The sequence below is a fragment of the Fusicatenibacter sp. genome (assembly GCF_050872605.1).
Taxonomy (GTDB): Bacteria; Bacillota; Clostridia; order Lachnospirales; family Lachnospiraceae; genus Fusicatenibacter.
In genome coordinates this window covers 57,672-115,342 of record NZ_JBNMHD010000004.1, presented here as the reverse complement: position 1 = coordinate 115,342, position 57,671 = coordinate 57,672, and the positions used below count along the sequence as shown (strand labels likewise).

Genomic DNA, 57,671 nt, shown 5'->3' with positions numbered 1-57,671 from the left:
TTCTGTGCTAGCTGATAATTGATATCATAGAAACGAATGGTCTTAGAATACACCTTACCCTGAACTCTGCAGATTCCTTCTCTGGACATTTCCTTATATCGGATCGTCTTCTGGGCTGAAAGGCGCTTCTCTTCCTTCTTTTTCTGCTTAGCCTCGGCCTTCGCTTTCTCCCTGGCTTCAGCCTTCTGCTTTTCTTTTCGCTTGGCCTCAGCCTTTTTCTTCTTCTTTTTCTGTTTCTTTAATTCAGATTTAGAAGGCTTCTTATCTCGAACATCATCATCCCCTATCACCAGTTCATGCTGCTCCGAAAACAGAGTATCAAATGCTTCCTGTTTATCGAAAGACTGCATTTCTTCTAAATCCTTATCCTTTCTTTTGAACAATCACTGCTCCTCCTTTCCCTGGATTTGACATCTGATTCTTCTTTTTATCAGAACCTGTCTTTTTACTTTCATCCGGCTGTTTCTCCGGATCTGTTTCATAGTAATTTTCTGTTTCATAACGACGGATCGCCGGACGCAGGAATTTGACGCTAATCATATTCATCAGCACCTGCTCCAGATTCATTCCATCCTTTTCATACATGGCAAATAAAAATGCCGGCAGCATCAGAAGCACCATGACAGTTGCTGCATTGGTAGTTCCTATAATCTTTCTCGAAAGAAAATAGCACGGAAGACCGATTACCAAAGCAATACTGAAACAAATCAACTGTCTCTTGGTGAGATTCAGTGCCACCTTGTTCTTTACCCGATTTAAGTCCTTCGGGACACTTACATAGGCCATACTGCCCCTCCCTTCTGATTAGTGCGCATTAAAAATTGCCTTACTTAATGATCCTGTCTTAAATAAGCTAAAGCACAGAACCACGGTATAGGCCATTACGCCAAATAGTGATGAGCTTAAATTATCTGTAAACTGGATGCCTGCAACCAATACTGCATAGATTGCAACACATACCATCATCAGAAACGCCTGGAATGCCAGTGCAAATAAGCCCCTTAAATAGTTATTTCCTATCTGCCCCCATTCTCTGTTTGTCATAGTGGCAAATGGAATTGGTGCAACCGATGTGTAACAATAGATCTCAATCATTCGTCCATACATAATCACTGTGATTAGAACCGACATGATCTTCATACAGAAGCTGACTATCAGGGTTTCCAGTGCTACCACGACCAATTCTCCAACTTCCATAGCCTCCAATGTAGAGGATAGATCTGTCAGAGCGGATGAAATATCAATGGCTGTACTTCCTGTAATGACTCCCGCGGCGGAATTTACCACATGTTGTCCTACATCAAATACAGCCATCGTGATCGTAAATGTATTGCTGACCAGATATACAGCAATCCACATCTTTACGAAATACTTGAAAAACATCCAAGTGTCCATGTCGTGCATATTGTTTCTCTCTGTTATCATGCTGATCAGCTCATAACAGAGCACAAATGTAATGATAATTCCTGCAATCGGCACAATGACCGAATTGGACAGGTTTTGTATCATACTGAAAATACTACTGTTCCACCCTTGTGGGGTTTGCCCTACCTGGGCTGCAATCTCACCAGTCTTCTCATTGACCTGGGTGAACATGGAGTCCAGGTTAGAGTTAATAATCCCTGTCAGAAGACCTCTCATCCATTCCTCGATCGCATCAAAAATCTGATCGAACATGGACGTCCTCCTCTCTTATTAACCGAACAAACCACTTAATAGCGGAATCAACTGTGTTCCAATGAGAATGACGCCGCCACCACTCATCAGCTGCTTAATTCCCTGACTCTTCGCGCCAGGATTATCATTGCCATAACCTTCCATGAGGTTGATGACACCCCAGACACCTAAACCGGCTCCAATGGCCACAACGAGGGTCTGTAAAATCTGAATCGCCGAACTGAAAAAGGCCACCCCGCATGTCAGAAGATCCACTTTTTTCTCAACCTATCAGCGAATCTCCATTCTCCTTTCCTCAAAATTTAGGTAATATTAGCACTTCCTGTTATATCCACAGGGTGCCCGTATGCGCTCCCTCATGGTCAGCTCCCATTAGTCATCACTGCCGCAACACATGATATAGGCAAGAAGTTCCGGTCTCACTTTGCCAAGAAGCTCATCTAAACCCTCCTGATCAAGCTTTCGAAACTTAGGAAGCGTTCCGTGATCCCTGATTTCGCCTAACATCTGGCGGGAAAGGATTCGTCTGGCTTCTGCTTCAGCTTCGGTCTCTTCCAGATCAGAATCATCCGCAATCTCTTCGGAATCGAAATCATCATCCTCAAGTTCTAACTCGGGACCATCACAAAGACTGCAATAATGCTTCTTCGAACCAACCTTATAACCTGCAAATCCTGCAGCGATTGTTGCACCCAACATTAAAATAATTCCCTTCTTACTCATCTCTTGTTTCTCCTTCCATTTCTTCTGATTTCTCATCAAGATAAAGCAGTAAATATGACATATGCGTTGTCATCTCTGCCATTTCGTCTGCAAACAGGAAAGAGGATGCTACCACTTCCCCATTCGTATAAGTGTCATCACATCTGGCCTGCAGCCTATGAATCAGCTGAATCAGCTGAATCAGACGATCTTCTGCTCTTTCGTTTCCCAATACGGGAACAATATCAGTCAGATGCTGAATGTATGGCTCATAATCCAGTTCCAGTGAAGTAAACTGGAACACAAACAGATTTTCATTACGTCCGCTTCGTCTTTTAGCTTCAATCCACATGATCTTCTCCTTCCTCCACAGCAACTGCAGAGATATCCTCTTCTGTTACCGTAACTTCCCACATCTCGAACTCTGTATTTTCTGTGAGTCTTAACCGATGGGATAAATATTTTTCGACATCAAATTCGTTCTTCTTGTCATAATCAGCCAGTTCCTTATAGCGTTTGTGTCTGGTAATATCGAATTTGTCACTTAAAAAAGGACGTACACCACGCAGCTGAAGGATACATTTACTGCCATCCATAACTGCAAGTTCGTCCTTGCTCATAAGTTCTTTTCCTGTTTTTTGATAATTCAGACCATAGGATCTGTTCTGTCCTCGTGTATCTGAGGTGTTATACAGATCAATCGTTTCCTTTCCAAGAATTTCCGATATTTCCTTAAGTGTGGAACTTTCCTTGCCTCCAAGAAACAGCATAGTGTCGCAGTTACCGGTAATGGTTTCAGCTGCATCCTTATAAATTGTCTTAAGCTGCGACTGCGACTGAAGAATAATTGATGCTGAGATTTCACGGCTTCGAATTGTTGCTATCAATTTGTCGAATTTTGGAATCTGTCCAATGTTCGCAAACTCATCAAGCAGCAATCGTACATGGTAAGGCAATCGCCCTCCATGAACATCATCTGCTCTGTCACAAAGCAGATTGAATAACTGGGTGTACATGATCGCTACAATAAAATTGAAGGTGTCATCTGTATCAGAAATAATGACGAACATTGCCGTCTTCTGATCACCCAACATATCCAGTTCCATTTCGTCATAAGCCATAATGTCTCTTAATTCCTGAATATCGAATGGTGCTAATCTGGCACCACAGGAAATAAGAATTGATTTTGCAGTTTTGCCGGCCGCAAGCTTATATTTGCGGTATTGACGCACTGCGAAGTGTTCCGGATGCTCTGCTTCAAGCTCATCGAAAAGCTCATCCACCGCATTTTTGAATTCCTCATCCTCTTCCCTAGTCTCACTGGCATTGATAAATTCCAGAAGTGTTGCAAAATTCTGCTCTTCCTCCGGTGCTTCATACCAGATATATCCGATCAAAGCTGTGTACAGCAGTCGCTCCGCCTTGACCCAGAAATCTTCAGAAGACTTTTCTCCCTCTCCCTTGGTATTAGCAATGATTGTATTTACCAACTTCAGGATATCTTTCTCACTTCGGATATAGTGGAAAGGATTATAGTGCATGCTTTTCTTAAAATTAATAGTATTGAGCACCTTCACCTTATAGCCGTTATCAACCAGCATTTTTCCGCATTCGATAATGATGGTTCCTTTCGGGTCGGTTACAACATAGGAAATCTTTTCTCCCATCTGCATCAGATTCGGCTTCACATAGAATCTGGTCTTACCGGATCCGGAACCACCTATAATGATTACGTTTTTATTTCTGGCATATTTCGGCTGCTTTGGTCTTGAATTCATTGTCAATCGTTCCGTTTGAGTTAACAAAACATTGTTCTCAAATACTGGATCGATAAAGGGCTCGATATCTTTTGGTGTTCCCCATCGGGCTGAGCCATACTCTTCACCATGACGGAATTTCTTAGCATTTTTACTGCGGTATACAAGAACAGCCTTGAGCATTACTGCCGTTCCAACACCCCAGGCCAGATCTGTTAAAACAAAACTTGGCATAGGTTTTGTAAATGCTAATTGAAAATTCATCAGCATTACTCCAAGCTTCACAACTGCCGATGCCCCTACACAATGCCTGTATAACCATGCAGCCTTATCCGCTACATAAAATACAATTAAAAAAGGAAAGTTCATGACAACCACTTTCTTCAGATTGGCGCCCTGCAACTTTCCCCTTATAAATTCTGAAATTTTGCCGGGGCTCCTTGCCCTGGCTTTTGTCTTTTTCATCGTTCCTGATCCTTTCCTCTCTGCCTTGTACGCTGGCGCTGTCTGTGATTAACACGATGTATCGCCTTGGAAAGCTTTTTACGAATTGAAGGCTTCTTGGTCTTAAGAACCGTTTTGCCGGTATATTCCCTGAAAGCTGCTTCCATCACCTTTACATCTTTAGCCTTAAAGAAAACCATGTATCTCGGAGGATCAGTGGAAGCATCCTTCTTCAGACTGTAATCAATACCATATTTTCTGGCCACCCTATCAAATGACTTGATATTTTTATCGGTGATCTGAATATTAGTAAGTTCAGCCCCCTGCTCCTGCAGCTTCTTAATTGTCTGCTTACCCTTAGGCTTTCTGGCCTCCTGTTTCTGTTTTTCCTTGGCACGCCCTCTTTCCTGTGCCTTACCATTCTTCTCAGCCTGTTTTTCATTATCTTTTGCTGATAAATATTTGGTCATAGCAGCCATCAAGGTCCTTGCCGTCATCTTTGTTGCCTGTACACAGAGATTAAAGGTCTTATCATTTACTTCTTCCTGCAAATTTATTCACCTACTCTTTCTACAACTGGTAATATTCCCATATCCTTTAAAAGATAATAGAGAAATTCTCTTCCTTTTTGTGTCCATAACGTATGCATCACTGTCTGGGAAGACCCCGGAATCTGATAGGTCTGACTATGCACATATCCTTTTCCCTGATATTTTGCATATAAGACCCATTGGCCATTTGACTTATACTGAATACTCTTTTCCTTTAAAATCAGATTTAACTGTTTTGCACTCATGCCATAATCCTTTGCAACCTGTGTCATCGTCACAAGGGATGGCGACTGCAGTATTTCATCCAGATATTTAGCTTTTGGCTCCAGAACCTCTATCAGGGACTGCTTTTCGGTCAATCGTTCTTCTAATAACAGACACTGGCCTTTCCACTCCAGTAACTGCTCTTCTGAAAATTTGATCGCCCTTGCCATCACCTGCATCGGACTATTCCAGGCCTTCTCCAGTTCAAGGAAATACTGCCGATATAACTTGCCTTTTTCTGTACGAAGTAACATGCAAAGCTGCTTTGCCATATCAACAGAAATCATAAATTCATTACGGCTGACCGTATTTCCCTGCGCTGTTTTATGCTCTACCACCAGGATCCTGTAATCTGATCCTTCCTCAAAACCATATTTCACCATACGCGAAAACCACATGGTAAATGGGGTCTCGATTTCCAGATGCTCATGCAGCTCTCTGGCAGATATTCTTGGAACATCACCGTTGTAATCAACATTCATAAGTTGATCCATTGTTCCTACTCCTTTTCCCTCGCATTTCTTTTTGTATCTTTGCAATACAATAGCCGATACAAATACGATTTCTTCCATATGGGCAGCCATCACAGTTACCCTTTTCTGTTTTCGGTTTCTGCTTGGTGGTCTTGATCAAATAATGACATTCCGCAAGGCAGCACCCACGCTTTCTACTCGTCCACCAGTAACAGTATTCACAAGACCAGGGCTTATCCTCCTGATACTTAGCGCCCGCGATCTTTGCCTTATCATCAATTCTGTAATCTTGATTTTCCATAACCTGTTTCCTCACCTTCATGCATTATTTCTGATAATTCATCCTCTATAGCAGCTGCTACTGCGAGCAGAACAGTGAAACCAGCCATAAGAAGGAACGCTCCACTGTACACAATACCCCTCAGAATCATCTTCATTATTTTTTTGACCATGCCAATTACCCCGTGTCTCAACAATTAGAGACTTACATCATTTGTTCTTGTCTTCGGCTTCATTGTTTTGGGAGCTGATCCAATTGCCTCTTTCTTCTCTGAGAGCTTTCCAAGGACTGATTCCCTGGTTTTGTAGGACTCTAAAAGACTTTTCAGCTCCGTATTTGCAACATTTCTATATTCTGTTTTCCATATTTTCTTGCCATTGGCATCTATTCCGGTATTTACACTTCTTGCCAGTCTGGTAGTTCCGTCTTCCGGCAACTTCATCCACATACCCTTTCCAAACTGATTCTCATGAACCATCTTTGGAGAAATCACAAAGGATTCCCATGGTCTGCTATCCTTTGAATCTGCATTTGGAATCTTGATTTCAACCAGCTCATTGCCATTTTTTGAAATGAATGGTTCTCCAACCAGACCTCTTCCGAATTTAATCGTGACCTCTTTGGGCTCTTCAGGGAGAAATGCTTCCCCTGATGCCATCGCTTCCTCTGCTTCTCTCACGAAATCCGGAATATCGCCAGGCATTGTCATTCTGTCATTTGCCATTATTACCTCCAAAAAAACAAGCGTCCATAGACGGTTTTTCGCATCTATGAACGCTCATTTATCACTTTATTTTACTGTCTCTTCTTACGGCGAAGAGTAATTACAGCACCACCGATTCCTGCGATTGCAATAGCAAGCATAGTAATCCATACCATGATATTTCTATCATCACCTGTTTTAGGTGTTCCATTGGATGGCTTATCCGGAGTGCCAGGTTCTGATGGATTAGAAGGCTTCGCTTCATCCACCATAGTTACATGCTGCACCTCTGCAGTATCCTTTACCTCAAATTCAACATCGTTAGCTACAAGATAACCGTCCGGTGCTGTTTCCTCATGAAGGGTATACTTGCCGATCTTCAGCATTTCGATATAATGTGGCTCTGTAGTAGAAGTCCAGCTTTCAACAACTTTTCCATCAGCATCATAGATAGTAAGTTTTGCACCAGGGATTTCCTTACCGGCAATATCCTGCTTGGAAATCTCAACCTTGGTAACATCATCCTTCATCTGATGCTTCTGTACTTCAGCTGTATTTTCAATTGTGAACTCAATACTTTCAGCAGTTACATAACCATCTGCAGGCTGTGTTTCTGAGAGTGTGTATTTCTTTCCAACAACAAGCTCCTTAATAATATGAGGCTCCTCTGTTGATGTCCATTCATCTACAACCTTGCCCTCTTCATCAACCACCTTTAACTTACAACCAGGAATTTCCTTACCACCTGTAAGATCTGTTTTTGTAATTTCAACAGTAGTAGGCTCATCCTCGAAAGTATATTCAAAAATTACTGCATCGACTGCATCACCTTCATAATCGAAGACAAATTCCTGCTGTTCCTCAGCATTTACAAATCCTTCCGGTGCATAGAGCTCCTTAACGTAGTAAGAGGCTCCGATAGGAAGATCTGCAACAAATGTGATCTTACCATCTTTGTCTGTTTTCTTAAGCTCGATGATTTCGTTTGCTTCAATAAGCACATTACCGGAAGTAGCAGATTTGATATCTTCTTTTGCAAAAAGTCCAAACACACCACCTTCAAGTACGCGGTCAGTTCCCTTTTCTTTTTTCAGGATCTGTACAACTACTCTCTGACGATTATTCTGCCAGCTCTCATCATAAACTACGATTGGAGTATTCTGATCTACATAGGAAAGGTCTACATGACGAATTTCTTCATCAAGAACATAACCATATGCAGTTCCTACTTCCTTCACATAGTATTTACCGAGTGGAAGGTTATCAAGTTCCGCAATACCTGTTGCATCTGTAGTGATTGTTGCAATCAGGTCACCGGCCTTATAATAATCCTCACTGACACCATCTGCGGCCTTAATATCCTCTTCTGCATATACTTCAAAGGATACTTCGGTAAGACTTCCAGTCACATAATTGAAGAGATGCTCTACAATTCCCTTTGCCTTATCTAATAAAGATACGGAATCCAGGAATTCTCCCTTTTTGTTCACGATCAGCTTGCCAACCGGAACCTCATCCTTCATCTCTACTGCCTGAACATCTGCAGTATCTTCAATTGTAAATTCAATTTCATTTGCAACCAGATATCCGTATGGAGCAAATTCCTCACGAAGTACATAAGTTTCTCCAACCACAAGATATTTGATTACATGAGCTTCATCTGCTTTGGAAGTCCAGCTATCTACGATATTTCCGTCCTTATCGATGACCTGAAGATAAGCACCCTCAAGTTCAACACCTGTTGTAATATCAGACTTTGTAACCTCAACAGTTGTAGGTTCGTTTTTCTTTACAGTTGAAAGCTCTACTACCTGTACGTCCTGTCCCTGGTAAGATGCATCAAATGTAAGTACCTCATCAGAAGAAACGAATCCGGCCGGTGCCTTCATCTCTTTCACATAGTACTGGCCAAGTGGCAGATCAAGCGTGCATGTAGCCTTACCCTCTGCATCAGAAGTCATCTCCTGAAGCATTGTGTCAGCAGCTACAATAACCTCACCATCAGCATTTACAATATCTTCTGCATTGAAGATTCCGAATACTGCACCTTCTACCACATTTCCAGTGCTCGCATCCTGCTTTTCAACAGTAAGCGCTACTTTCTGGCGGTCGTCCGTACAATTTACAGAATCATAAATAACTGCTGTGTTCTGATCCACATATGCAAATTCTGCATCCATTGGAATTGTATTAAGCACAAATCCTTCCGGTGCGTTTGTTTCCTTCACATAGTATTTGCCTAATGGAAGGTTTGTAATAGTTGCATGTCCCTCTGCATCTGTTACCACAGTTGCAACAAGAGCATTTTCTGCATAATACATAAGACGGTTGCCTCCTGCATCACGCTGGTGATCTGCAGTATAAATGTTTTCTGCAGCATAAACTTCAAACTGAGCACCTGCAAGACCTCTGACCTCATAATGGAAATCTTCATCATAGCTTACAAGCATTTCACCCTGTTTGATAATAGAAAGCTGTCCCTTAACCGGATGATTCTCGTATTCTACTTCGATGATGATATCTCCACTGAGTTCATCAATCTGGTATGCAGTGTTGGAATCAACTTCTACGGTTACATATACATCAGAAAGAGTATATCCTTCCGGTGCATTCACTTCTTCGATTCGATAACTGCCAGGACGAAGACTCTTTGGAAGGATCAGATATCCATTGTTATCTGTCTTGAAGGATTTATGAATTACAGTAGATGGGTAAGTTGTTGCCTGCTCTACATATTTCAGTCTTTCAAGATCATATACCTTGAATTCGGTATTTGGTAAAAGAACTGTTTTCTTTGTCTCATCATCCTTCTTCACAATTTTAAGCTTAGCCTCAAATTCAGCATCTAAAAGCACACGCCAGGTCTGTGGAGTGTTTGGATGATTCTCATTGATTGTTACAATAAAATCGTCTACTGGTGTAAAGTTGTGCTTGCTGGTAGTCTCTCTTACAAGATAAGTACCATATGGAAGTGCAATTGATTTTGCATATCCCTTCTCATCAGTAAACATCTCAGTTGCGCCATCTGTAGTGATCACTACCGGCTTAGCGTTTGACATATCATAAGATCCGTCTGCCTTTACCTTAAGGTCACTTACAAGATAAGCAGAAAATCCAACGCCGGATAACAAATCTGCATCTGTCTTTCCATTGTTTGCTGCTTTGATAATCTGGAATGGCTGCTTGATTACAGTTTCTTTAGAAATAGTATTTCTCTCAACTGTAGGAACATTCGCACCTTCATAACTGCAGTTTACGTCATGCTCCTCTGTATCTAAGAGATATCCTGTTGGAGCAGTGATCTCTTTCAGATAATATTTGCCAAGATAGAGCTTTGTTACAGACGCTTCACCATTCTTATCTGTAGTAAGTGAAGTAACGAGTTCACCCGCCTTATAAATCACACCTGTTGTCCCATCAGGATGAACGATATCCTCACGAGCATATAAGCCATAAACAGCACCTTCTAAAGTAGCATCGCCCTGGGCCTTATTGCCTGTTTCAGCATCCTGTTTAGATAAAGCAATTCTCGCATCAACTCTCTTATCTGTTACATTTTTGGAAGTTGTCTTGCCAATATTTAATGAAACATTGTAGCTATTGGCATCGATTGTATAACCTGTAGGAACTGAGATCTCCTTCAGATATACAACTTCCTGTGTTTTTTCTAAAGTTACCTTTGATGCACCGTTTTTATCTGTTGCTGGCATCTGTTTGATCAGCTTTGTACAAGCCGCATCGCTATAAATACCATATACAGCACCGGCAAGTGCATTGGAAGTTTCCTTATCCTTCTTAACAATGGAAACATAACATTCTTTCGTCCAAGTCACCTTAAAGTCAACATACTTCTCATTGCCAACACCTTCACCAAATACAAGTGCCAGGTCCTGAGTACCGGAACCTGTTGTGATCTTATAAGCAGTATATTCCTTATCAATACTGCCTCGCATCTTTGTTGAGAAAGAAGCGTTCACATCCTCTGCCTGAGTTAATGGTGCTGTCAGATAGAACTGAGTTCCACCGTTGATTTCGACCTCTGCCCCTGCAGCACTGGTCTTTCCTGTTGAAACATTTACAAGCTTAACTCCGCTAGGAAGCTTAAAGGTAATAGTCTGAAGAGTATCTGCCTTGAAAGTAATTGTTTCAGTTCTCTGAGAATTACCTTCTACATAAGCCTTCACATCATCCTTTGAAAAGCTCATATCAACATCCGGAATCTCCGGCATGTTCACACAGTAGTTATAAAGTTCCATTGCTAATGACTGACCTGTGGAGTTAGTTCCTGAAGCCCAGTCTGAAGAACCGTTAGCATACGCCGCTGCAATATGAGTGATGATAAATCTTTTTCCAGTTGAAAAATCTGGATGCTTCTCATCGAAGAAACCATTCTCATCACTTGCCTTGGTTCCGTAATAGCACACCTTTGCAAGCGTTTTGTTATCACCAAACTTTGTAATGGTATAAGTACCGTCATCCGGTCCAGTCTTAGAAGGCTGTACACAGTAAGCTGTTGCTGTAATGCCACCCCATGATACATAATATGGAGCTGTGATATATGAACCAAGTCCATAATCCGCATAGTGATACCAGCTTCCTCTTGTAATAGATACATTCTGACTACCAGTATCAGATGCAGCAAGAAGCATTGGCATAGCAAATGTTACTGTCTCACCAATTTCAAGCTCTTCTAAATCAACATCCTGCTCGACAGCTTCTTCAAGTACCTCTGAGAGCGTAATTCCTGTTTCCGGATCCACCGTCTCCTGATCTTCAGAAGCTTCGATTTCTGCGTCGAACTCATCATCAGTAAGAATTGTACCTTCTTCATCAGAAATATCTGTCTCATCATCAGTATTTACTTCTGTCGTGATTTCAGTTTCAGATTCCTCTGCTGGCTGCTCTGCTTCCATATATTGATCCGAGTCAGCATCCTCATCTCCGGACATTTCCTCGGTTTCACCAGAACCGGAATCATAATCCGATGAGCCATCCGTATTTACTGTACTCTCTGCCTGTGATTCTCTTTCCTTCACCACCAGTTTTCTACTAATCTGGTACATTGGATGATCAGTCATCTGTGGTTCGACATAATATACAGCCTCGTAAGTATCCTCATGATCTGTTGAAAACTCTTCGCCGTCATCATTCATCGCCTGCTGAAATTTGACCTTGACCTTCTCATCTACAGGAATCTCAATTCCAGTAAAATCAGTTTTTACATCGAAACTATCTCCAACATACATAGTGTAATCATATGCTGTAACCACTTCGTCTGCGTCCAACTGATCCTTTACATCTCTGTAATAAGGAACAGATGTATCCGATGGTTCTGCCGCATATGTTACCATAGGCTGTACCACCGTACTTGCCACAGTAAGCATTGCCAGAAAACACGAAATAACTCTTTTGGTTTTTCCTTGAATTCTCATTTTTCTTTTTGTCCTTTCATCATTATTGATTTCTTAGTTGCTACCATTCATGAAAATCCGCTAAGTTTTCATATTTGAATGCCTCCTTTCGCTGTTCTTGCACTGTTTGGGACAGTCAGTGCATCACCTGAAGTGAGTTCTGAGATAACAGCACAAAAATATGGCGGTATTCATTTTTCAACGAACACCGCCACATGGTTTCTGCTGTCATCCTCCATTATTCGGATTCGACAACATGATCAGACTTAAAGTTATGAGCGTTTTCCTGTTCTATCCCAGACCCGTTCCTATATTGACTTCCTATTGTCCAATACGTTTCCTTTCAAGAGACACGCATAATGCATATTCAGATGAAGTATCATTCTGGGCAGGTAATTCTGTTTTCAAGGTGCATCGGGTTTTAACCCCTTCACCTAATGGAATTTCCAAGGCCCATATGAAACACATAATCTGAAATTTTTTATTTTTTTTCGTTCCAGTACCCAAACCTGATTAAAAGATCCGCCAGTTTCTTCTTTGTGCGACTGTTTAACTGACTGAGTGCCTGCGGAGTCACCTTATAATCAGGCGATACGCTTTTCACCTGTTCTCCATCAATAAATACTCTGTAGAAAACATCCCATTCTTTTTCTGTCAGATTCTTTTCAATCAGATCCATTAATTCTTTCTCAATATAAGAAGCAAGAAGATCCTGTTTCTTATCTCCTAATGCCGCACAATCCTCAGAAAATTCACTGTAGGAAGTACAATGATTCTTTAAAGTACGCTCAAAATTGTTTTCCAGTCGTTCCTCTCCCTCCATAAAAAGACGGATATACCAAGCCTCTTCTTCTAAAACTGCAGCTTTCATCTTACTTTTCTGTCCATCTAAAAATTCATAAGACATATCTCCGCAAGCATGAAGTGAAAATGTAGTCTGTGCATATCCGTTGGAATAAACAACATAACCATTGGCATAAACTGTTACCTCTGCGTTCTGTGGAAGGACCTCTTTTACTACCACATCAACATTCTCACGGAGATACTGAAAGCCAGGTACTCTTTCCCTGCTGTCTGCAACTACTACCATTTTCTTTAATTCTTTTAATGTCATCATATTGACCACCTTTCTGCCTTTCGGCTCGGGTGGTCTGCGACTCTTCCTGTTAATAGAAAAAGGCAGCGAAAACAGTCCCAGACGCACCCGTTTTTTTTAACGGGAGCTAACTGAGACTCCATCTCGCTACCTAATGGCTGATATCAGTCGAGCCCTTAGATAATATGAAAGAATTTAATTTTTCTAATTTTTGCCTTTCACCTAATGGAAAATAAAAGACCGGTCATGAAACACCGAATTTCAATTTTTTGCAAAAAAATAGAGGCCAGACACCTGTACCTTCTACTGCAGTGCTTATAACGCACTGAAATACAGATGTCTGACCCCGCTTAGCCTTCGCCCGACCCACTTGCCGGACGGCACAATATTCAATTCGAGTGACTAACCCTTACTGGCCCCTGCATACTTTAACTTCATATACATCGACCGAATTTTTCTTCTGGCGAACCTGTGCATCATTTCCTCTTCGAAGAATCTCTACAATTCTCTTAACCGTTCTCTGATCCAGCTTGCATTCGCGCTCTTCTTCAATTACAAATTGTGTTTCCTTATTAGTTACGACATATGTTTTATTGCTCTGTCTCATCATCAGCCCTCCAGGTAATCTTTTTCAAAGTGTCACCCCAACGGATAAAGGGAAATGAAAACCGTTGATGAGTTATCTACAGGCAAGTTCCGTCGCACCGAAGCAGCGCTGCCTGTAATATATAATATGAAATGGAACAACGCTTCGATCTGCCCCATCCGGATAGCTGCTGTACCACTTTCGCAGCCATTGCCGGTTACTTGCTGTTCATCAGCTATGACTGTATTATAATTCGATAATCTCTCGATGTCAATAATAAATTCTCCCATTTGTCTATTTTCTTGTTGACTTCGAAAAATAGGCGTATTATAATGAAACCATCAAAACAGGGAATAACCCAAACGTATTATAGAAGGGAGGACTTGTTATGGCACAGAATCATGGAAATGTGATCCAGTTTTCAGGCAAAAGCCATACCTCAGGCCCGAATCACTCCTACCAGGGAGCAAAACTGAAAGAAGAAAATCTATTAGGTAAGAAAATTACAGAAGCGCGTAAGAATTTAAAACTCACTCAGAAGGATCTTGCCGAAAAGATGGCGGATTACGATATCCAGGTTTCCGCTGGTGCCATTAGCAAGTGGGAAAAAGGTGACTCAATGCCTAACCCTTATCAGCTCTTTGCACTCTGCTACGCACTGCAGATCGATAATGTACTCTCCTATTTTACCGGAGCATCGCCAGAGGCTTATGACTTCTCACCAGAGCTCAGTCAGAAGGGTCTGAATCTTCTCCAGTTATTTAAAGAAGTACTGGTATCATCCGGACAATATGCTCCTAGAAGCAGACGAGGCAGCTATGCTGAACCTGAAGAAGAAATCGAAGTAAAAGTTTATGATGAGCCTGCCGCAGCTGGTCCTGGTAACCCACTCAGTGAAGGCTCTTTCGAGATGGTAAGCTATCCGATCAGTCTTATCCCTGAAGGAACTGACTTTGGCATCCGAGTATCCGGTGTCAGCATGTATCCAAGATATGTGGATCGCCAGGTTGTGTATGTGGAACAGACTAATGAAATCTATAACGGAGAAATCGGTGTCTTCTGCTACGATGGCGAGGCTTATATTAAAAAATATATTCAGGAACAACCTTCTGCAGCTGAAGTGCAGGATTATATTAATGAAAATGGAATGATTGTTCCAAAGATCACTCTTCTGTCCCTAAACAGAGAATGTGAACACCTGGATGTACACGTTACTCCTGGACATGAATTCCGTGTCATCGGACGTGTATTAAATTAAACATTGGAACATCTTATGCTCAATATGTTTACACATACTGTGAATATGGGACTCTTGGCGATATAGCTATGGGCTTCTTTGTCGAATCAGATAACATACCAACAGGCGGCATTTGCTTTAGGAATATTGAACAAACTCCCATACGGATTCTTCCTGATGATTATGATGTAGAATTTAATCCCAACGAATTCTACCGCCTTGATCCCAGAAACTTTATAACATTTTCCTTTTCATCCCCTGAAAGTATCGACTTTGTTATCTTCGTCTTGAAATACGTCAAAAGAATTGCCTTTCAGAATGAGCATTAAAGAAAAAATTTTATGAAAGCATATCAAATCTTTAAATCTCAATTAGAAGATAATATCTAATTCCACCAAGCAACACTACAAGACCTGTCTGTAAGCAATCATCTTAAACCATGTTTAGTTACGGACAGGTATGTTGATTATTGTATTATTGGAAAAGCTGTTCTGAATTCTATTTTGCACAAAATAAGGAATCGTACATTTCTCTGTGTGTAAAATAATTATACGATCTGCAGCCTCCTGCGCACCAACTTCCATATTCGCATCCTTTGCATTTTCCATTTAATTGGTCCAATGTAAATTTTCGATTATATGCGAAAGAGTCTGGAGCATTCCATATTTCATAGAGAGACTTTTCCCTTAAATTACCTTCGACAAACGCTTCGTCATACATAGATTCGCATCCTCTAACATTTCCAACGCTATCAATTCCGATGTTTGTCAAGCCAGCTCTACATCCCAGATAAACTGCTCTACCGCTAGTGTTTCCACGTATGCAGCCCTCACTTGCTGTGTAATATCCAATATTATCTGCTACACCCACAGCAAAGTAAGAATTGTGGATATGCTTTTCAACAAAGGATATTACTCTTTTAAAATCAATATTTGTTGAAAGCTCTCCTTTGGATGCGTTCCCCATTGGCGAACAGGCCTGTAACTGCCAGGCAAATATTCCCTTGGTTTTTAATATCTCGAACATCTCATCTAGGCATTCTACGTTTTCGCTATGTAATGTACTTATTACAGAAACCGGAATATTATTTTCAGTCAGTTTGTCAATCGCCTTAAGCGCACGTTGAAAACTTCCCGCTTGTCTGTATTTATCGTGCACAGCCTCCGGTCCATCTAAAGAGATTGCTATGGACTCAATATTACATGCCTTAATATCCACAACCAAATCATCTGAAAATATATAACCATTTGTGATTATGGATACCTTAACATTTCTGTCAGTGAGAGCTTTTGAAATAATCTTCCAGTCTGTTCTCATGAAGACTTCTCCACCAATCAAGGAAACCCTACGACATCCCATATCCGCTAGTTGTTCTGCTACTCTAAGGCATTCTTCAGTTGTCAACTCGTTCTCACGTGCCTTTCCTGCTCGTGATCCACAATAATTACATGAAAAACAACAGGCAAGTGTAATTTCCCATACACAGGAATGTAATTGATATACAACATTATTTCTCATAGATCACTTCCTCTTGAACAAACGTTTAAGAAAACCATCTTTTTCCCTTTTTTCTACCATTATCTCTGGTGATGCATATACACATGCAATTGGTGGAGTGTCTGGAGTATTTCTCTTTCGAATTTCAATTCCACAATATATGCAATATGTGCTTGCTAAGCGATTGGCAGCTCCACAATGCGGACAAAATTGACATGTATCTGCAGCATTCGCAGGTGCGCTGGCTTTTCCGCATACACCACAAAAGTCTCCACCATTTTTAACAGAGTTTCCACAATACATACAAAACGCCGCTTTATTTCTCGTTTCCTTAGCTTCGTCTTTCATTCTCTTCTGTTTATTCTGATAATCCATGATCATTTCCGGAGATCCATATATTTCTTCCATCATAAGATCATCCTCATCATTTCCAACAACAATTGAATGCATATATGGATATGTCTGTTCAGAAGGAGTCCTCTCATTTCTATGTATCATTTCTGGTGATGCATATACACACGCCATGGACATATCTGCTTCTAACATCTCTAACTCCGATAGATGTGCTTCTAAACACTCTGTCAAACGAGATAATAATCGCACGAGATTTTCATATCTTTCTTCCAGAGTATGAATACTACCTTCTAAATCATAGGCCATTTCGCCGCCTAGCCATTTTTGTTTGCACCAATAGTCAACAGCATTCTTGCTATCAATCATTGCCTTTTCCATGGCAGAAAAATCGCTCCCACTAAAAGATGGTCTTTCTCGAAGATCTGAAACAAATTTTTTATCCAGCACAACAACCCTCGATGCGAAAGTACTATTCTCTTCAATACATTCTACACTATCTATATAGTCACAAATCAATTCAGATAACTTTTTAACACCATTGCCATAGTGATAAAGGAAAGCTAACTCTTTATCCATATTTTCAGGTGGTACTATTCCGTCATTAACAGAACCCTCAAAAAAAGAAAAATTCTCCATGAAGATAGCATGGAATTCCGATATTTCTTTTACGGTTTGTCTGCACTTATCCAATAATTCCGGATTTTTTATCTTCAAATCAAACACTATTTTCACCCCATTCAGAACATTTTTTTCAATTGTTATTCTATCACAAATGAACTGTTTTCTCGATGATTATATAAACTGCAAATTCCGCCCCGATGGGGCACTGATTCCAATCTGACCGGTGCAGCCATTCCGGACTAACGGTGCGGCTATTCCGATACAAGCGGTGCGCCTTTCTTTATAATAGACGATGTAACTATTAACCGTCTGTTGAGAAAGGAGTGCCATATGCAAAGTTACTCAACTATTATCGGCGTAATAGAATTACGCCAGAGTGGTGTCGGCTACCGAACCACCAAAAAACGGTACAACATAGGCAACAGTACCATCACCCTCATTATGAACCGCTTTCAGGAACTCGGGATTCCCCTCGATGAGCTGAAAGCAATGCCACCGAAGAAAGTGGAAGAATCTTTCTACCCGCCGGAGAATCTGCGCCACGCTGACAAAGAACCACCGGATTTCTTTAAAATCCATCAGCAGATGCTTGCGATGGACACGCCGGATCTTTCTTTTGTATGGATGGAGTACTACAAAAAGGAAAAACCGAACGGCTACCAGTTGTCACAGTTCTACAAACTGTACGGAGACTTTCTCAAGGAAAATTTTGGCCAGGACTCCGTATCCATGCCAGTGGAACGTATCCCCGGCGAAAAGATGTACATTGACTGGGTTGGAAACCAGCCGGAGCTTTTAACTGACCCCGCCACAGGCGAGATTCGGAAAGTCCACGTGTTCGCCACTACCCTTGGGTTCAGCAGTTGCGTCTACGCCGAAATATTTGCGGACGAGAAGCTTCCAAACTTCATCAGCGGCGTCGTACATGCGCTGGAATACTACGGGGCTATCCCCAAATATCTCGTACCGGATAATCTGCGAACCGCTATTTCCAAGCACTCCAAAGACGAGCTTACTCTGAACTCGGCATTTTCAGATCTGGAGGATTTTTACGATACAATCGTGTTGCCTCCGCCGCCGCGCAAGCCCCGCGGAAAATCCACAGTTGAAAACCACGTCCGTTTCCTGGAGACCCATCTGATCGAGCGGCTGAAGGACGGTGTTTATACCAGCATTGAGGCGCTGAACCGGAAAACACAGAAAATAATAGCGGCGATCAACCAGGATGGCTTCCGGAATAAGAACGACATCCGCCAGACGCGTTCGTACGCATTCGAGACCTATGACAAGCCGCGGATGAAGCCTCTCCCGTTTGGCAGCTTTACGACTTGCGATTACAGGTATTTCCTGCGTGTACCGGATAATTACCATCTTGAGTATGACGGCCACTATTACTCTGTATTGTACACGCATCACGGAAAACCTGCAATGCTGAAAGCTACCATGAGTGAGATCCGCATCTGTGATGAGAACAATCGCCTTCTCTGTACCCATGCGAGGTCGTATAAGGACTTCCCGCGCTACATCACGGACGACAGCCATATGCCGCCGGAGCACCGGTATTACAAGGAATTGAACATGCATGATGGCGCGTATTACCGCCGGTGGGCTTCTGTCTATGGGGAGCCTATGGTAATTCTCATCGACCGGGTTCTGCGGAGCGTCAAGCACGAGGAACAGGCTTATAACAGCTGTAAAGGCATCCTGCACATGTGCAACGATGTTCCGCGCCACGTTGTGGCGGAAGCAGCCCAGACTTGTGTAGATGCCTCTGCCTGCAAGTATTCTTACTTCAAGAAAGCGCTCAGCCGACTGGTCAATCACGAATCTGACAAGGATGGCACTTCCAGGCATCTCCCGGAACATGAAAACATCAGAGGGAGGGACAGCTATCAATGAGCATGGTAACATCCTCTCCCCTGAATAACGATGAAATCCTCCTTTGCGAACGCCTCCGATCAATGAAGTTGTCCGGGATGGCGGATGCCTTTGCAACGCAGATGCAGGATCCCAACGCCGACCTGCTGCCGTTTATGGAACGTTTTACAGAGATAGTCAATCAGGAGTGGCAGAACCGGTATGACAAAAAATTCAACCGTTTTTTAAAGAGGGCCCATCTCCGCTATCCGGATGCCAACCTGGATCAGACCATCTATGACCCTGCACGAAAACTGGATGCCACAGCGATTGAGCGGCTGGCGACCTGCCATTGGATAGATGAAGGAAAGAATCTCCTGATCACTGGGATGACAAGCAGCGGCAAGACCTATCTGAGCAATGCCCTGTGTATTTCCGCACTGCGCCAGCTGAAAACAGTACGCTATATCCGTGCCAATACGCTGATGCTTGAACTGGAACAGGCCAGGCTGAAAGCCACATACCTGGACTATGTAACTGCTATGGCCAGTCTTGATCTTTTGGCCATTGATGACTTCGGGCTTATGGAGCTCGACCTGGATAAATGCCGCGACCTGTTTGAAGTCATCGATGGGCGCGATGGACGCAGGTCAACTATCATCATCTCACAGTTCCCCATCAAGTCGTGGTTCGACCTGTTTAAGGAACACACTTATGCGGATGCCTGCCTGGCACGCATAACCGATAAACGTCACAGTTACCGACTGGAGATGAACGGAATCAGTATGCGCGAAGCTGAAAGATAATCACTATTGTCCCAAGGGGCGGTGCTCCGCACCGTTATAAACGGAATGAGCGCACCGTTGGTGCGGAATGAACGCCCCTTTTTATCGGAATTTGCAATATAAACCGTTTTGTAACTCCCAACAGTTTGATTATCAATTACATTCTTTTATCCTGCGATAAATCTGCAGATATTTCTAATCTCTCTCTGAAGTAATGCATCCAAAAAGATTCCTGCAGCAAATATAACAAAGCCAATTCCATCCAGTAATGCCACAAGACCTGCCTGTAGCAAATCATGGTGAACCAAAATCGTAGCGATACAAAGAATTCCCAGAAAGAAAACTGCAAATCCATGAAATAATCCATAGATCATAGTAATCATCTTTACGATTCCCAGTGCGATTCCCAGTAACAGAACCACAGGTAATAATGCGATTTTTGCTAATAATTTCAAAATAAACATACTCTTCTCCTCTCCTTGCCATATATCCAGGTCAGACCACCATTACCGGCAGTCCAACCTAAACATTATAGCTTATTCACAAATTTGTTATACAGCTCTAGTAAGCGAGCTGTGGCATATCGTGTCGTACTTCCGCCTGGAAATATCCATCCATAGTGCTCGGTGCATTAAATAACACTGCCAACAGATATTTCTTGATGTTTTTCACCTTGGTAGTGTTGCCCTTTAGACAATACAGCGCATAATCTATGTGCGAATAATTCAGCTTCAGGAATTTACTCTTTACCAGTTCCACAGGATACCAATTGCTAGCAATCAGAATCTTCTCTCCCTCACACATCACAGTCTCAAGGATCAGGTCAAAGATCCCCTCGATCAGCTCACCATCATGTGGATTGGCCATGAGCAGACCTGACATATCGATATTTTCTCTGATGAGGGCAGAATATCCCTGCAGTTTTGCTCGAAGATCGGTATCACATCCCATCGCATCGCTTGTTTGATTAGCACTGTCTGAAGATATGATATGATTAGATTCAGTATTATTCAGCTCAGTATTATTAATCTTAGTATTATTAGGGTTTGAAAAATAAACGTCTTGTTGTTTACTTTCTAAACTTCCAGAAGTTTGATTTCTAAATGTCTTGTTGTTTAAAAAGTAAACTTCTGAAACGGCCGCATTATCCTCTGAAGTTTGATTTTTAAACTTCTGACCCGTAGCAACCGTCTGAGCAAATGCTATACCCTTCTCTTCCTCATCTATAATACTAGCAGTTGATATGTCCGTTTTTGCGGACTCATCCAGCACAATTTCTTCCTGCACAGTCTCCTGACGGATAAAGCGCTTCACGTAAATAATGCTACTCTTTCCCTGGCCCATCTTTTTTCTCTCGATCAAACCGCTCTGCTCCAGTATTTTCATAAGATTAAGCGCCTTATTTCGTCCACAACCAAGATTCTCCATAATAAAATCTTCGGATATCTTAATAAATGCGCGCTTCTGGTCATCAAACCACTGATTCTCAATGGATAAAGACATTCTGTCCAACATCATGCCGTATAGCATCTTCGCTTCACACGGCATATCTTTGTATTCCGGATCCTTGAATAAAATCTTAGGAACTGTAAAAAATGAAAACTGGTCCGCTTCCTTCCCATAGAAATAACTAAGTTGACTCATTGTGCACCCTCCTTTCCGCAGTATTTTTGTATTTCATCTTCCGTAAGAGGTGCCATTTTCGACACCTCACTTTTATTCTTGGATCTTTCATGCTGCTAATTTCTTGATATAGATCATATCCGGCAGACCTTTACCTCGATGTCTTCTCTCAATCAAGCCCATATCTTCAAGATCCGCCATACTTGCCATTGCCTTCTTTTTGGATAACCCCAGGGAATTCTGTGCCTCTACAATCGGATAAATGACATACACACGCCCCTGATCATCAAACCATTTATTCAAATCAGACTCGCCCATCTTGTCCAAGAGGAGTCCATATAATAATTTTGCTTCTGTTGAAAGCTCGGAATAATCCGCACAGGTCATCAATATCTTTGGTAATCGAATAAAGCTGAATTGTGCAGCCTGCATTCCATAGAAATAATCAAATGCCATATTCTACTCCTTTCGTCGTTCCTTCCACTGTTCCAATAATTCAAAGAGAATACGTTCCATCTCTTCTGTGGTGTATTGCTCATCAAAATACTGGCTCAGTTTTTTCTCGGATAATGTAACCTTCCTAGAAACTGTCTTTGGCCGTATGCAGTCATTTAAAATGGAAACCATCTTTTTCTGTGTCATTGCACCAGCTTCACACTGTTTGCGTAGTGCTCTGATCTGTGCAGGTGTGATTGCTCCGTTAGCACAGATATAATTGAACAACCATTTCTGAATTTCCTGCTCCAGATATGAGATATCTACCGCAATCGTAAAATTGATTTTCTTCCGATCTACAAAGTCGAGTAGTTCAGGAATAAGTTCCGTTAATCGAATAAACCTTCTCACCTGTGTTTTACTTTCTCCCACCTGTTCTGATATCACGTAGGCCGATTCCAACTTCCGACCATTTTGGTCGGAAGTTAAATCACTGCGGGAACCTTGCTTCTTCATTGCTTCCAATTTCATCTTATAGGCAAATGCCTTCTCACTTGGTAAAAGCTCCTCACGCTGTATATTGGAATCCACCATTTTTAAAACGGCTTCCTCATCAGACATTTCTCGGATAATTGCCGGAATCACATCCATCTTCAACATGCTTGCCGCATGCATTCGACGATGTCCGGAAATCATCTCATACAGGTTATTGGAAATCGGTCTTACAAGAACTGGTGTAAGAATTCCATTTTCTTTAATGCTGTCCATAAGGTCCTGCATCTTTTCATCGTCGATCACTTTAAACGGATGATTCTTAAAGCTTCTAATCTGCACCAGATCAATTTCTGTTGCCACCTCTTCATTCGGAACTCCAAGGAGCTCCTCAACGGATGTTAATTTTATTTTCTGACCACTTCTAGTTTTCATGTGAGAGCACCTCCAATGTCAGTCTGTGATAGGCATCAGCAACCTTACCTCTTGGTTCATGCTTAAAAATACTTACACCCTCCGCACTACATTCCGCAGCCTTAACTGAGAGAGGAATATAAGTATCAAATACACCAATAGTCGAGCCATATGCTTCATGAAGCTGTGCCGCAATGTCCTTGGCATAATTGGTCCTGAAATCCACCATGGTGAGCACAATACCGGCAACCTCAAGAGATCTGTTCAATCTGCGCTTCACCATAGAAATTGTTCGAAGTAACTGAACAAGTCCTTTCACCGGAAGATAACTGGCACTGCAGGGAATCATGACAGCATCTGCAGCTACCAGAGCATTGATTGTCATCATACCCAGACTAGGCATACAATCCACGAGTATAAAATCATACTGATTACGGATGGTATCCAGATAACTTTTCATAATAGTTTCTCTACTCATAACATTGGTAAGTGCTACTTCAAGACCTGACAGCTCAATGTTTGCCGGAATCAGATCCACACCTTCCTCGTGATGGAGAATCCCATAGCCAGGAACATTCTCTTCGTCGTTTACGACATTCAACATGATGTTTGCGAGTGTAACATTAATATCATCCGGCTCCACATAACCTAAACTGGCAGTGAGAGAGCCCTGTGCATCGTTATCAACGACAGCAACTCTAAATCCTTCTCTGGCTAATCCGATACCAAGATTTACCGTCATGTTGGTTTTGGCACAGCCTCCCTTTTGGTTCGCAATTGCTATAATCTTTCCCATTTTTCTTCATCCTTCTCTGCTTTATTTGCCTTAATGGCTTCGACATAAACCCTGTAAAAGCGATTTGTACCCTTATTCGTATATGGTCTTGAAAACTCTGTTATCTGAATCTCCGGTGTCTGATCCAGAATCCTCCGGAACCACTGGATATCTCCAATGGTTCCCTGCAATCTGATTTTCAGCATTACGCCTTTCCTCCTGCGTAAGAAGTCCAATACTCGAAATATGAACGAGCAATGCGCTTCTGTAACAGGTTCATTAAATAGCTGTAGTATGCAAATAATCTGATCATCATTTTTGAAATCCTCCTTATTCCACGACCCGGAATGTTTCCAGGTACTTCTCAAAAATCTCTGTGTTCACAAGAACAAGCTTGTCCAACTTATAAGTTGCCTTTGCCTCTCTGGCCATTCTTTCAAACTTGCTCTGACACATACTGTAAATTTCTGCTCCGTCCTTATAACGGACAAATTTCTTTCTACTCTGATTTGTATTTCTTAAACTTCTGCTAATAACGCTGTGTTTCTCCTTTCTCGCTGTAGGTAAGATTTAAATATGGAACTGCTCCAGATAAGCATCCAGAATATCAACCCTTACCAGCGCCATCTTTCCAACCTTGTAAACCGCACCGGCTTTCTTCGCCAACTTCTCAAAAGAGCTTTGGCTCATACCATACACAGCTGCACCTTCCCGATATCTGAGGAAGCGAACCTGACTATCTTGCTTCGTTTCCTGGTATTCTCTGGCCAGTTTGGATTGTGGGTTTATCTCGTTGTTCATGACGATTCTCCTTTGCTTCGTATAAAAATTCATAGTACATTGGGATCGTTTTCGTATAGATTTGTGAGGAATACGAATTACAGTGGCTAAATCAACAAAAAAAGGCCACCTTCTAAGAATTTAATCTTAGAAAGTGACCTCTCTAGTACGTAATTTTTCTAATGAAATTGATTATCGACAGTATTTACGCCTATTATGGCTTACTATCGGCACTGATTTTGTAGTCAATTTGTGGTCAAACTACGATTTCCCCCCTTTTTCAAGGGTTAATATTACCTGACAATACTTGATAATACTGAATCTTACTCTTTTACAGACTTCATCGTCGGGAAGAGCAGCACGTCTCTGATTGCCTCAGCTCCTGTCAGAAGCATACACATACGGTCGATACCGAATCCGATACCACCTGTAGGCGGCATACCGATCTCCAGTGCGTTCATGAAGTCTTCATCTGTTGTGTTGGCCTCATCATCGCCCTGTGCAAGCAGTTCTTCCTGAGCTTTAAAACGTTCTCTCTGGTCGATCGGGTCATTCAGCTCGGAGTAAGCATTTGCCATCTCCCATCCATTCATGAAGAACTCGAAACGCTCTACATATTCCGGATTCTCCGGTTTCTTCTTTGTCAGCGGAGAGATCTCAACCGGATGATCCATAACGAATGTCGGCTGAAGCAGATGCTCCTCTACAAACTCCTCAAAGAAGAGATTCAGGATATCACCTTTTTTATGTCTCTCCTCAAACTCAATATTATGCTCTTTCGCAAGTTCTCTTGCCTGCTCCAGAGTCTTAACTTCATTCCAGTCAACGCCTGCGTACTTCTTCACTGCGTCAACCATCGTGATACGCTCGAACGGCTTACCGAGATCCATCGGGATTCCCTTGTATACGATCTGTGTTGTTCCCAGCACTTCCTGTGCAACAAAGCGATACAGATTCTCTGTCAGATCCATCATGCCGTGGTAATCTGTAAATGCCTGGTAAAGCTCCATCAGAGTGAATTCCGGGTTATGTCTTGTATCAAGACCCTCATTACGGAATACACGTCCGATCTCATATACCTTCTCGAGTCCTCCGACGATCAGTCTCTTCAGATACAGCTCCAGGGAAATACGAAGCTTCAGATCTTCGTTCAGGGCATTGAAATGTGTCTCGAACGGTCTTGCTGCTGCTCCACCTGCGTTCTGTACAAGCATTGGTGTCTCAACTTCCATGAATCCTTCTCCGCTTAAGTACTTGCGGATCGCACTGAGAATCTTGGAACGCTTGATAAAGGTATCTTTAGACTCTGTATTCATGATCAGGTCTACATATCTCTGACGGTAACGTGTATCTACATCTGTCAGACCGTGGAACTTCTCCGGGAGGATCTGTAAGCTCTTGGAGAGGAGTGTCACCTTCTCTGCATGGATAGAAATCTCACCTGTTCTTGTTCTGAAAGCAAATCCTTCCACTCCGAAGATATCACCGATATCAGATTTTTTAAAATCAGCGTAAGACTCTGTTCCGATCGCATCTCTTGCAACGTATACCTGGATGCTTCCCTGTAAGTCCTGGATATTGCAGAAAGATGCCTTGCCCATGACTCTCTTAAACATCATACGTCCTGCAATTGCCACATGGATCGGGCTTGCGTCCATGATATTTCTTCTCTCTTCGTAATCCTTCTTAAGAGCTTCTTTCGCCTGCTCCTCATCCATTCCCTCTACGTTCGGCTCCTGGCGGTCTTTTAACAGCTCAGTCTCATGTGCCTCGTAAAGACCTTTCACCTCAAGCGAATGATGTGTCTGATCGAACTTTGTGATCTGGAACGGGTCTCTTCCGTTCTGCTGCAGCTCTGCAAGCTTCTCACGGCGAACCTTCAGTAAGTGGTTGATATCCTGTTCCTGTGTCTGCTGTGCCAATTTCTTCACTCCCTTTTCTTTGTATTTTTTAGATATTTCTCTGGATAGAAAGTACTTTGTACTGCATAATTCCGGCCGGTGTTTCTACATCGACAATGTCATCCTTGTGTGCGCCGATCAGCGCTTTTCCTACCGGAGATTCGTTGGAAATTTTTCCTTCCAGGCTGTTTGCCTCGGTGGAACCAACGATCTGGAACTCGATCTCCTCGTCATACTCCAGATCCAGTACGTCTACTTTACATCCGATATTGATCTTATCAGAATCTACTTCGTCCTCAACAACAACCTCTGCGTTTTTCAGGATTTTTTCGATCTCTTCAATTCTTGCCTCGATATCACGCTGCTCATCTTTTGCTGCATCGTACTCGGCGTTCTCGGAAAGGTCTCCCTGCTCTCTTGCTTCTTTGATTTTACCGGCAATTTCTCTACGTTTGTTTACTTTGAGGTCATGAAGCTCGTCCTCCAGTTTTTTCAGGCCGGCATAGGTAAGAATTGTTTTTTTCTGTTCCATTTTATACACCCTTTCTATCGTTTCTGTATCCAGTTATATCTGATTTTATTCTGTAAACTTTCCGGAAATGCGCTGTATTTTCAGTATTCCCGGTTGAAATAAGGATAGACTCCGCCTATCCTAACAATTAAAGTAGTATAAAGGATTGCCCGCGGAATGTCAAGAAAAAAAGAAACGCAGGAAAGATTTTCTTTTTCACAAATCCTTCCTGCATCTTTCTCTTATTTTTCCTTTATTTTTCGGAGGAGCTTCCTGTCAGTGCCTTCTTTTTCCAGTTTCCTTTTTTATAGAAGATCAGCGTCAGAAGCGCACCCATGCACCAGCTTACCAGCATGGAAATCCAGAGAACCTGATATCGTCCGTTTGGCAGCTCCGGTGTTCTGGTCAGAAAAGCCAGACCGTATGCCAGCGGCACACGGATCACAACGGTAACAACCATCGAAATCCACATCGGGGTCATCGTATCGCCTGCTCCACGCATGACACCGGAAAGCGACTGTGTTACTGCCATGGCAATGTAGCCGACTGCAAGGATCTTCATCATATTGGCACTTAATGTTACGAGCTCTGTGGTATTCGTAAAGATTCCCATCAGATGATGGCCGAAAATAACAATTAAAAGGGTAATGGCCGTTGAGGTTCCGACTGCAATCAGTGTTCCCTGTTTTGCACCCTGCTCTACGCGGTCCATACGGCGTGCGCCGACATTCTGACCGGCATACGTTGTCATCGCGGTACCAAACGAAAAGTTCGGCATCATTGCAAAGCCATCGACACGCATGATGATAACATTCGCGGCGATAACCATTTCACCGAAGCTGTTGGTCAGCGACTGTACGATAACCATCGCCATGGAGAAGATCGCCTGGGTAATACCGGACGGCAGACCAAGGCGGATAATTTCCATCGAATACTGCTTTTTCATTTTCAGATATTTGGGTTTGAAATCAAAAATGTCGGTCATACGCATCAGACGCCACATACAGAGTACTGCAGAAATTGCCTGCGCAATCACGGTCGCGTATGCAACTCCGGCAACGCCCATGTGGAACTGGGAAACGAATACAATATCCAATACAATATTGATGACCGTTGCCACCAGCAGATAAATCAGCGCCGAAATCGAATCGCCGAGTCCGCGAAGGATACCACATAGAATGTTATAGTACGCACTTCCGGCACAGCCCACCATCAGAATCACCAGATACGAGGTACACCAGTCGATGATGGAATCCGGCGTTTTCAGCATTTCCAGCAGCGGCCTTGAGAGGACGGCTCCCAGAATCATAATAATGATGGAGGAAATCGCTGTCAGCGTGACGCAGTTTCCGATCGTCATCGAAAGCTCTTTTCTTTGTTTTGCTCCAAAATACTGCGACACCATGACGCCGGCGCCGACGGAAATTCCGACGAACAGAACCAGAAGCAGGTTTAAAATCGGGCTGGCGCTTCCAACTGCCGCAAGCGCATTGTCCCCGACATATTTTCCAATTACAATACTGTCAACCGTGTTGTAGAGCTGCTGGGCAATGTTGCCGATCAGCATAGGGATTGTAAAAGCTACAATCTTTTCCCACGGCTTTCCCACCGTCATGTCGGACGGTGCGAAAAGTTCCTTCATAGTCATACACTACACTCCCTCTTTTGTGTTTTTTGTCCCAATAACTCTGTTTATCAGTATAGCACAAAAAAAATACCCATGATATATCAATATTGGCATATCATAGGTACTTTTTTGACTTGTTTTTATCCTCGTTCCCACTCATTCAGCATCTGTTCCAGCGTCTGCAGGCTCTCCACCTGATTGATCGCCGCGCGAAGCTTTGCCGAATGCGGAAAGCCCGCCGTATACCATGCAACATGCTTGCGCATCTCACGGATACCGATCGCGCCGCCCTTGTATTCCACCTGCATCCGCGCATGACGGAGCATCATTTCTTTTACCTCATGCTGGGTCGGCTTTGCAAGTGTCTCACCGGTTTCCATATAATGAAGAATCTGTTTAAAAATCCACGGATTTCCTTCCGCGCCGCGTCCGATCATGATACCGTCACAGCCGGTCTGTTCCACCAGTGCCTTGGCACTCGCCGCATCTGTCACATCGCCGTTTCCGATAACCGGAATCGAAACGGCCTCTTTTACCCGGCGAATGATATCCCAGTCTGCTTTTCCGGAATAAAACTGCGCTCTCGTTCTTCCATGCACCGCAATTGCGGCCACGCCGCAGTCCTCGAGGATCTTTGCAATTTCCACAGCATTCGCCGATTCTTCGTTAAATCCCTTTCGGATCTTTACGGTTACCGGCTTTTTCACTGCCTTTACCATGCTTGTCACGATTTCCCGCACCAGATGCGGATCCTTCATAAGAGCAGAGCCTTCTCCGTTATTGACAACCTTTGGCACCGGACAGCCCATGTTAAAATCCAGAATATCAAACGGCCTTTCCTCGATCTGCGCGGCAATCTGCCCCAAAATCTCCGGATCACTGCCGAAAAGCTGCAGGGACACCGGATGCTCACCCGGATCGATTGTCATCAGATCCTCGGTATTTTTATTCTTATATAAAATTGCCTTCGCGCTCACCATTTCCATGCAGATCAGACCCGCACCCTGCTCCTTGCACAGGACACGAAACGGCAGATCCGTCACACCCGCCATCGGCGCGAGCACGAGCGGGTTCGGTATCTCCACGTTTCCGATTTTCAGTGGCGGCATCTTCTGCAGTGTACGTTTCTTATTTTCCATTCGGTTTCTCTCCGTCCTCTTCCATCAGCGCCTCCTCCGGCACTTCCTCACCGAGGAAGAAGACGCGGTAATACAGCTCCAGGGATTCCAGCAGCTCCTTTTTTTCTTCCTGATACTGCTTGATCCGGAGTGCGCCGCCGATCTCGTCGTACATCGCATCTGCGTCTACGGCCTCTGTCTCAAACTGCAGACTTCCGTCGCTGTCAAACCACATGGTAAAAATACCGCCGATTTCCACCGTGAACATGACACACATCACATGAAGCTCATCCTGCACAGACTGTGGCAGGGATGCAAAATCCTGGTTAAAATAATATTTCTGTTCGTATGCACTTGCTCCGCAGAGCACTACTTTTTCATTATCTGAATACATAATTTTTCCTTTCTCTTCCTTTTCCGTTCTCTCTACACGTAGCTGTATAAGCCTCGCACCGAAACCTCTCCGGAATGCACCTCAACGATCGTTCCGTCCTCTTTTTGCACGCGCAGCTCACCGGTCGGCGTGATGCCGAGCGCAACGCCCTCGAACGGCTCCTTCGGATCGAGTACACGCACCGGCTGGTCCTTGTTTGCAAGCACAGCCTCATACGCTTCCTTCAGCCCCAAGAGATCCCCTGCTTCCAGGAATTTTTCATAGTCCTTCTCAAATGCCTCCAGCACCGCTGCGACCACTTTCGCCCGGTTGACGGGATGACCTGTTTCTATCGCCAGTGAGGTCGCAATCTCCGCGATTTCTTCCGGGAATTCCATCTGATTGACATTGATTCCGGTTCCGATGACAACATAATTGATATAATCAATCTGTGCACTCATTTCTGTCAGAATACCACAGAGCTTTTTTCCATTCAGCACCGCATCGTTCGGCCATTTGATTTTCGTATCGACACCGAGCGCTCTTTGCACACCCTGCACTACGGCAAGTCCCATTACAATCGTCAGCATCGGTGCTTTGGCCGGCTCAAGATCCGGATACAGCAGTATCGACATCGAAACAGAGGTTCCCTCCGGCGATTTCCAGACTCTGCCACGGCGGCCTTTTCCGGCAGTCTGCGTTTCAGCCGTTGTCAGTGTGCCGTTCGGCGCACCTTCTTCCGCCAACCGCTTCGCCCACGTATTTGTCGAATCCACCTCGCGGCTGTAATAAACCGTCTGTCCGACATATTTCGTATGCGTGCGGCTTTCCAGCTCATCCTTCGTTACGAGATCCGGCTCGTTCAACAGGCGATATCCCTTATTCTGAACGGCTTCAATCTCGTATCCTTCTTCTTTCAACTGATTCATTATCTTCCATACTGCGGTGCGGGAAATCCCAAAGTGTTCACACAGCTCCTGTCCGGAAACATTTTTCCCGGATTCCCGCAGAAGACGCAGCGTCTCGGCTCTCTTATTTTCCAGCATATCGTATTTTCACACTCCTCGTGTCGCTTTCATACTATAAGAAGCACGCTTGATGCATTTCGTAAAATCAACAGCAGCGCTGCGGAAGAGTTTTCCGCAGCGCTGCTGTGCGTGTTTCTTCGTTATTCTATTATACACAGTCTATTCCGGTTTTTCCACCCAAAACTTTATGCTCCGAGTGTCGCTGCCATAACTGCTTTGATCGTATGCATACGATTCTCTGCTTCCTCGAATACTCTCGACTGCGCAGATTCAAACACCTCATCGGTTACTTCCATCTCGTTCAGACCGTAGCGGTCGTGGATCTCTTTTCCGATTTTTGTTTTCAGATCGTGGAAGGACGGCAGACAGTGCAGGAATACGGCGGTATCTTTTGCATTTGCCATTGCTTCTTTTGTGACACGGTACGGAGTCAGATCGTGGATTCTCTCCTCCCATACGCTGTCCGGCTCGCCCATAGATACCCATACATCGGTATAGATAACATCGGCATCTTTTGTTCCCTCTTTCACATCCTCGGTCAGTGTGATCGTTGCACCGCTTTCTTTTGCATACTCTTCACACTGAGCCACAAGCTCTGCGTTCGGGAAGTATTTCTTCGGTGCACAGGCCACAAAATCCATTCCCATCTTGGCAGATGCAATCATCAGGGAATTTCCCATATTGTAACGGGCATCGCCCATGTAAACGAATTTGATGCCTTTTAAATGGCCGAATTCTTCCTGGATCGTCAGCATGTCGGCGAGCATCTGTGTCGGATGGTACTCGTTCGTCAGTCCGTTCCATACCGGAACTTTCGAATATTTTGCCAGCTCTTCTACAATCTCCTGGCCGAATCCACGGTACTCAATTCCCTCATACATACCGGCAAGAACGCGGGCTGTATCTTTAATGCTCTCTTTTTTGCCGATCTGGGAACCGGTCGGATCCAGATACGTTGTTCCCATACCGAGATCATGTGCAGCTACCTCGAAGGAACAGCGGGTTCTGGTGCTGGTTTTCTCGAAAATCAGTGCAACGTTTTTACCGCGCAGGGTATCTACCGGAATGCCTTTCTTTTTCTTCTCCTTCAGCTCTGCAGACAGATCCAGCAGATAGGCAATCTCTTCCGGTGTAAAATCTTTCAATGTCAGAAAATCGCGTCCTTTTAAATCCATGGTTTGTTCCTCCTTATATCTCTGCATATGGTGTATTTTATTATTTCCTATCCTATGATGTTGGGTCAAAAGGTTTTTTGACCCTTTGGTTGCCTTGAATAGTCTCTATTATGAAACAGACCTGTTCATCTGTCAAGAGGAAGATGTATATTTTTACGTATTTTCTTCGCAATATGCATAATATATGTATTTTTATGCATATCATTGTACTTTCATACAGAAAATTCTCCCGTGTCCGGCTTGATACTTTTCACGGGAGAATCCTGTTTTACTTATTGCTTTATCTCGGTTTTATTTCTGATTACTTCTGCACTTCTTTTCCTGCCGGCACTTTCTGTTCCTCCACAATACCTTTGAATGTGGTAGCCAGACTTGCCAGTCCCTGCAGATCGGACGGAACAACAATCTTTGTTGCCTTTCCGTTTGCCAGAACGCCGAGTGCCTCAAGGCTCTTTAAGGTAAGGACGGCATCGTCCGCACCTGCTTCTTTGATCGCGCGGATACCATCGGCATTTGCCTGCTGTACTTTGAGGATTGCCTCTGCCTGGCCTTCTGCCTCACGGATCCGTTTCTCTTTTTCTGCCTCTGCACGAAGAATAGCCGCCTGTTTTTCTGCCTCTGCATCGAGGATGGCTGACTGTTTTTTACCTTCAGCAACAAGGATCGTCGATTTTTTCTCTCCTTCTGCGATCAGGATCGCTTCACGGCGCTCACGCTCTGCCTTCATCTGTTTCTCCATGGCTTCCTGGATAGCTGCCGGAGGCATGATATTTTTCAGCTCGACACGGTTTACTTTGATACCCCACGGGTCTGTCGCGATATCGAGCGCTGCCTGCATCTTCGTGTTGATGATTTCACGGGAAGTCAGCGTCTCATCGAGTTCCAGATCTCCGATGATGTTTCGAAGCGTTGTTGCCGTCAGGTTTTCAATCGCCATCAGCGGATTGACAACACCGTATGCAAACAGCTTCGGATCGGTAATCTGGAAGAATACAACGGTATCAATCTGCATCGTAACGTTATCTTTTGTAATAACCGGCTGCGGCGGGAAATCCACCACCTGCTCTTTTAAATTCACGCGGATGGCCACACGCTCGATAAACGGAACTTTAAAATGAAGACCGGTTGCCCAGGTGCCTTTGTATTTTCCAAGGCTCTCAACAACGTAAGCACTGGCCTGCGGCACGATCTTCACACACGATGCTGCAATAAACAGTACAATCACAAGAAGCACAATCAATAAAATTCCTGCAATTCCTCCACCACTCATGTTTCATTTCCTCCTTCTTTTTCTTTAACCTTTACAATCAGCTTGACACCTTCCACACGGAGCACTGCAACAACAGCATCCACGGGAATCGTGCCTCCTTCGTTTTCTGTCCGCGCGGTCCAGATATTTCCGCCAAGTGAAACCTTTCCGGTCCCCGCCAGATTGGAAATCTCCTCCGTCACGACTCCTTCCATACCGATCACACGGTCTACGTTCGTCTTCAGCGTATCCTTACTCAGAAAGCGAACGGCGAAAGGACGTGTAAAAATCAGAAGCACCAGCGATACGACAAGAAAGCTGGCAACCTGAATCCCCAGCCCGGCCCCGCACATGGCAGCGATCAGAGCAACCAGCGCCCCGCCCGCAAACCAGATCGTCGCAAGCCCAAGCGTCGCCGCCTCAATCACCAGGAATACAATCAGCGCAATCAGCCAGTAAACTGCAAATTCCATGCATTTTCTCCCCCTTTCTGAAAAATTAGCTGTTGAGATCATCATACTATAATGACATAAAAATAACAAGCAAAGTTAAAAACATTCAGAAAAAAGAAAGATTTGTCAGGAATCGCCTACAGACTGTCAATTCCGAGGCGGGACATCAGAACGAGGATGGCTGACAGAAAATAGTATGCGTGGAGGCGGAAAAATAATACGAGGATGAAGGTGAGGAGTTTCCAGAATACGGATTTAATTTTTGTCGCATAGCGCAGACAGTTTCCAAAAGTCAGCGTTTTCCGGACAAACGGATCTTCTCCATACCGCTTCAGAAAGCTTCTCACAATCCGAATCTTTTTTCCGCGATACGTCATCTCCTCTTTTGCCAGATACATTGCTCCGATGACAAGATGGAACAGCATAATATCCCCATAGTCTTCTGCAATCCTGTGTTCTTTTAAAAACGTTTCAAAATCCGCTGCTATCTGAATCCAGTTTTTCATCAATCGTTTTTTCGGCCGAAACGTCAGAGACTGCAGATTTTCCCGGTAGAGTACAATACTCTGCGGCACAAAAGCATATTTCGGATCACATGCGCAGCAGCGGAAATTGTGTGCTTTATCCTCTGCGTAAGTATATTGCGGCACCCACAGTTCATGTTCTGTTAAAAACGCTCTTCGATAAAGTTTTCCCCAGTTGTACGATAAACTTCCTGATTGGAAGAACCCCTTAAACCGAAAAGCGATGCTGTCTGGATCTTCGTCTTCTAATGAACTTCTGCATTCAACGCTTTCGCCATTTTCCTTCCATCTGTGATACTTTCCGATTACAATATCCGCTTTCTTCTCCTCGGCCTGTATCACCATAGAACGTATCGCATTTTTCTCATCCAGTTTATCGTCTGCATCCAGAAAAAGAAGATACTTTCCCTCCGCCGCAGCAATCCCTGCATTCCGGGACGCTGCACAGCCTGCATTCTTCTGATTCAGGATACGAATCCTTTTATCTGCCCGCGCACTTTCCGCGCATATTTCAGGCGAGTGGTCCGTCGACCCATCATTCACCAAAATAATTTCCAGTTCGGGGTAATCCTGCATCCCGACACTTTCCAGACATTCCCTCAAAAATTTTTCCGCCTGATAAACTGGAATAATCACACTCACAAGTGGATAATTCATCGTATCTGATCCCCTCTTTTTCTACTTTATAATAGAAAATATAGCCAATAATATACAGAACGTCAACTGTCTTTCACATACTTCATTGCATGGCAGTACAAGTTGTGATAAAGTTATAGAAACGATGCTGTTTGTAATTGTCGCTCTCATTCAGAATACGAAAGGATCATGACAGATGGAGACCGCCAAAATTGATTTTGTAATTACATGGGTAGATGGAGCCGATCCAATCTGGTATAAAGAGAAACTGGAAACCTTAAAGAAACAGGGAAAAACCGCAGAAGAAATGATTGATAACAGCACCTCCAGATACCGTGACTGGGATATTTTAAAATACTGGTTCCGTGGTGTTGAAAAGTTTGCCCCATGGGTCAATCAAATTCATTTTGTGACATATGGCCATGTACCAGACTGGCTGAATGAAAAACATTCTAAACTCCATATCGTAAAACATGAAGATTTCATCCCGCAGGAATTTCGTCCGACATTCAGTTCCCACCCGATTGAGTGGAAGGTTCTCGCCAAATATTTCGATAAACGGGAAAATATGAAGAAACAGCCGGGAGCATATTTTCATCCCGGACACGCACCGTTCCTTCACGCTGGAGCTGCACTACCGCATCGTCGGTGTCTATCAGTTTGCCCGTGCGAATGAGCTGGTGGACGAGATTTTCTCCGCGGATCATCTGAAAGCATCTTCCCTTACGCTCTACGGTCAGTCCTATCCGGTGCTGCCGCCGACGGAAAATGTTTTTTACATGCTGCATCATATGCTGAAGCACTACCTCTACAGCGGCTTCGGCAGCCGTCTGCTCTGTGACTTTACGTTGTATCTAAAAAAATATGCACCGGAAGTTGATTTTGAAAAAATTCACTTCTGGTGCAGAGAATCAAAAATTTTTCATCTTTACGAGCTGATTCTGGAATCCTGCCGCATTTATTTCGGTCTGCCATCCTCTGTTGACCCGAAGGTACACTGCTCCGCCGCCGACTGCGCTGTCTTTCTGGAGAAAATCCTCGCGGACGGTGATTTCGGCAGTGACACAGAACGAAAAATCGTCAGCAACGGCTCCTACCAGCACACCGGTGTCCGTGCATGGTTCCACGAAGGCCATATTCAGATGAAGCTGCGGTTTCCAAAGCTTTACAAATGCGTCCTCCTCTGGCCGGTGCTGTGGGGCATCACGTTTTTCTGTTTTCTTTCCAACACATACCGTGTCCGCCACACCACGCTGCTGCAGACACTGGCAGACTTCCGGGCGGATAATCAGAAAACCAAGCTTCTGAAAATTTTTGATAATAACGATGTTTCCTGAACATCTTCCAAAGCAAAACAGAAAAAGAGTAAACGAACGTCTCCCCTTGTTCGCTTACTCTTTTTCTATTGGATCCATCTATCTATAGGAATGCATTTCCCCTCCGCCTATCCCCTTGCGAAGGTTCCATGCTTATTTTTTAATAAAAGTGCTGATATCCAATCTGGATTCCGCTGCCGTAGCCGCTGTTGAAATACAGGCATCCGCCAACCGGACTCTCTCCTGCAAGTGCCGCCTGTGCAGCTGCGTAACAGTCACTTCTTGCTCCGCGCGCCAGCACGCTCTGGAATGTTCCGGTCGCAACCGGTGTGAACTGTCCGCTCTGATAAATAACGCCGGAAATGCTGTTCGGGAAAGAACCGCTGTTGACACGGTTTACCACAACTGCTCCAACGGCCACCATTCCGGTATAACTCTCGCCGCCTGCCTCGCATTCGATCAGTGACGCAAGCATGGCCACATCATTGCTGTCTGCGGAAATGACAGAGGAACTGCCTGCTGATACTGTCTGTGATGCCTGATACTCTTCCATCGAAACGGCGCCTTTCAGCTCTTCGGAAAGCGTCACATAATCAGCATGAACGTATGCGCTGCTTCCGCTGTACTGGATCTGATACCAGTCTGCCTCTTCGCCGAATACGCTGACCTCACCATTCTGTGTCAGTGTTCCAATCTGCGCGGAATCTGTGGATGCTGCCTCACGGACACGAAGGCTGTCCGCCTGAACAACTCCGGTGATACCGCACATATTGCGGTAATGTGCTTTTGCCTCTTCCCCAAATACCAGATATTCATTCTTTATGTAGCCTTCTACACCATTGGAAGAGATCTTGCTCCACTCGTCTCCTTTTTCTGTTACAGTAACCGCATAGCCCGGCATCAGAACTCCGACGATCTCGGAATCTGCGTTTGCCTCGCTGCGGATGTTGGCATATCCTTCTACGTTTGCTGCAGCCATTGTGCTCCAGTCTGTTTTATTTAAAATGGTTTCTTCCTTTGTCTCTGCTTTTACGGGTGCAGCCATGATGACAGTCAGTGTGAGCACGCTCCCCAGGATGCCCGGCACATAACTTTTTTTGAATGTCATACTTACCTCCTGAATAATTATTACGTTTTTGTTACATCTTGTTACAAACCGATTCTACCAGTGTTACATCTTTTTGTCAACTGGAACATTTCGACAACATTCCTGTCTTTTTCCATCGTTTTTTTCATAGAACCCACAATTTTTCACCACTTTTCCGCTTTTTTGACGAATTGGATCGGTTTTTATTCCCACTTTTTCTTTTGCAGAAGACCTGCCCGGAATGCTTTTCCGTGTCTTGTTTCCTTCTTTTTATTTTGTTGTCGTTTCACATTTTGTCCCTTTTTTCGTCTTTTCCCGCAAATATTTTTTAAGAAATTGTGACAGTTCTTTTTCTATTTTTCGACATGCATTACAAACCTTTTCCACTTTTGACGCATTTTCAAATTTTCTTTTAACTTTTTATTTTTACATGATATTTCTTTCTATATGTGGTATAATCTTTAAAAAGAAAGAAAACTTATATTTTACCAATTATTTTTCTTTCAATTTATACGTGAAACTTACCGCAGGAAAATAAAACAGACCGACATCAGAAAACGATCAGGTGAAAGGAGGATGTCATATGTTACACAGCACACAGACAACGAAAAAACACACAGGAAATTTGATTCTGAGATTCGGAATGGCAGGCCTCCTGGCGGCCGGATTATTTTTTTCCGCCCCGTATTCGGCAGCAGCCGAGACAGTTCCAAGTGCAGAAAATACAGACGCCGGTGAAATTACCATTCACTTCACCCATTACGATGCACAGGACCTGGAATTCTATCTGAACACCGATCAGGCGGCTCTTGCTTTTACCGATGCTGCCCTGACATTTCAGGATTCCACAATGGATGCGCCGGTCACCATGTCATATCTTTCCGATGATGGTTCCTATGTCCTGTATCAGAACAGCGAACCGGTCGAGGAAGTAAACGGAACGTTCTCCGTATCGATGGTTACGGAACCTGGCTACACACTGGATATGGATCAGATTTCCTTCTATGTTAATGGACAGGCCGTTTCCAATGGCGGTTCCGTTGTGATTACGGATTCTTCGGCGGCGATGACTTCTCTTGTTTACTGTACCGCAATCCCGGAAACACCGGCAGCTGACCCGGAGCCATCTCTTCCGGAAGAGCCATCTGCACCGGAAGTTCCGGAAGAACCGGCCGCTCCAGAACCATCGGTTCCGGAACAGCCATCCGCACCGTCAGAAACCCCGACCGTGGTACAGCCATCTGCTTCGGAACAGCCGGCACAGGAAAATATTCTTCCAGAAACCGCAGCTCCTGCATCCAAAACCGCACCGGAACAGGTTCCTGCATCCGAACCGATCGCAGCAGAACCGATTGCCAGCGCAGTTGTTACAGAAGACGAAGAAGTTGATCTTTCCACCATTCACCCGGAAGTTACCGCATCCGCTGTTACTTCTTCCAGCCAGCTTCCAGCCGCAACACAGATTGTACCATCTGTCAGAACAACAGACCCGGATGCACAGATTCTTACTTCGGAAACTGCAGCTCTTGAAAATGCCGCACAGGCCGAGAATACACAGACTGCACACACAGGAATCGGCTCCTGGTTCCATCAGCGGACAAATCAGATCCTCGCAGTCATGATCGCCGTGATCCTGCTTCTGATCCTGATCGAATCACTTCTGGCACTGAAGGATTCCATGAATCAGAAAAGATCGCATCGCTTCTATTAAAAATAAGGTCCATAATAAAAAATAAGCATACAAAGAGAAGGAACGTATCTCACGAAACATGGGATACGTTCCTTCTCTTATATTATTTTTTATCCTCTTTTTTTCGCAGCCGCTTTCTGAATCTCACAGAAATCGTGCAGCGCCTGACGGCCGATTTTTACGATTTTACGGATGTTGATGGAATTTGTTCCGCCCTGACGCGGCTTGAAGCTGATCGGGATGAAACGGATTTTCCGGTGAAAATACGCTCCAAAGGCAGTCAGCAGTGCGTTCGGCAGATTGTAGTTTTCCGGCATCAGCGGCAGATACTCGGCCACGTAGTCTGCTTTCATCAGACGGAACGGGGCATTTGCATCCGGCACGGATACGTGGAAATAGGTCCAGAGCACCGCGCACAGCACTTTTTCCACGACAGCGCGGGAAAAGCCGTCGCCGCGGCTTGTGCGGTTTCCGAAAATGGCGTCGTAGCCCTCGCGGATCTGCCAGAACTTTTCGAACTCCGCCGGATCGGTCTGACCGTCGGAATCGGTCTGGAAGATATAGTCCACACCGTTTTCAAGTGCATAGCGGTAGCCGTACAGAACGGTGGAACCGTGGCCGCCGTTTGGCTTCGTCAGCACGGTGAGCAACGGGCGGGTTTCGCACTCTGCTGAAGCAATTTCATACGTATCGTCGCGGCTTCCGTCGTTGATGATTACAAGACGGGACGCACCGCCGCCGTTATGCTTCTCCACGACGGGATACCATTCCTCGATCGTTCTTTTGATATTTTCCGACTCATTATAGGCTGGTATTACAATATATAAAGTATCCATTGGTATTCTCCTTGCATTTCCTTCCATCCATTATACAGGATTTCTTTTCATTGCGAAAGATGCGCTCATGGAGAAAATTTCCCAGTACCGTTCGTTTGTTATTCTTCCCACAGTTTCTGCGGATAACGGCCCTCGTCTTTTAATTTCTGCAGTGCTGCCATGACATTTTCTTTGTCTTCTTTGTACGTTACGCCGTACCAGTTATCATAGGAACGGAGTACGGTGACTTCCGCTTTTTTCTCCTGCAGCAGTTCATCGACAACGAACGGCAGGAAGTATTCGCCTTTTAACGGGTTAGTTTTGTATACATCCTCGAGGAACGGCAGGAAGCGGCGTTTCAGCTCAATCAGGATACTCGGTGTGAAGCCCCAGAGGTTCATGGAAACGATGGTTCCCTGCGGCAGTCCGGTCCAGGTTGCGCCGTCATCCTCGGTGTATTCGGCCTGTCCGCCGTGGTTTTCGATTCTTGTGCGCTCATGAATGCCGACAAGGTGGTTCTGGTCGTCTGCGGTGCAGATGCCGCGGGCTACGTGGCCATTGTCGGTCAGGGTTTTGTACAGGTCGTAGGCAACCATCGCGTACTGATAGGCCGCGCCGTCCTGTTCGGTTGTCAGCTGGCGGTAGATCTCCTCGAATGCCGTTCTTCCATAATAATCATCGGAATTGATGACCGCGAACGGTGCGCCGTCGATGGCTTCTGCCGCACAGAGAATCGCATGACCGGTTCCCCACGGTTTGACGCGGCCTTCCGGCACTTCGTAGCCTTTCGGGAGAACGTCGAGTTCCTGGTAAACATACTCTACATCCATGTATTTCTCAATTCGCCTGCCGATGCCCTCGCGGAATGCCTCGTCGATGACTTTTTTGATGATAAAGATGACTTTCTCAAATCCTGCCTGTTTTGCATCATAAATGGAAAAGTCGATAATCATATTTCCGTACGGGTCAACCGGATCAATCTGTTTTAATCCGCCGTAACGGCTTCCCATTCCTGCTGCCATGATGACTAATACTGGTTTTTTGCTCATGATGTTCTCTCCTTTTTATTCTCCAAAATAAGCTTTTAATCTCTCCGCAAAGTCTGCCGGGATTTCTCTTTCAAATGGAAATGGTTCTGCATCCGCCAGATACTCGGCGATTTCGCCCAGGACACCGGCGCTCCGGTTCAGTGACCAGGCGGAGATCCAGTCGATCGTATCGTGGCAGGTGTGCATGCCGAAACCATCGCGGTTCAGCGTCATCGCCGGGATGCCCTTCCATGCGAAGGTGTTGGAATCGCTGCTCCAGATGTTGTTGATGAGCGATACGCCTTTGTCCGCCTGTTTTAAGTGCTCCATGATCGCGTCGCATGCCTCTTTCGTTGCTGCCACGCCAAGCACGGTTCCGCCGATGGCCTGTCCGGCGAGGTCGACGTTCATGTTGAAGCGGTGCTGCGCCAGCTCGGCTTCATGCGCTTTCACATACGCCCGGCTTCCGCAGAGACCCGGCTCCTCCGCGCCGAACCAGATGCATTCCAGTGTCCGTTTCGGGCGGTTTTCGGCGAAGTAGTGTGCCAGCTCCATGATGATCGCTGCGCCCGCCATGTTGTCGTATGCACCAGGTCCCTGCGGAACGGAATCGTAATGAGCCGTCAGCGTCAGGATTTCCTCTGGCTGCCCGGTTCCCGGGATGCGCAGGATGATATTTTTCGACGTTCTCCTGATTTTTTTCTGCTGTAAAACGAGGCGTGCACGGCTCGCTCCCCGTTCTACCAGTTCCATCGCATCAAGATAATGAATGACGGCGCACGGCAGTTTCGGATTTTTTACGCCGCGCAGGGTGCGGTAGTCCGGCAGACGGTCCTCGTCTTTGTCCAGCGGCGTTCCGGTCAGGATCAGAAATCCGACGGCTCCTGCTTTTTCCAGTTTTTCATAGTTTTCTGCATTGGCACCGCCGTTGATCAGGACGATTTTCCCTTCTGCATGGGAAAGGCTGACCGGGTCGCCGTTTTCGACGTAGAGGAACGGAGCCTCGATGCCTTCCGGCGCGGTATTGGCTGCCGCGAAGCAGCCGCGGACGGTGTATGTTTTCTCATATGGCTCTGTGACCGTAAAGACAGCCTCGTCAACCTGCCATGTCTCAATCTCAAACGGTTCGCGGCGGATCTGTAATTCGCCCTGCCCCCATTTTTCTGCGATTTCAGAAAGTTCTTTTTCGATCCGGCAGGCTGCTTTTTCTTCGCCTTCCGTTCCGGCTTCGCGGATGTAGTTAAACTGGCCGACGAACTCGTACTGCCGCTGGCCGCTGATGGTATTTGCTTTCATAATAATGTTATGTCCTTTTCTTAAAGTTCTTCCAGTACCGCTTTCGCGCTGCGTACGGCTTTGACGTCCGTGCGGTAGATGGTGTATTCGCTTAAGGATGGAAGTCCCATGTTCACATTTTCTTTCCGGTACTGCATCGGGCTCGCCAGCTCGATTTTTCCGGACATGTGATAGGCGGTCACTCCGGTTTTCGGATACAGCTTGCGGATCGCATCCGCGCAGATACCGCCGCCCGCCTGAATACGGATGCGTCCCGCCGCCTGGCGCTGCAGTTCGGCGAGAAGCTCTGCTCCTTTTACCGCACTGTTCTGCTGACCGGAGGTGAGAATGGTGTTCATACCAAGCGATACCGCCTGCTCAAGCGCTTCTTTCGGATCGCGGCAGACATCGAACGCGCGGTGCAGCGTCACGGACATGCCGTCGGCTGCCTCCATCAGCTGTTCCATTGCCGCCATATTCATCGTTCCGTCTTCTTTCAGCACACCGATGACAACGCCCTCTGCACCGAGTTCGCGGTACATCGCGACTTCCTCACGGATTTCTTCTAATTCATATGGGGTATAGCAAAAATCTCCGAACCGCGGACGGATCAGTGCATGGATCGGAATGGTTGTCTGTCTGCGGATCACCTCAAACAGCTTCGGACTCGGCGTTGTTCCGCCGATCACCAGATTCTGACACAGCTCCAGCCGGCCCGCTCCGCCTTTTGCCGCCGCAAGCGCCGACTCCGCCGAGTCCACGCAGACTTCCAGGATATAATCGTTCATAAAATTCCCTCTGTTTTCGTAAGTTTTCTTTCTCTATCATACCCTATTTGGGGCGATTAGGAAAGAGCTTCTTTGGTTCACTTTCGTTCACTTCTGCTTTTGATGCAGATACTTCTCCCTCGTCGCCATCCCGCCGCGGATGTGGCGCTCGGACTTGTTTACATCAAGAATCTTCCGCGCCTCCGCCGCCAGCTGCGGATTCACCAGCACCAGCCGCGAGGTCAGATCCTTGTGCACAGTGCTCTTGCTCACCCCGAATTTTTTCGCCGTCTGCCTTACTGTCGCTTTCGTCTCGATCATGTAAATCGCTGTTTCTACAGCACGCTCCTCGATATAGTCCCTCACAAAAAGCCTCCGAAGACGCTGTTTTTACAGTGTATTCGGAGGCTATGATGGGTATGTCTTCTATATTTATTATTTGTAATATACCCATACCGCTTTTGTCTGTTCCAGCACCTGATCGATATCCCAGGTTTTTTCGGAATTTTTTCTGCTGTTTGGGTCATTGATTTTCAGTCTGCCGTTCTGCAATCCGGTAAGAACGATGAAATGGCCGTTGCTGGTAAACTCCCCGGGTCCCATCAGGGCAATGATGGGGTTACCGGCCTGCAGGTTGTTTTCCACCCGTTCCCGTTCCACAGGGATTTCTTTGCTGGAAAGGCCGATCTGCCGGGCTCCTTCCAGCATCAGAGACCAGGCGGTTCCGCTGCCGTCTACGGCGTAGCCGTTCTGTGAGGCAAAGTCGGCGACCCAGCGCGGATTTTTTGTGATATCGCCGGTCATGAAAATGGCAACCATGGAAAGCGCTGTCGGCCCGCAGCCGCTTAAACCCATCACTTCACCGGCATACTGGTGATAACCCCATCTCTGATCCCACTGTAAAAGAAGCGGGATTTCTGATATGTCTGTCAGGTCACTTAAATCAATCTCCGGTTCCACGTCTTTTTTCAACGGATATTCTTCGACAAATGTCTCCGTCTCTTTGTTTCTTTCATAAAGTTTCAGCAGATCCTCCGGGTACTCGTCCATGGAGATTCCGTTTGCTTTGGCATATCGCTTGATCGGGTTCTGGCCGGCCCTCAGCACACCGGCAAAAATCAGAATGCAGCCGAGCAGGAGCACCGCCCGCATCCGCCGGACTTTTCGTCTCCGCCTTCGCGCTTTTTCTCTCCTGCGCACCGTACTTTTCCATTCTGCCGCCTGTCTCCATTCCAGTGTATTGTTTTCGTTCCTCATAAAAAACCCCCTCCTGCTCTTTTCATTATTTTCGGGGATTGCTATAAATCTGCCCATATGCTATCATATCAGATTTTAAATTTTTCTTTTTGCAGATTTTCCGAAGAAATGCGGCATTTTCTCTGTCTGCTTTCTTAAGATTCTTTTAATCCTGCATTTTGACCGTGCAAAAGGAATTCGACTACCTATGAACGGTAACAGATCATAATGAAAATCGGAAAATCCGGTAAATATCGTTGAGAAAACATATCAAAAATGGTAGAATAAGGAAAACACAAACTTTAAGCGGAGGATAAAACAAATGAAAAAACTGAAAGTAAAAAAAGGCAGTACCTGTATGGCATGTCTTGCCTGTGTGGGAGCATGTTCTGAGGCATTTTATAAGGTATTCGATCCGGACAAGGCATGTCTGCAGATCGTAGAGAAAAAGGCAGTCCGCCCGATCGCCTGTCCGCAGTGCGGAAAATGTGCAGAGGCCTGTCCGGAAGGCGCCATCACCCAGAATCCGAAGGGCGTTTACATGATCAACAAGAAAAAATGTACGGGATGCGGAGCCTGTGCAAAGGCCTGCCCATTTGGCCTGATCGTAAAGACCGAGGGAAATCCGGCTTCCAAATGTATCGCCTGCGGTATCTGCGCGAAAGCCTGTCCGATGGATGTACTGGAAGTTGTGGATGAATAATCATCCGAATTCTTAGATATCGCCAGGATCTCGTGTAAGCACAGATCCTGACTCATTGCTCACATAAACATAAAAATGCACTGTGGAACGTCGTCTGACAATTCCACAGTGCATTTTTATGTTAAACGAAAAACAATTTATTCCCATTCACTGTCCGCACGATGATGGACACCCGTTTCCGAAGACGGCATTCCAACAGACAGGAACAAAATTTACAATTTTACGCCCGCGCCAGCAGAACCATTGATTTTGCCGGAAGCATCATGCTTTCTTTCATCTCTGCTCCGTCCTCTGCGCAGCGTTTTCCGTCGCAGAGCAGTTTCCAGTTTCCTTCCGGGAGTTTCTGCAAAGCTTCTTTTTCCCATGGATTGTAGAAGACGCAGACTGCGCGGCCATCCGGGTATTCCAGTTCGTAACCTGCGATCTGGTTCTCACGGAAAAATGTCTTTTTACAGTCCGGCTCGCACGTTCCGTATGCCTGAAATTTTCGGCGCAGAGCGAGAAGACCGCGGTAATAGTCCACCAGCTCTTCCTGCTCCAAGGCGCGTGTCCAGTCAATTTTGTTGAGCTGCCACGGCGATTTGAAGCTGTTTCCCTCACCATGCTTCGTGCGCGCAAATTCCTCACCTGCCTGGAAAAACGGCATTCCCTTACAAGTCATCACAATGCCCGCTGCCAGACGGTTCATCGAAAGCGTCCGCTCATCCATCTTGTCAAAATCCGGCTCCACATTCTCCTTCCGTTTCGGGTCGGACAGTTTTAATTTATCCCACAGCGTATAATTATCATGTGCCGACACGTACGGAATAAGCTGGCTCGCATTGCGCGGCTCATAGGCTCCTTTTCCGTCCATCCAGCCATCTGTTGCGGAAAGTATTCCTGCGGAAAGACGCTCTTTTCCATTGACATAGCCTCCCTCTGCGGCAATGAAAACACTTCCCTTAATAGAATCTCTCGTATCGTCACAGAACATGGAAATGCCGTCCATCAGCTTTCCGATATTCTGTTTATCCGATGGGAAATATCCCTCCTGCATCGCGCTTGCCGCTGCTTTCCATGGTTCACCGTAGACAAGAATCTCCTCGCCGCGCGGCATCCGGTTCAGCGCTGTGCGGATCGCATTCATGGTTTCCGTATCGTGCAGCGCCATCAGATCAAAACGGAATCCGTCAATATGATATTCCTTCGCCCAGTAGCAGACCGAGCGCACCATAAAACGGCGGAACATCTCGCGCTCACTCGCTGTCTCATTTCCGCAGTCGGAACCATTCGAAATGCTGCCGTCCGCCCACTCGCGGTAATAATAGTAAGGAACCGTTTTCTGCAGCGGCGATTCGAGATTGTACGTGTGATTGTAGACCACATCCATAATCACGCCGATTCCCGCTTTATGGAGTGCCTGCACCATCTCCTTCATCTCGCGGATACGTACCTCGCCGTGGAACGGATCGGTTGCATAAGAGCCCTCCGGCACATTGTACTGTACCGGGTCATAGCCCCAGTTGAACGCTTCCGCATCGTCTTCCGGCACACTGCCGAAATCAAAAACAGGAAGCAGATGCACATGAGAAATGCCAAGCGATTTCAGGTAATCGACCCCCGTCGCATGAATCCCGTCGCCGTTCAGCGTTGTGCCTTCTTCCGTAAAGGCCAGAAACTTTCCACGGTGCTTATCCGAAACACCGGAATGCGGATCACTCGAAAAATCCTTCACATGAAGCTCATACACGCAACGGTCCTCCGGCCGGATTTCCGGCCTTTTATCCTGCTCCCAGCCCACCGGGTCCGTCTCTGCAAAATTTACTACCATACTCCGCTCCGAATCAATACCGGAAGCCACGCCATACGGATCTGTCGTATCAAAAACGCCATCCGAGTGCAGGATATGATACGTATAATACGTTCCATACCAGGCCCCCTGCGCTGCACAGCTCCAGACACCCTTTTCGCCGCGTGTCATTGCAAGCGAAGCTATTTTTCGGTCTCCGTTCTCCCGGCTGCTGCCGCGGGAAAACAGCTCCAGCGAAACCTCCATCGCCGTCGGCGCCCAAAGCTTCCATTCTGTCACAAGCTGTTCATCCTTTTTCACCGAAACACCGAGGTCATCCCCTTCGTACGTAAAATTTTCCACAAATTCTTCCGATTCAAAAAAGCTTTTCCACTCCGCCGGCGTTCTTTTCACCACTGCATTCATCTTCTTTCCCTCCATCTCTTTGTAAACTCGCAGAATCTCTCCGACACTCCACGCCTGCGCATAGCAGCCCTTCGACATCACCGGCGCCGCACCATCATAAATCTCCGCAAGATGGAACAGACATCCCTCCTGCATCCAGCTTGCAAGACGGTCCAGCCCGCGGCGCACCTCCTGTTTTCCCTCTTTCGGGAAATAGTTCAGCACCGCACGGAAATACGCTCCCAGCGGAAATCCCCAGACAGTCCCCTGATGATATGCCCTGTCACGCTCCGGCTGGCTTCCGCCGATCCATGGATGAAACGCCGGATCCTCCATTTCCAACGACCGCAGTCCTGCTGTCGTGTACAGCTTTTCCTTGACCGCCTGTAAAATCCGCTGTCCCTGCTTCTGACTCACCATCTGAAACGGAAGTGCCAGCACAAACACCTGATTGCATCGGAACTGCATCTCTTCATACGTGCCGTTCAGCACATCCTTCAGGTAGCCTTCCTTTTCCATCCAGAACTTTTCGAGGAAACTCTTTTTCACCTGCTCCGCAAGCTTCCCATATGCCGATCCGTCCTTTCCGACAAACGGCGCCAGTTCTTCCAGAATTCTCAGACCATTATACCAGTATGCATTAATCTCCACCGGCTTCCCGTGACGCGGTGTCGGCAGCTCCTTGTCAATCCGCACATCCATCCACGTCACCTGCTCCAGACCGCCCCCGGCCATAATCAGCCCGTCACTGTCCATTTTAATGTGGAAATCCGTTCCCTTCTGATACCAGAACACAATATCCTCCATCACCGGAAACGCCTCGCGCACAAACTCCAGATCTCCTGTCTCAAGGTAATACTCATACACCACATCCAGAAACAAAAGTGCCGCATCCACCGTATTATACATCGGAAGCGCATCCCCCTCCGGAAACAGGTTCGGCATCAGTCCTTCTTTTGTATACGCCATAAAAGTCCGAAGAATGCTCTTGCACTCCTCATACTCCCCAATTGCCAGCGTGCACCCCGGCAGCGAAATCATCGTATCCCGCCCCCAGTCCGCAAAATAGGGAAAGCCAGCCATAATACTCTTTCCGCCTGTCGATGCCCGTTCCGTAATATACTGACTCGCACTCACCGCCAGCCGCTTTCCCACCGGATCAGAAATCCCGGACTTTTCCGCAATCGCCTCCTGCCGCTTCTCTTCCTCTTCTATCCACAGCGCAATCCTTTCCTCATCCCACTTATCCACATCATCCGCGAGACTATACACAACAAAAAAGACCTGCTCCCTGCCGTCTCCCGTCATCTCAAACCGAATCCGATGATTCACAACAGCACTTCCGATGCCATCTCTTCCATCCCGCGCATCCTGCTCAAAAAACAAATCCCTCCAGATCCTCTCCTTCTCCATCTGAAGCTCCCCATTTGTCCCATAAGAAAGAATCACACCATTGCTCGCAATACACTTCCGATCCACCGCAAAATCCTGCCCCTCCTGCAGCTGCTCCCCCTTCGCAGCAAACCGCAGCACCGGCCGAACCGAAAAACTCCCCTTCTTCCCACTTCTCACCCGATACCGAACAAGAACCGTATTCTCCCCCTGAACCATCCCAATCGTCTTCTCAATCTCAACCCCCTTCACCCGGTAAAACCATACCGGCAGACTCCCCATCTCAAACCCTTCCAGAAACCGAAACCCCTCCACATTCTGCGTCCGGTTCACAAATTCCTGTGAAAACAGATCCGTCGCCTCTCCATCCACCTCCAACGTCTCCCAGACATTCGAAATCAGATGCTCCCGCACCGTGGGCGCCTTCAGCGCCCCCATCAACAGCGCCTGATCATTCCTCGCCGCATTCCCCATCACCGTCAGCGAACAATAACCTCCCAGTCCATTCGTCAGCAAAAAACACTTCTTTTCTCCACTCCGAAAATCCATCCATTCCGAAGCATTCAATCTAATCCTGTCCATACAAAAAAACCTCCAACCTCTTACCATCCCTATTTAAAATTTAAAACTCCCATCTTTCCCACAACAACCTCACGCCGATTCGCCCTCCGGGCGAATCCAGCCTCCAGATCCGTCCCCCCACATACAAATAGAGCAGCCGACCCTCATCGGCTGCTCCACAAATCATCCTTTGACGGCTCCTGAAAGCCCATCTGTATAATATCTCTGCATTACAACAAACAAAATCGCAATCGGCACCGAAATGCAAACCGCTCCCGCCGCAAAGCAAGTATACCAGCTGTCGATATACTCCTTCTCCAGCATCTTCCACAGACCCAGCGCAACCGTATAATACTTCGCATTCGCTCTGCAGATAACCTTTGCGAAAATAAAGTCCAGCCACGGTCCCAGAAATGCGCTCAACGTCGTGTACACAATAATCGGCTTACTCAGCGGAATTGTCACCTTCGTAAATACCTGGAATCTCGTTGCTCCATCCAGATAAGCCGCCTCATCCAGTGCCTTCGGAACCGTATCAAAAAATCCCTTTGCAAGCAGGAATCCCGCTCCGGAACCGCCCGAGTACACCAGAATCAATGCCACACGGATCATCGATCCCTCCGAAAGGCCAACTGCCTTTAAGATATAGTAGACAGCAACCATCGACATAAATGCCGGGAACAGACCTAAGATCATCGCGATATTCATGTAAGTCTTACGGATTTTAAAACGCATTCTCGACATACAGTAAGAAACCGAAAGCACGAATATCGTAGAAATCAGACAGCTGAACACCGCAATGATAAACGTGTTCTTAAACATCTGCGGAAAGTCTAACACCTGCGTATCTGTAAACAGACGCACATAGTTATGAAGCGTATATCCCTTTGGGAAAAAGCTGGTAACATAAGATCCCTTCTGGGTGCTGAAGCTTAAGAGTGCAATCCACAGAACCGGAATCACCCACACAATCGCAAGCAATGCCAGAACTACATGTACAATCACATCGGAAATCATTCCGCGCGCTTTCATGGAATGTGTTTTTTTCTCTTTGTTATTCATTATTGGAATCCCTCCTCGTTCTTGTAAGAACCAGTATTCCGGTACGTGATCAGTGATACCACAGCCAGAATGACAAAGGTAAGAATACCGACAACCGCACCAACGTTAAAGTACTGTAAATCAACCGTCAGCTTGTACAGCCAGGTAACCAGAAGGTCCGTCTTTCCGGCGGTTGCTCCGACCGGAACCGGTGCACCTGCAGTCAGCAGGTAAATAACGTTGAAGTTGTTGATATTACCCGTAAACGTCGTAATCAGATACGGAGTCGTGACAAACAGCATGTACGGCAGCGTAATTTTAAAGAAAATCGTCACAGGGCCTGCGCCGTCCACACGGGCTGCCTCGTAAAGCTCTCCCGGAATATTCTGTAAGATACCGGTAACCTGCATCATAGTAAACGGAATACCAACCCAGAGGTTGATGATAACAACCGTCGCTCTCGCCCAGGTCGCATTGGTCAGGAACGGAAGCGGACTGCTGATCAGACCGGCCTGAACCAGAAGATTGTTGATCAGACCGTTGTCCTTTAACATCGTACGCATCAGAAGAAGAGAAACGAACTGCGGAATTGCAGCGGAGAGCATAAAGCAGAATCTCCAGAATCCCTTGATGCGGGTCGTTTTGCGGTTGATGACAATCGCAAGAATCATACCAAAAATATAGTTCAGGAAGGTAGCGAGTACAGCCCAGATCAGTGTCCATCCAAGAACAGACCAGAATGTCTTGCCGATCGAGTTGCCCATGCCAAGAACCGTACTGAAATTCTTCAGTCCAACCCAGTGGAAAATCGTCAGATGATCGCCGACTTTACTGTAGCTGGTGAAAGCCATACAGATCATAAAGACCAGTGGAAGGATTGTGAAAATCACAATACCAAGAATCGGAAGTGTCAGCAGAGTCCAGTGCAGTCTCTTGTCAACGAGTGCTTCCAGATCCTCTTTGATGGTATTAATATGTTTCCCTTCCTTTGCACGGCACTCTACCTCGTAAGCGCTCTTCATATTGACACGCCAGATCATAAAGAAGAGAACCGTAATAAAAATCGTTGCCACTCCGTAGAGCAGGAACAGAATTGTCATATCGCCGCCGGTATATTCATAAATACCCTTGGCCTCGTTCCACACCTCTTCCTGCGCACGGCCGCCCAGGGTGATGAGATGATAGAGATTGTTGATACCGCCCTCGATCATAAACAGGATATACGCAATTTCTACTGCCAGAAACAAAATACCCTTTACAATCTGTTTATGAGCCAGATTTCCCAGTCCCATGACAAGCATGGAAAGCTTCGTGACCGCATCGCCCTTTGTGATGGCTTTTGTCACCGGATAGGGAGTCTCAAACTCTTTGGCGCGTTTTTTCAATGATGCCATAATCTATCCTTTCCGAAAGACAGGCATTGTCAATGATGATGTCTGACAATGCCTGCGGTTTCAATCCTGTTGATTTTCGAACGCTTCAGAGCCGGTTTTACTTACTCGACTGCAGAAGTATTCATGCTTGTGTTCAGTTTCTCTGTCATTTCTGCAGCGTTATCATGGGTAACTTCACCGTTGACCAGAGATTTACCAAAATTCTCTGCCGGAGTCCAGTAGTTGCTCATATTCTTAACGAACGGCTGGATGATAGAAGTATTGTTGAAGGTATCGTTCTGAGCAGTTACCAGTGCATCGTCTGTGATCTGGGAAAGCAGCTCTTCGTTACACGGAACTACGTTTCTCATTTCATAGTGTGCTTTCTGAGCATCTGCGCTTCCGAGATATCTTGCAAGAGCAACCGCAACCTGCGGATATTCACAGTTCGGATTCACACCGATTGCTTTAGAGCCGGAGAAGGATTTCATCTGTTTCTCCTCGCCGTTGATGGTGATGGTCGGAAGCTGTACAACACCGTAATTATCACCGAGTGCCTCTTTAACTGCGGATGCATCCCAGGAACCGGAGAACATTGCTTTTACGGAACCGTCACGCAGACCGGAAAGACCGGATCCGTCTGCATCGGATACGAAGTTCGGATTGTTTACCAGGTCAACCAGGTAATCGGTTACTGCTTTTGCTTTATCGCCTTCGAAGTCAACGCCTGCTGCCTCGTCTGTTCCGTCCTCACCGAACAGCGTACAGCCGTTTGCTACGTAGAAGGAAGCAATGTACCAGGAGTTTGTAATCGGGAAGGAAATCTTGTCTTTTGCGATCATGGTATCCAGGTTTTTCACTTCATCCTCGGTGAATGCAGATTTATCGTAGTACATAAACCAAGTATTTGTGGTGAATGGTACGCCGTAGATGTCGCCGTCAACGGATACAGAATCCACGATTGCCTGAGAGTTGTTCTTTTTTACATCCTCTGCTGTCTGTCCGCCGAGTTTGGAAATTCCGTTTGCAGCGATCAGGGATGTCAGGTTGTCGTTTGCAAACATGTAAACATCTGCTGCACCTTCCACGTCCTGTGTTACGGTATCTTTTGCATCGCTCTCTGCGCATACGCCATAATCGAAGGTGATGTGCCAGGATGGATGCTCCTCTGCAAACTGATTGCACATGGTCTGCAGCCACTCACCGCTGTCGCTTGCCTGATCCTCTGACGGAGACCATACGGTAAGAGTTGTGGTAATTTCCTCTTCCTCTGCTGCGCCGGAAGCAGATGTGCTTGTGCTTCCTGCCTCAGATGTGCTCTTGGAATCGTTTCCGGAAGCGGCATTCGAAGAACCGCTGTCGCTGTTTCCGCATCCTGCCAGCATGCCGGCTGCAAGTGCTGCGGTCATCATAATAGATACTACTTTCTTTTTCATATTGAAAATCCTCCTTGTATGATTTTTCTTTCTGGAACGTCTGCTGTCATATCGCATTTGCTGCTTGGTATCTCTCGTTCTTGTTGATTTTATTATAGCAGTCGGCGGATTTTCCTGAAATATCAAGAATCTATGATCTATGTTGGATTTCTACGTTACATTTCTACACCAGTGCATATCCGAAAACTCATTTTCGCAAGCCGCAGGATTCTTTTCCGCAACCCAAAAAGAGACAGCGCACCGTTTTCCCGGTGCGTCCTGCCTCTTCTTCTGTTTTTTATTCTGCTTTTTTTTCTGTCTTCTGTTCTTCCTGTGAATTCAGGCTTTTCCTTTCCTGAATCATCTCCTGAATGATCTCATTTCCGCCTTCCTCCTGCCACTCTTTTACAAATTCGTTAAAAGCAGAAAGCTCAGACTCACCCCGGATAATTTTTAAAAAGGTCTCCGACTCCAGTTCTTTTAAGGTGTAACGATATGCTTCTGTGGTCTTCGTCCGGGTCGGATAAATCGTATTCACTCTTTGAATCTTTTCGTCGCTCAAAAGCGAGCAGGCTTTGATACGGGATAAATACGCGCTCCACTCCTCCGCACTCGCTGTTTTCGGGTTCTCCAGATAGGCGCGGCATACCTTTTCGAACGATCTTTCCAGAATCTCCAGCTCATCCTCCGATTTTTCCCCGTTCAGTGCCGCCTGCAGATTTTCGTAACAGATCGTCAGTGCCTGATTATAGTCGAGATTGATTGCTAAGGGGCGTGCCGTCGGATCGATATTTCCCGTATAATATTGCTGAAATTCTCCCCTTGGATCATCGTAGGAATAGCGCATATAATCAAACATCACCGACAGAATCTTCGGCACAATCTCCGGATATTCATACCCTTTTCGCACTACCACATAATTTCCGGTCAGCTTTTCGTTGCAGTATCGCACACTTCCATCCTTCCCGGTCCGAATCAGAAACGGCTGCCAGTCGGCCTCCGGATCCGTCTCATGACAGCGCCAGAGCGGGTTGTTCGGTGCCCACCACGGTGCGAAGAAAATGCCGCAGCGTCCCTTGGCAATGAGATCGGCAATGTCATCCTGTGTGCGGATCAAAAAGTCCCGGTCAAGGACACCCTCCCGGTACCAGTCGGCCAGCATGCCAAGTGCGTCTTTTACATTGGGCTGAACGGAACCATAAACCGGCATTCCTTTCGCATCCGTCAGCCATCTTCCCGGATATGCACCAAATGAGGCAAAAATAAGATTCATGCCGTATTCCGAAGAAATGCCCGTGCCGCCGTACAGAGTTGTGCTGACTGCAAGGCCGATGTTGCCCATCTCCTGGTTTGCCGGATTCTCCTCTGCAAACGTCAACGCAATATGTTTCACATCATCGATCGTTTCCGGTGCGGAAAGTCCCAGTTTTTCCATCCAGTCCTTCCGCACCCAGAGAAGATTCGGACCGTCTGAAATGTTGGTTTCCGGGAATGCCATCAGCTTTCCGTCAAAGGTACAGCTCTGCAGGATTTCCTCACCGTAGCTTGCATAAATATCCTTGATACGGTCACTGGCACAGTTTGCATAAACCTCTGTGAGATCGGCAAGCTGATCATTTTTCTGCATAGAATTCATCGTTTTCTGGTCTACAACCATGATATCGGCAATGTTTCCTGTTGCGATCATGGTGGAAATGCCAACGTTATAGGTATCACCGTAGTTTTCATAGACATCCTCGTTCTGTACATTAATGATCTCGCGGATCAGGCGTGTATAGGCATTGTCCTCATAGGTTTCTCCCTCCGGGAGATTGGAATTATTCACGCCCGTCATTTTTGCCAGCGTGTACGTGATGGTTTCCGGGTAACGTCCGTACGGCGTTGTTTTCGCTTCCATAACAGCCGCAGCCTCGTTCCCGGCAGAATCGGAAACAGAATCATTCCCTGCTGCGCCACTTTCTCCGCAGCCACCCAGAATCGTTCCCGCTGCCAGCAATACAGCGAGGCCTGCCGCAATTTTTTTTTGCATCATGCCTGTACCTCCCTTTCCACACCCGGAATCCGTACCGTCACTTTCGTTCCCTTTCCCGGCTCACTCTCAATCGAAAGACCATACGCTTCTCCGTATTCGAGCTGAATCCTGGAATTGACATTCCGCACACCGTAGCCGCTGCTCTTCTCCGTCAGAATGGTCTGTGCTTTTTCCTGTTCCATGCCAACGCCATTATCCGCCACGGAAAGCACCACACAGTCTCCGTCGCGCCGTCCGCTGATTGTGATCACGCCTGGCTCACTGCCGCGCCGCCGGTCAATTCCATGCGCAATCGCATTTTCGGCAAGCGGCTGCAGAATCAGGTTCAGTGTACGGTAATCCAGAATATCCTCCGCCACATCCATTTTGACCGTAAAGCTGTAGTCGTGAAACATTTCCTGAATCTGCAGATACGAACGCACATTATCAATCTCCTCGCGGATGGACATCGTATTTTTGCCTTTGTTCAGAGAAGTCCGGTAGTACCGCGAAAGCGCCAGCGTAGCCTTGCTGATATCATCCGAACCGATTTCCAATGCTTTCCAGTTGATCAGCGACAGCGAATTATACAGAAAATGCGGGTTAATCTGCGCACGGAGCGCCGTCATTTCATACTGCTTCTGGCGGATGCGGCTCTCATAGACTTCCTGAATCAGCTGACGGATACGCGACAGCATCTGATTAAAGCCGCGCGTCAGATCACCGATCTCATCTCTTTCCGTAGAAACCAGCTCTACTTCCAGATTTCCTTCGTCTACCTCAGCCATTGTCATTTTCAGCCTTTCAAGGCGGTGTGCCATATTTCCGGAAAATTTCATAATTACGACCGCAGAGAAAAGGACGCAGCCCGCCCACATCAGAAGAACCATCAGAAGAATCGGCTGCATCGGGCTGATGATGCCTTTTTTCGGCAGATAGCACGCAGCATGCCATCCATTTTGCTCAATCTCCTTTTCCAGAAGAATGTAGTTCGCTGTATTCTGCTTCTCTTTTTTTTGTATCTTCTGAAGATCGGAAAATTTCATCTGGTATTTTGCATTTCTGGTCATCTTCTGATTTTCATACAGCACCTCTTTGTCCTCGTTGTAGACGAAAACACCGTAATCCTCATTGACCGCGAGCTCCATGGAGCCAAAAATCTTACTGTAGTCCATGGAAATGTATAAAAAACCGCCTTTTCCGTCATCAATCAGCGGCATCGAGCGCACCAGCGTCACCGTTCCCTGACCCATATCGGCATACCAGTGAACATCATTGTCCGCCGGCGCTGTCCATTCATCATTTTCAATCTCCTGCGCCGGGCGCAGATACGTGCCGTGCGGAATAACGGAATCACGCACATAGACTGTAGACTGTCGGATTTCCGGGTAAAAATAACTTAAGGAATCCATCATCGGATCAAACTCTTTCACCATGCGCTCGTATGCTTCGAAGCTGTTTTTGTCTTCTGCCTTTACAATCTGAACAATCGTCTGGTCGAATGCCAGATAGTCCGACATACTCTGGTGCAGCGCAAGCTCCGTATTCACATCGTCCACTGCCTGATCAAAGGTGGTCTGCAGATTTTTGATCTCGCGCTCGACAAGTACACGGCGCATCTGGGTGTAAAACAGTGTGAACATCAGGCACATTGGGAAAAGGCCTGTGAGAACATAAGCCACGATAAGCTTCCGGTGTACCTTCATATCTGAAAATGCTTTTTTTATTCTGCCGGCAAATGATGTCATCTTACTCCCCCTGATCCCGGTATTTCTGCGGGCTGATTCCAAAATATTCGCGGAAGCTCTGACAGAAATAGGACACATTCACAAAACCGCATTTTTCGCAGATTATACCGATTTTCTCATTCGTATTTTCAAGCATCTCCCGCGCACGCTCCATGCGGAAACCTTTTAAGTAGCGGCTCAGGTTTTCTCCTGTATTTTTCTTGAAAATGCTGCTCAGGTAATTCGGTGTCATGCCGACCTCGCGCGCAAGCTGGTCGACGCCCATGCCGCTGTCAGAATAGTTCTCACGGATATACTGTTTGATCTGCTCGACTTCTCTGCGTTTCGCAACACCACCGTCTGCGCGGAAGACCGTTTCAAGCCGTTCAATACCCATACGGACTGCCTGAATCACACCGACCATGTTGCTGCTGTGATACAGGGCGTCAATCTCACGGTCCAGCTCCCGCTCATCTTTTCTCTCGAGATTGTCGTAAATCTCTTTCAATAAGTTGGAAAACATAAATTTGATATAAATCTGAGAAAAAATCGTCTGATGCTCATACTTCTCGCAGAACTGGTCAAAGTGTTCACGCAGGCTCTCCAGATCCTTCATGCGAATGTCCTGCTGGATCTGGCGGATCAGGATTTCA

At 45.8% G+C, this 57,671-nt stretch carries 55 protein-coding genes and 2 pseudogenes (2 of these 57 cut by a window edge); 8 read left to right on the top strand and 49 right to left on the bottom strand.

Annotated elements, in window-relative coordinates; all coding sequences use genetic code 11:
* The 15 genes and pseudogenes from ACY2VT_RS02735 to ACY2VT_RS02665 all read right to left on the bottom strand — a co-directional run.
* Nucleotides 1–287: pseudogene (locus ACY2VT_RS02735) on the bottom strand (VirB4-like conjugal transfer ATPase, CD1110 family) (its annotated part extends 1,804 nt beyond the left edge of the window); the annotation flags it as partial.
* Nucleotides 288–363: 76 nt separating this feature from the next.
* Nucleotides 364–786 carry a PrgI family protein gene (locus tag ACY2VT_RS02730; RefSeq protein ID WP_461878782.1) on the bottom strand — a complete coding sequence of 141 codons (423 nt, stop codon included), beginning with the start codon at nucleotides 784–786 and terminating at the stop codon, nucleotides 364–366.
* 18 nt (nucleotides 787–804) lie between these two features.
* Nucleotides 805–1,677 (bottom strand): VirB6/TrbL-like conjugal transfer protein, CD1112 family, encoded by an 873-nt coding sequence (locus tag ACY2VT_RS02725; protein ID WP_461878781.1) that lies wholly within the window; start codon nucleotides 1,675–1,677, stop codon nucleotides 805–807.
* 18 nt (nucleotides 1,678–1,695) lie between these two features.
* Nucleotides 1,696–1,911, bottom strand: a complete 216-nt coding sequence (locus ACY2VT_RS02720; RefSeq protein ID WP_461878787.1) for a Maff2 family mobile element protein — start codon at nucleotides 1,909–1,911, stop codon at nucleotides 1,696–1,698.
* Nucleotides 1,912–2,049: 138 nt separating this feature from the next.
* Nucleotides 2,050–2,400 (bottom strand): hypothetical protein, encoded by a 351-nt coding sequence (locus ACY2VT_RS02715; RefSeq protein WP_461878780.1) that lies wholly within the window; start codon nucleotides 2,398–2,400, stop codon nucleotides 2,050–2,052.
* Entirely contained in the window at nucleotides 2,393–2,731 is a 339-nt protein-coding gene (locus ACY2VT_RS02710) for a hypothetical protein (RefSeq protein ID WP_461878779.1), read from the bottom strand. The genes ACY2VT_RS02715 and ACY2VT_RS02710 overlap by 8 nt, the downstream gene beginning before the upstream one ends.
* Nucleotides 2,721–4,505 (bottom strand): VirD4-like conjugal transfer protein, CD1115 family, encoded by a 1,785-nt coding sequence (locus ACY2VT_RS02705; protein ID WP_461878786.1) that lies wholly within the window; start codon nucleotides 4,503–4,505, stop codon nucleotides 2,721–2,723. The genes ACY2VT_RS02710 and ACY2VT_RS02705 overlap by 11 nt, the downstream gene beginning before the upstream one ends.
* A gap of 92 nt (nucleotides 4,506–4,597) precedes the next feature.
* Complete coding sequence (locus tag ACY2VT_RS02700; protein WP_461878778.1) at nucleotides 4,598–5,131, bottom strand: PcfB family protein; 534 nt, start codon at nucleotides 5,129–5,131, stop codon at nucleotides 4,598–4,600.
* 2 nt (nucleotides 5,132–5,133) lie between these two features.
* The gene (locus tag ACY2VT_RS02695; protein ID WP_461878777.1) at nucleotides 5,134–5,967 is read right to left on the bottom strand and encodes a phage antirepressor KilAC domain-containing protein; all 834 of its coding nucleotides are present in this window, start codon (nucleotides 5,965–5,967) and stop codon (nucleotides 5,134–5,136) included.
* A gap of 176 nt (nucleotides 5,968–6,143) precedes the next feature.
* The gene (locus tag ACY2VT_RS02690; protein WP_461878776.1) at nucleotides 6,144–6,341 is read right to left on the bottom strand and encodes a hypothetical protein; all 198 of its coding nucleotides are present in this window, start codon (nucleotides 6,339–6,341) and stop codon (nucleotides 6,144–6,146) included.
* A gap of 3 nt (nucleotides 6,342–6,344) precedes the next feature.
* A complete protein-coding gene (locus tag ACY2VT_RS02685; protein WP_461878775.1) occupies nucleotides 6,345–6,872 on the bottom strand; it encodes a hypothetical protein in 528 nt (175 codons plus the stop codon).
* Between the two features lie 71 nt (nucleotides 6,873–6,943).
* The gene (locus ACY2VT_RS02680; RefSeq protein WP_461878774.1) at nucleotides 6,944–12,283 is read right to left on the bottom strand and encodes a SpaA isopeptide-forming pilin-related protein; all 5,340 of its coding nucleotides are present in this window, start codon (nucleotides 12,281–12,283) and stop codon (nucleotides 6,944–6,946) included.
* A 460-nt stretch (nucleotides 12,284–12,743) separates the two neighbouring features.
* Nucleotides 12,744–13,379 carry a hypothetical protein gene (locus ACY2VT_RS02675; protein WP_461878773.1) on the bottom strand — a complete coding sequence of 212 codons (636 nt, stop codon included), beginning with the start codon at nucleotides 13,377–13,379 and terminating at the stop codon, nucleotides 12,744–12,746.
* 388 nt (nucleotides 13,380–13,767) lie between these two features.
* Nucleotides 13,768–13,968 carry a hypothetical protein gene (locus tag ACY2VT_RS02670; RefSeq protein WP_461878772.1) on the bottom strand — a complete coding sequence of 67 codons (201 nt, stop codon included), beginning with the start codon at nucleotides 13,966–13,968 and terminating at the stop codon, nucleotides 13,768–13,770.
* Nucleotides 13,969–13,997: 29 nt separating this feature from the next.
* Nucleotides 13,998–14,234, bottom strand: a complete 237-nt coding sequence (locus tag ACY2VT_RS02665) for a hypothetical protein (protein WP_461878771.1) — start codon at nucleotides 14,232–14,234, stop codon at nucleotides 13,998–14,000.
* Between the two features lie 98 nt (nucleotides 14,235–14,332).
* Here ACY2VT_RS02665 and ACY2VT_RS02660 point away from each other — a divergent pair, with 98 nt between their 5' ends.
* The gene (locus ACY2VT_RS02660) at nucleotides 14,333–15,202 is read left to right on the top strand and encodes an XRE family transcriptional regulator (protein WP_461878770.1); all 870 of its coding nucleotides are present in this window, start codon (nucleotides 14,333–14,335) and stop codon (nucleotides 15,200–15,202) included.
* 477 nt (nucleotides 15,203–15,679) lie between these two features.
* Here ACY2VT_RS02660 and ACY2VT_RS02655 read toward each other — a convergent pair whose 3' ends face one another.
* Nucleotides 15,680–16,699, bottom strand: a complete 1,020-nt coding sequence (locus tag ACY2VT_RS02655) for a radical SAM protein (RefSeq protein WP_461878769.1) — start codon at nucleotides 16,697–16,699, stop codon at nucleotides 15,680–15,682.
* Between the two features lie 3 nt (nucleotides 16,700–16,702).
* Nucleotides 16,703–17,764 carry a zinc ribbon domain-containing protein gene (locus ACY2VT_RS02650; RefSeq protein ID WP_461878768.1) on the bottom strand — a complete coding sequence of 354 codons (1,062 nt, stop codon included), beginning with the start codon at nucleotides 17,762–17,764 and terminating at the stop codon, nucleotides 16,703–16,705.
* A 219-nt stretch (nucleotides 17,765–17,983) separates the two neighbouring features.
* On the opposite strand from ACY2VT_RS02650, the gene ACY2VT_RS02645 reads away from it, so the two are divergent.
* Together ACY2VT_RS02645 and ACY2VT_RS02640 are read left to right on the top strand one after the other, a co-directional pair.
* Nucleotides 17,984–19,552, top strand: coding sequence for a Mu transposase domain-containing protein (locus tag ACY2VT_RS02645; protein WP_461878767.1), 1,569 nt, complete (start codon nucleotides 17,984–17,986; stop codon nucleotides 19,550–19,552).
* Entirely contained in the window at nucleotides 19,549–20,316 is a 768-nt protein-coding gene (locus tag ACY2VT_RS02640) for an ATP-binding protein (RefSeq protein WP_461878766.1), read from the top strand. The genes ACY2VT_RS02645 and ACY2VT_RS02640 overlap by 4 nt, the downstream gene beginning before the upstream one ends.
* A gap of 146 nt (nucleotides 20,317–20,462) precedes the next feature.
* Here the strand turns inward: ACY2VT_RS02640 and ACY2VT_RS02635 are convergent, their stop codons facing one another.
* The 18 genes from ACY2VT_RS02635 to ACY2VT_RS02550 all read right to left on the bottom strand — a co-directional run bounded on the left by ACY2VT_RS02635 (nucleotide 20,463) and on the right by ACY2VT_RS02550 (nucleotide 35,429).
* The gene (locus tag ACY2VT_RS02635; protein ID WP_461878765.1) at nucleotides 20,463–20,759 is read right to left on the bottom strand and encodes a hypothetical protein; all 297 of its coding nucleotides are present in this window, start codon (nucleotides 20,757–20,759) and stop codon (nucleotides 20,463–20,465) included.
* A 97-nt stretch (nucleotides 20,760–20,856) separates the two neighbouring features.
* Nucleotides 20,857–21,939 (bottom strand): DUF6017 domain-containing protein, encoded by a 1,083-nt coding sequence (locus tag ACY2VT_RS02630; protein ID WP_461878764.1) that lies wholly within the window; start codon nucleotides 21,937–21,939, stop codon nucleotides 20,857–20,859.
* 87 nt (nucleotides 21,940–22,026) lie between these two features.
* The gene (locus tag ACY2VT_RS02625; RefSeq protein ID WP_461878763.1) at nucleotides 22,027–22,374 is read right to left on the bottom strand and encodes a replication initiator protein A; all 348 of its coding nucleotides are present in this window, start codon (nucleotides 22,372–22,374) and stop codon (nucleotides 22,027–22,029) included.
* Between the two features lie 3 nt (nucleotides 22,375–22,377).
* On the bottom strand, nucleotides 22,378–23,280 hold the full coding sequence (locus ACY2VT_RS02620) for a ParB/RepB/Spo0J family partition protein (protein ID WP_461878762.1): 903 nt from the start codon (nucleotides 23,278–23,280) through the stop codon (nucleotides 22,378–22,380).
* Nucleotides 23,270–24,055: a ParA family protein gene (locus tag ACY2VT_RS02615; protein ID WP_461878761.1), complete on the bottom strand. Its 786-nt coding sequence runs from the start codon at nucleotides 24,053–24,055 to the stop codon at nucleotides 23,270–23,272. Before ACY2VT_RS02615 ends, ACY2VT_RS02620 begins: the two co-directional genes overlap by 11 nt.
* Nucleotides 24,040–24,240, bottom strand: coding sequence for a hypothetical protein (locus ACY2VT_RS02610; RefSeq protein WP_461878760.1), 201 nt, complete (start codon nucleotides 24,238–24,240; stop codon nucleotides 24,040–24,042). The genes ACY2VT_RS02615 and ACY2VT_RS02610 overlap by 16 nt, the downstream gene beginning before the upstream one ends.
* 124 nt (nucleotides 24,241–24,364) lie before the next feature.
* A complete protein-coding gene (locus tag ACY2VT_RS02605; RefSeq protein ID WP_461878785.1) occupies nucleotides 24,365–24,568 on the bottom strand; it encodes a DUF6462 family protein in 204 nt (67 codons plus the stop codon).
* A 36-nt stretch (nucleotides 24,569–24,604) separates the two neighbouring features.
* Complete coding sequence (locus ACY2VT_RS02600; RefSeq protein ID WP_461878759.1) at nucleotides 24,605–24,835, bottom strand: DUF6462 family protein; 231 nt, start codon at nucleotides 24,833–24,835, stop codon at nucleotides 24,605–24,607.
* 302 nt (nucleotides 24,836–25,137) lie between these two features.
* Complete coding sequence (lysS, locus tag ACY2VT_RS02595) at nucleotides 25,138–26,736, bottom strand: lysine--tRNA ligase (RefSeq protein WP_461878758.1); 1,599 nt, start codon at nucleotides 26,734–26,736, stop codon at nucleotides 25,138–25,140.
* Between the two features lie 28 nt (nucleotides 26,737–26,764).
* Nucleotides 26,765–27,247 carry a transcription elongation factor GreA gene (greA, locus tag ACY2VT_RS02590; RefSeq protein WP_022461080.1) on the bottom strand — a complete coding sequence of 161 codons (483 nt, stop codon included), beginning with the start codon at nucleotides 27,245–27,247 and terminating at the stop codon, nucleotides 26,765–26,767.
* 232 nt (nucleotides 27,248–27,479) lie between these two features.
* Complete coding sequence (locus ACY2VT_RS02585) at nucleotides 27,480–28,874, bottom strand: MATE family efflux transporter (protein ID WP_461878757.1); 1,395 nt, start codon at nucleotides 28,872–28,874, stop codon at nucleotides 27,480–27,482.
* A 119-nt stretch (nucleotides 28,875–28,993) separates the two neighbouring features.
* Nucleotides 28,994–29,992, bottom strand: coding sequence for a tRNA dihydrouridine synthase DusB (dusB, locus tag ACY2VT_RS02580; protein WP_461878756.1), 999 nt, complete (start codon nucleotides 29,990–29,992; stop codon nucleotides 28,994–28,996).
* A complete protein-coding gene (locus tag ACY2VT_RS02575; RefSeq protein WP_117510128.1) occupies nucleotides 29,982–30,365 on the bottom strand; it encodes a DUF6145 family protein in 384 nt (127 codons plus the stop codon). The genes dusB and ACY2VT_RS02575 overlap by 11 nt, the downstream gene beginning before the upstream one ends.
* 32 nt (nucleotides 30,366–30,397) lie before the next feature.
* Nucleotides 30,398–31,390 (bottom strand): biotin--[acetyl-CoA-carboxylase] ligase, encoded by a 993-nt coding sequence (locus ACY2VT_RS02570; RefSeq protein ID WP_461878755.1) that lies wholly within the window; start codon nucleotides 31,388–31,390, stop codon nucleotides 30,398–30,400.
* A 167-nt stretch (nucleotides 31,391–31,557) separates the two neighbouring features.
* Complete coding sequence (gene argF, locus ACY2VT_RS02565) at nucleotides 31,558–32,547, bottom strand: ornithine carbamoyltransferase (protein ID WP_117761273.1); 990 nt, start codon at nucleotides 32,545–32,547, stop codon at nucleotides 31,558–31,560.
* Between the two features lie 301 nt (nucleotides 32,548–32,848).
* The gene (locus ACY2VT_RS02560) at nucleotides 32,849–33,817 is read right to left on the bottom strand and encodes an SPFH domain-containing protein (RefSeq protein WP_215663211.1); all 969 of its coding nucleotides are present in this window, start codon (nucleotides 33,815–33,817) and stop codon (nucleotides 32,849–32,851) included.
* On the bottom strand, nucleotides 33,814–34,269 hold the full coding sequence (locus ACY2VT_RS02555; protein WP_461878325.1) for an NfeD family protein: 456 nt from the start codon (nucleotides 34,267–34,269) through the stop codon (nucleotides 33,814–33,816). The genes ACY2VT_RS02560 and ACY2VT_RS02555 overlap by 4 nt, the downstream gene beginning before the upstream one ends.
* Before the next feature lie 116 nt (nucleotides 34,270–34,385).
* The gene (locus tag ACY2VT_RS02550; protein ID WP_461878754.1) at nucleotides 34,386–35,429 is read right to left on the bottom strand and encodes a glycosyltransferase family 2 protein; all 1,044 of its coding nucleotides are present in this window, start codon (nucleotides 35,427–35,429) and stop codon (nucleotides 34,386–34,388) included.
* 175 nt (nucleotides 35,430–35,604) lie between these two features.
* On the opposite strand from ACY2VT_RS02550, the pseudogene ACY2VT_RS02545 reads away from it, so the two are divergent.
* The 3 genes and pseudogenes from ACY2VT_RS02545 to ACY2VT_RS02535 all read left to right on the top strand — a co-directional run.
* Nucleotides 35,605–35,682, top strand: a pseudogene (locus ACY2VT_RS02545) (Stealth CR1 domain-containing protein); the annotation flags it as partial.
* A 33-nt stretch (nucleotides 35,683–35,715) separates the two neighbouring features.
* Nucleotides 35,716–36,084, top strand: a complete 369-nt coding sequence (locus ACY2VT_RS02540) for a hypothetical protein (protein WP_461878784.1) — start codon at nucleotides 35,716–35,718, stop codon at nucleotides 36,082–36,084.
* The gene (locus tag ACY2VT_RS02535) at nucleotides 35,999–36,745 is read left to right on the top strand and encodes a nucleotidyltransferase family protein (RefSeq protein WP_461878783.1); all 747 of its coding nucleotides are present in this window, start codon (nucleotides 35,999–36,001) and stop codon (nucleotides 36,743–36,745) included. Before ACY2VT_RS02540 ends, ACY2VT_RS02535 begins: the two co-directional genes overlap by 86 nt.
* A gap of 139 nt (nucleotides 36,746–36,884) precedes the next feature.
* On the opposite strand, the gene ACY2VT_RS02530 is transcribed toward ACY2VT_RS02535, so the two are convergent.
* Nucleotides 36,885–37,832 carry an SH3 domain-containing protein gene (locus ACY2VT_RS02530; RefSeq protein WP_461878753.1) on the bottom strand — a complete coding sequence of 316 codons (948 nt, stop codon included), beginning with the start codon at nucleotides 37,830–37,832 and terminating at the stop codon, nucleotides 36,885–36,887.
* 562 nt (nucleotides 37,833–38,394) lie between these two features.
* Here ACY2VT_RS02530 and ACY2VT_RS02525 point away from each other — a divergent pair.
* Entirely contained in the window at nucleotides 38,395–39,522 is a 1,128-nt protein-coding gene (locus tag ACY2VT_RS02525; RefSeq protein WP_461878752.1) for a hypothetical protein, read from the top strand.
* Nucleotides 39,523–39,611: 89 nt separating this feature from the next.
* On the opposite strand, the gene ACY2VT_RS02520 is transcribed toward ACY2VT_RS02525, so the two are convergent.
* The 6 genes from ACY2VT_RS02520 to ACY2VT_RS02495 all read right to left on the bottom strand — a co-directional run bounded on the left by ACY2VT_RS02520 (nucleotide 39,612) and on the right by ACY2VT_RS02495 (nucleotide 44,643).
* Entirely contained in the window at nucleotides 39,612–40,337 is a 726-nt protein-coding gene (locus ACY2VT_RS02520) for a glycosyltransferase family 2 protein (protein ID WP_461878751.1), read from the bottom strand.
* A 98-nt stretch (nucleotides 40,338–40,435) separates the two neighbouring features.
* On the bottom strand, nucleotides 40,436–41,365 hold the full coding sequence (locus ACY2VT_RS02515; protein ID WP_461878750.1) for a nucleotidyltransferase family protein: 930 nt from the start codon (nucleotides 41,363–41,365) through the stop codon (nucleotides 40,436–40,438).
* Nucleotides 41,366–41,380: 15 nt separating this feature from the next.
* A complete protein-coding gene (locus ACY2VT_RS02510; protein ID WP_461878749.1) occupies nucleotides 41,381–42,640 on the bottom strand; it encodes a M20/M25/M40 family metallo-hydrolase in 1,260 nt (419 codons plus the stop codon).
* Nucleotides 42,641–42,660: 20 nt separating this feature from the next.
* Complete coding sequence (locus tag ACY2VT_RS02505) at nucleotides 42,661–43,407, bottom strand: copper homeostasis protein CutC (RefSeq protein ID WP_461878748.1); 747 nt, start codon at nucleotides 43,405–43,407, stop codon at nucleotides 42,661–42,663.
* Nucleotides 43,408–43,494: 87 nt separating this feature from the next.
* The gene (gene spoIIID, locus ACY2VT_RS02500) at nucleotides 43,495–43,752 is read right to left on the bottom strand and encodes a sporulation transcriptional regulator SpoIIID (protein WP_055225733.1); all 258 of its coding nucleotides are present in this window, start codon (nucleotides 43,750–43,752) and stop codon (nucleotides 43,495–43,497) included.
* Between the two features lie 69 nt (nucleotides 43,753–43,821).
* Nucleotides 43,822–44,643, bottom strand: coding sequence for a C39 family peptidase (locus ACY2VT_RS02495; RefSeq protein ID WP_461878747.1), 822 nt, complete (start codon nucleotides 44,641–44,643; stop codon nucleotides 43,822–43,824).
* 301 nt (nucleotides 44,644–44,944) lie between these two features.
* On the opposite strand from ACY2VT_RS02495, the gene ACY2VT_RS02490 reads away from it, so the two are divergent.
* Nucleotides 44,945–45,325: a 4Fe-4S binding protein gene (locus ACY2VT_RS02490; protein WP_022463049.1), complete on the top strand. Its 381-nt coding sequence runs from the start codon at nucleotides 44,945–44,947 to the stop codon at nucleotides 45,323–45,325.
* Nucleotides 45,326–45,545: 220 nt separating this feature from the next.
* Here the strand turns inward: ACY2VT_RS02490 and pulA are convergent, their stop codons facing one another.
* The 7 genes from pulA to ACY2VT_RS02455 all read right to left on the bottom strand — a co-directional run.
* Complete coding sequence (gene pulA, locus ACY2VT_RS02485) at nucleotides 45,546–49,472, bottom strand: type I pullulanase (protein WP_461878746.1); 3,927 nt, start codon at nucleotides 49,470–49,472, stop codon at nucleotides 45,546–45,548.
* A gap of 162 nt (nucleotides 49,473–49,634) precedes the next feature.
* A complete protein-coding gene (locus tag ACY2VT_RS02480; RefSeq protein ID WP_227094136.1) occupies nucleotides 49,635–50,513 on the bottom strand; it encodes a sugar ABC transporter permease in 879 nt (292 codons plus the stop codon).
* Complete coding sequence (locus tag ACY2VT_RS02475; RefSeq protein ID WP_461878745.1) at nucleotides 50,513–51,886, bottom strand: carbohydrate ABC transporter permease; 1,374 nt, start codon at nucleotides 51,884–51,886, stop codon at nucleotides 50,513–50,515. Before ACY2VT_RS02475 ends, ACY2VT_RS02480 begins: the two co-directional genes overlap by 1 nt.
* A 101-nt stretch (nucleotides 51,887–51,987) precedes the next feature.
* Nucleotides 51,988–53,301 carry an extracellular solute-binding protein gene (locus ACY2VT_RS02470; protein ID WP_177269650.1) on the bottom strand — a complete coding sequence of 438 codons (1,314 nt, stop codon included), beginning with the start codon at nucleotides 53,299–53,301 and terminating at the stop codon, nucleotides 51,988–51,990.
* A gap of 277 nt (nucleotides 53,302–53,578) precedes the next feature.
* Complete coding sequence (locus ACY2VT_RS02465; RefSeq protein ID WP_461878744.1) at nucleotides 53,579–55,312, bottom strand: extracellular solute-binding protein; 1,734 nt, start codon at nucleotides 55,310–55,312, stop codon at nucleotides 53,579–53,581.
* Complete coding sequence (locus tag ACY2VT_RS02460; RefSeq protein ID WP_461878743.1) at nucleotides 55,309–57,039, bottom strand: sensor histidine kinase; 1,731 nt, start codon at nucleotides 57,037–57,039, stop codon at nucleotides 55,309–55,311. The genes ACY2VT_RS02465 and ACY2VT_RS02460 overlap by 4 nt, the downstream gene beginning before the upstream one ends.
* A 1-nt stretch (nucleotide 57,040) precedes the next feature.
* Nucleotides 57,041–57,671 carry the 3' end of a response regulator gene (locus ACY2VT_RS02455; protein ID WP_461878742.1) on the bottom strand. 893 nt of this gene lie beyond the right edge of the window, so the window shows 631 of its 1,524 coding nt (coding positions 894–1,524); the start codon falls outside the window, past its right edge; the stop codon is at nucleotides 57,041–57,043.

What these genes read in the sequence shown, in the direction of transcription:
- ACY2VT_RS02730 (WP_461878782.1), bottom strand. Translation starts at nt 786, where the DNA reads ATGGCCTATGTAAGTGTCCCGAAGGACTTAAATCGGGTAAAGAACAAG.
- ACY2VT_RS02725 (WP_461878781.1), bottom strand. Translation starts at nt 1,677, where the DNA reads ATGTTCGATCAGATTTTTGATGCGATCGAGGAATGGATGAGAGGTCTT.
- ACY2VT_RS02715 (WP_461878780.1), bottom strand. Translation starts at nt 2,400, where the DNA reads ATGAGTAAGAAGGGAATTATTTTAATGTTGGGTGCAACAATCGCTGCA.
- ACY2VT_RS02710 (WP_461878779.1), bottom strand. Translation starts at nt 2,731, where the DNA reads ATGTGGATTGAAGCTAAAAGACGAAGCGGACGTAATGAAAATCTGTTT.
- ACY2VT_RS02705 (WP_461878786.1), bottom strand. Translation starts at nt 4,505, where the DNA reads ATGAACTTTCCTTTTTTAATTGTATTTTATGTAGCGGATAAGGCTGCA.
- ACY2VT_RS02695 (WP_461878777.1), bottom strand. Translation starts at nt 5,967, where the DNA reads ATGGAAGAAATCGTATTTGTATCGGCTATTGTATTGCAAAGATACAAA.
- ACY2VT_RS02685 (WP_461878775.1), bottom strand. Translation starts at nt 6,872, where the DNA reads ATGGCAAATGACAGAATGACAATGCCTGGCGATATTCCGGATTTCGTG.
- ACY2VT_RS02680 (WP_461878774.1), bottom strand. Translation starts at nt 12,283, where the DNA reads ATGAGAATTCAAGGAAAAACCAAAAGAGTTATTTCGTGTTTTCTGGCA.
- ACY2VT_RS02675 (WP_461878773.1), bottom strand. Translation starts at nt 13,379, where the DNA reads ATGATGACATTAAAAGAATTAAAGAAAATGGTAGTAGTTGCAGACAGC.
- ACY2VT_RS02670 (WP_461878772.1), bottom strand. Translation starts at nt 13,968, where the DNA reads ATGATGAGACAGAGCAATAAAACATATGTCGTAACTAATAAGGAAACA.
- ACY2VT_RS02665 (WP_461878771.1), bottom strand. Translation starts at nt 14,234, where the DNA reads ATGGGAGAATTTATTATTGACATCGAGAGATTATCGAATTATAATACA.
- ACY2VT_RS02660 (WP_461878770.1), top strand. Translation starts at nt 14,333, where the DNA reads ATGGCACAGAATCATGGAAATGTGATCCAGTTTTCAGGCAAAAGCCAT.
- ACY2VT_RS02655 (WP_461878769.1), bottom strand. Translation starts at nt 16,699, where the DNA reads ATGAGAAATAATGTTGTATATCAATTACATTCCTGTGTATGGGAAATT.
- ACY2VT_RS02645 (WP_461878767.1), top strand. Translation starts at nt 17,984, where the DNA reads ATGCAAAGTTACTCAACTATTATCGGCGTAATAGAATTACGCCAGAGT.
- ACY2VT_RS02640 (WP_461878766.1), top strand. Translation starts at nt 19,549, where the DNA reads ATGAGCATGGTAACATCCTCTCCCCTGAATAACGATGAAATCCTCCTT.
- ACY2VT_RS02635 (WP_461878765.1), bottom strand. Translation starts at nt 20,759, where the DNA reads ATGTTTATTTTGAAATTATTAGCAAAAATCGCATTATTACCTGTGGTT.
- ACY2VT_RS02630 (WP_461878764.1), bottom strand. Translation starts at nt 21,939, where the DNA reads ATGAGTCAACTTAGTTATTTCTATGGGAAGGAAGCGGACCAGTTTTCA.
- ACY2VT_RS02625 (WP_461878763.1), bottom strand. Translation starts at nt 22,374, where the DNA reads ATGGCATTTGATTATTTCTATGGAATGCAGGCTGCACAATTCAGCTTT.
- ACY2VT_RS02620 (WP_461878762.1), bottom strand. Translation starts at nt 23,280, where the DNA reads ATGAAAACTAGAAGTGGTCAGAAAATAAAATTAACATCCGTTGAGGAG.
- ACY2VT_RS02615 (WP_461878761.1), bottom strand. Translation starts at nt 24,055, where the DNA reads ATGGGAAAGATTATAGCAATTGCGAACCAAAAGGGAGGCTGTGCCAAA.
- ACY2VT_RS02610 (WP_461878760.1), bottom strand. Translation starts at nt 24,240, where the DNA reads ATGCTGAAAATCAGATTGCAGGGAACCATTGGAGATATCCAGTGGTTC.
- ACY2VT_RS02600 (WP_461878759.1), bottom strand. Translation starts at nt 24,835, where the DNA reads ATGAACAACGAGATAAACCCACAATCCAAACTGGCCAGAGAATACCAG.
- greA (WP_022461080.1), bottom strand. Translation starts at nt 27,247, where the DNA reads ATGGAACAGAAAAAAACAATTCTTACCTATGCCGGCCTGAAAAAACTG.
- ACY2VT_RS02585 (WP_461878757.1), bottom strand. Translation starts at nt 28,874, where the DNA reads ATGACTATGAAGGAACTTTTCGCACCGTCCGACATGACGGTGGGAAAG.
- dusB (WP_461878756.1), bottom strand. Translation starts at nt 29,992, where the DNA reads ATGGAAAATAAGAAACGTACACTGCAGAAGATGCCGCCACTGAAAATC.
- ACY2VT_RS02575 (WP_117510128.1), bottom strand. Translation starts at nt 30,365, where the DNA reads ATGTATTCAGATAATGAAAAAGTAGTGCTCTGCGGAGCAAGTGCATAC.
- ACY2VT_RS02570 (WP_461878755.1), bottom strand. Translation starts at nt 31,390, where the DNA reads ATGCTGGAAAATAAGAGAGCCGAGACGCTGCGTCTTCTGCGGGAATCC.
- argF (WP_117761273.1), bottom strand. Translation starts at nt 32,547, where the DNA reads ATGGATTTAAAAGGACGCGATTTTCTGACATTGAAAGATTTTACACCG.
- ACY2VT_RS02560 (WP_215663211.1), bottom strand. Translation starts at nt 33,817, where the DNA reads ATGAGTGGTGGAGGAATTGCAGGAATTTTATTGATTGTGCTTCTTGTG.
- ACY2VT_RS02555 (WP_461878325.1), bottom strand. Translation starts at nt 34,269, where the DNA reads ATGGAATTTGCAGTTTACTGGCTGATTGCGCTGATTGTATTCCTGGTG.
- ACY2VT_RS02550 (WP_461878754.1), bottom strand. Translation starts at nt 35,429, where the DNA reads ATGAATTATCCACTTGTGAGTGTGATTATTCCAGTTTATCAGGCGGAA.
- ACY2VT_RS02540 (WP_461878784.1), top strand. Translation starts at nt 35,716, where the DNA reads ATGATTGATAACAGCACCTCCAGATACCGTGACTGGGATATTTTAAAA.
- ACY2VT_RS02530 (WP_461878753.1), bottom strand. Translation starts at nt 37,832, where the DNA reads ATGACATTCAAAAAAAGTTATGTGCCGGGCATCCTGGGGAGCGTGCTC.
- ACY2VT_RS02525 (WP_461878752.1), top strand. Translation starts at nt 38,395, where the DNA reads ATGTTACACAGCACACAGACAACGAAAAAACACACAGGAAATTTGATT.
- ACY2VT_RS02520 (WP_461878751.1), bottom strand. Translation starts at nt 40,337, where the DNA reads ATGGATACTTTATATATTGTAATACCAGCCTATAATGAGTCGGAAAAT.
- ACY2VT_RS02515 (WP_461878750.1), bottom strand. Translation starts at nt 41,365, where the DNA reads ATGAGCAAAAAACCAGTATTAGTCATCATGGCAGCAGGAATGGGAAGC.
- ACY2VT_RS02510 (WP_461878749.1), bottom strand. Translation starts at nt 42,640, where the DNA reads ATGAAAGCAAATACCATCAGCGGCCAGCGGCAGTACGAGTTCGTCGGC.
- ACY2VT_RS02505 (WP_461878748.1), bottom strand. Translation starts at nt 43,407, where the DNA reads ATGAACGATTATATCCTGGAAGTCTGCGTGGACTCGGCGGAGTCGGCG.
- ACY2VT_RS02495 (WP_461878747.1), bottom strand. Translation starts at nt 44,643, where the DNA reads ATGAGGAACGAAAACAATACACTGGAATGGAGACAGGCGGCAGAATGG.
- ACY2VT_RS02490 (WP_022463049.1), top strand. Translation starts at nt 44,945, where the DNA reads ATGAAAAAACTGAAAGTAAAAAAAGGCAGTACCTGTATGGCATGTCTT.
- pulA (WP_461878746.1), bottom strand. Translation starts at nt 49,472, where the DNA reads ATGGACAGGATTAGATTGAATGCTTCGGAATGGATGGATTTTCGGAGT.
- ACY2VT_RS02480 (WP_227094136.1), bottom strand. Translation starts at nt 50,513, where the DNA reads ATGAATAACAAAGAGAAAAAAACACATTCCATGAAAGCGCGCGGAATG.
- ACY2VT_RS02475 (WP_461878745.1), bottom strand. Translation starts at nt 51,886, where the DNA reads ATGGCATCATTGAAAAAACGCGCCAAAGAGTTTGAGACTCCCTATCCG.
- ACY2VT_RS02470 (WP_177269650.1), bottom strand. Translation starts at nt 53,301, where the DNA reads ATGAAAAAGAAAGTAGTATCTATTATGATGACCGCAGCACTTGCAGCC.
- ACY2VT_RS02465 (WP_461878744.1), bottom strand. Translation starts at nt 55,312, where the DNA reads ATGATGCAAAAAAAAATTGCGGCAGGCCTCGCTGTATTGCTGGCAGCG.
- ACY2VT_RS02460 (WP_461878743.1), bottom strand. Translation starts at nt 57,039, where the DNA reads ATGACATCATTTGCCGGCAGAATAAAAAAAGCATTTTCAGATATGAAG.